The 57671-nt window shown below is 66.1% G+C and carries 50 protein-coding genes, 2 pseudogenes and 1 riboswitch (1 of these 53 running past the window's edge); of the genes and pseudogenes, 38 read left to right on the forward strand and 14 right to left on the reverse strand.

The features are described 5' to 3' along the window. Positions 1-272: 272 nt before the first annotated feature. The 3 genes from AC5P99_RS12800 (at position 273) to pncB (ending at position 3293) form a co-directional block, all read left to right on the forward strand. Positions 273-1124, forward strand: coding sequence for a glycosyltransferase family 2 protein (locus tag AC5P99_RS12800; protein WP_049451371.1), 852 nt, complete (start codon positions 273-275; stop codon positions 1122-1124). Next, positions 1121-1960 carry a glycosyltransferase family 2 protein gene (locus AC5P99_RS12805; RefSeq protein ID WP_495213215.1) on the forward strand — a complete coding sequence of 280 codons (840 nt, stop codon included), beginning with the start codon at positions 1121-1123 and terminating at the stop codon, positions 1958-1960. The genes AC5P99_RS12800 and AC5P99_RS12805 overlap by 4 nt, the downstream gene beginning before the upstream one ends. Positions 1961-2114: 154 nt before the next feature. After that, positions 2115-3293 (forward strand): nicotinate phosphoribosyltransferase, encoded by a 1179-nt coding sequence (gene pncB, locus AC5P99_RS12810; protein WP_088436097.1) that lies wholly within the window; start codon positions 2115-2117, stop codon positions 3291-3293. A gap of 10 nt (positions 3294-3303) precedes the next feature. Here pncB and AC5P99_RS12815 read toward each other — a convergent pair whose 3' ends face one another. Then, positions 3304-3669, reverse strand: coding sequence for a hypothetical protein (locus tag AC5P99_RS12815; protein ID WP_044569511.1), 366 nt, complete (start codon positions 3667-3669; stop codon positions 3304-3306). A 459-nt stretch (positions 3670-4128) separates the two neighbouring features. Here AC5P99_RS12815 and AC5P99_RS12820 point away from each other — a divergent pair. The 14 genes and pseudogenes from AC5P99_RS12820 to bcsZ all read left to right on the forward strand — a co-directional run bounded on the left by AC5P99_RS12820 (position 4129) and on the right by bcsZ (position 23025). Beyond that, a pseudogene (locus tag AC5P99_RS12820) lies at positions 4129-4668 on the forward strand (fimbrial protein). An 85-nt stretch (positions 4669-4753) separates the two neighbouring features. Beyond that, entirely contained in the window at positions 4754-5482 is a 729-nt protein-coding gene (locus tag AC5P99_RS12825; protein ID WP_088436096.1) for a fimbrial biogenesis chaperone, read from the forward strand. Positions 5483-5574: 92 nt separating this feature from the next. Beyond that, complete coding sequence (locus AC5P99_RS12830) at positions 5575-8139, forward strand: fimbria/pilus outer membrane usher protein (RefSeq protein WP_099529822.1); 2565 nt, start codon at positions 5575-5577, stop codon at positions 8137-8139. Further along, positions 8130-9164: a fimbrial protein gene (locus AC5P99_RS12835; RefSeq protein ID WP_005408041.1), complete on the forward strand. Its 1035-nt coding sequence runs from the start codon at positions 8130-8132 to the stop codon at positions 9162-9164. Before AC5P99_RS12830 ends, AC5P99_RS12835 begins: the two co-directional genes overlap by 10 nt. Positions 9165-9377: 213 nt before the next feature. Continuing rightward, on the forward strand, positions 9378-10916 hold the full coding sequence (locus AC5P99_RS12840) for a BcsE family c-di-GMP-binding protein (protein WP_164221753.1): 1539 nt from the start codon (positions 9378-9380) through the stop codon (positions 10914-10916). Further along, positions 10913-11092 (forward strand): cellulose biosynthesis protein BcsF, encoded by a 180-nt coding sequence (gene bcsF, locus AC5P99_RS12845; RefSeq protein ID WP_033836073.1) that lies wholly within the window; start codon positions 10913-10915, stop codon positions 11090-11092. Before AC5P99_RS12840 ends, bcsF begins: the two co-directional genes overlap by 4 nt. Continuing rightward, positions 11089-12720, forward strand: coding sequence for a cellulose biosynthesis protein BcsG (bcsG, locus tag AC5P99_RS12850; protein WP_049451375.1), 1632 nt, complete (start codon positions 11089-11091; stop codon positions 12718-12720). The genes bcsF and bcsG overlap by 4 nt, the downstream gene beginning before the upstream one ends. Next, positions 12720-12899, forward strand: coding sequence for a cellulose biosynthesis protein BcsR (gene bcsR / locus AC5P99_RS12855; protein WP_049451376.1), 180 nt, complete (start codon positions 12720-12722; stop codon positions 12897-12899). Before bcsG ends, bcsR begins: the two co-directional genes overlap by 1 nt. Then, on the forward strand, positions 12896-13651 hold the full coding sequence (gene bcsQ, locus AC5P99_RS12860; protein WP_049451377.1) for a cellulose biosynthesis protein BcsQ: 756 nt from the start codon (positions 12896-12898) through the stop codon (positions 13649-13651). The genes bcsR and bcsQ overlap by 4 nt, the downstream gene beginning before the upstream one ends. Next, positions 13651-13830: pseudogene (locus AC5P99_RS12865) on the forward strand (hypothetical protein); the annotation flags it as partial. The gene bcsQ and the pseudogene AC5P99_RS12865, both read left to right, overlap by 1 nt. 613 nt (positions 13831-14443) lie before the next feature. Then, entirely contained in the window at positions 14444-15967 is a 1524-nt protein-coding gene (locus tag AC5P99_RS12870) for a glycosyltransferase family 2 protein (RefSeq protein ID WP_495213216.1), read from the forward strand. Continuing rightward, a complete protein-coding gene (bcsB, locus tag AC5P99_RS12875) occupies positions 15964-18327 on the forward strand; it encodes a cellulose biosynthesis cyclic di-GMP-binding regulatory protein BcsB (protein ID WP_223017027.1) in 2364 nt (787 codons plus the stop codon). Before AC5P99_RS12870 ends, bcsB begins: the two co-directional genes overlap by 4 nt. After that, positions 18327-21908 (forward strand): cellulose synthase complex outer membrane protein BcsC, encoded by a 3582-nt coding sequence (bcsC, locus tag AC5P99_RS12880; RefSeq protein ID WP_495213217.1) that lies wholly within the window; start codon positions 18327-18329, stop codon positions 21906-21908. Before bcsB ends, bcsC begins: the two co-directional genes overlap by 1 nt. After that, positions 21892-23025: a cellulose synthase complex periplasmic endoglucanase BcsZ gene (gene bcsZ / locus AC5P99_RS12885; RefSeq protein ID WP_049451380.1), complete on the forward strand. Its 1134-nt coding sequence runs from the start codon at positions 21892-21894 to the stop codon at positions 23023-23025. Before bcsC ends, bcsZ begins: the two co-directional genes overlap by 17 nt. 86 nt (positions 23026-23111) lie before the next feature. Here bcsZ and AC5P99_RS12890 read toward each other — a convergent pair whose 3' ends face one another. The 3 genes from AC5P99_RS12890 to ettA form a co-directional block, all read right to left on the reverse strand. Next, positions 23112-24428, reverse strand: coding sequence for an NCS2 family permease (locus tag AC5P99_RS12890; protein ID WP_005408048.1), 1317 nt, complete (start codon positions 24426-24428; stop codon positions 23112-23114). A 64-nt stretch (positions 24429-24492) separates the two neighbouring features. After that, on the reverse strand, positions 24493-25182 hold the full coding sequence (locus AC5P99_RS12895; RefSeq protein ID WP_049451381.1) for an outer membrane protein: 690 nt from the start codon (positions 25180-25182) through the stop codon (positions 24493-24495). Positions 25183-25426: 244 nt separating this feature from the next. Continuing rightward, positions 25427-27091, reverse strand: a complete 1665-nt coding sequence (gene ettA / locus AC5P99_RS12900) for an energy-dependent translational throttle protein EttA (protein ID WP_005408049.1) — start codon at positions 27089-27091, stop codon at positions 25427-25429. 252 nt (positions 27092-27343) lie between these two features. On the opposite strand from ettA, the gene AC5P99_RS12905 reads away from it, so the two are divergent. The 7 genes from AC5P99_RS12905 to ribD all read left to right on the forward strand — a co-directional run bounded on the left by AC5P99_RS12905 (position 27344) and on the right by ribD (position 32711). Then, complete coding sequence (locus tag AC5P99_RS12905; protein ID WP_033834700.1) at positions 27344-27817, forward strand: RcnB family protein; 474 nt, start codon at positions 27344-27346, stop codon at positions 27815-27817. A 187-nt stretch (positions 27818-28004) separates the two neighbouring features. Next, the gene (glyA, locus tag AC5P99_RS12910; RefSeq protein ID WP_088436092.1) at positions 28005-29258 is read left to right on the forward strand and encodes a serine hydroxymethyltransferase; all 1254 of its coding nucleotides are present in this window, start codon (positions 28005-28007) and stop codon (positions 29256-29258) included. Positions 29259-29382: 124 nt separating this feature from the next. Further along, on the forward strand, positions 29383-29856 hold the full coding sequence (locus AC5P99_RS12915) for a hypothetical protein (RefSeq protein WP_049451383.1): 474 nt from the start codon (positions 29383-29385) through the stop codon (positions 29854-29856). Between the two features lie 6 nt (positions 29857-29862). After that, entirely contained in the window at positions 29863-30282 is a 420-nt protein-coding gene (locus AC5P99_RS12920) for a hypothetical protein (protein ID WP_049451384.1), read from the forward strand. A gap of 27 nt (positions 30283-30309) precedes the next feature. After that, positions 30310-30759 carry a hypothetical protein gene (locus tag AC5P99_RS12925; RefSeq protein ID WP_049451385.1) on the forward strand — a complete coding sequence of 150 codons (450 nt, stop codon included), beginning with the start codon at positions 30310-30312 and terminating at the stop codon, positions 30757-30759. Positions 30760-30908: 149 nt separating this feature from the next. Further along, a complete protein-coding gene (nrdR, locus tag AC5P99_RS12930) occupies positions 30909-31430 on the forward strand; it encodes a transcriptional regulator NrdR (protein WP_004143350.1) in 522 nt (173 codons plus the stop codon). Positions 31431-31625: 195 nt separating this feature from the next. Beyond that, positions 31626-32711 (forward strand): bifunctional diaminohydroxyphosphoribosylaminopyrimidine deaminase/5-amino-6-(5-phosphoribosylamino)uracil reductase RibD, encoded by a 1086-nt coding sequence (ribD, locus tag AC5P99_RS12935; protein ID WP_164221747.1) that lies wholly within the window; start codon positions 31626-31628, stop codon positions 32709-32711. 35 nt (positions 32712-32746) lie between these two features. Here the strand turns inward: ribD and AC5P99_RS12940 are convergent, their stop codons facing one another. The 5 genes from AC5P99_RS12940 to AC5P99_RS12960 form a co-directional block, all read right to left on the reverse strand. Beyond that, a complete protein-coding gene (locus AC5P99_RS12940; RefSeq protein WP_308304473.1) occupies positions 32747-33124 on the reverse strand; it encodes a hypothetical protein in 378 nt (125 codons plus the stop codon). Positions 33125-33305: 181 nt separating this feature from the next. Continuing rightward, positions 33306-34547: a hypothetical protein gene (locus AC5P99_RS12945; protein ID WP_495213218.1), complete on the reverse strand. Its 1242-nt coding sequence runs from the start codon at positions 34545-34547 to the stop codon at positions 33306-33308. 14 nt (positions 34548-34561) lie between these two features. Further along, on the reverse strand, positions 34562-35425 hold the full coding sequence (locus AC5P99_RS12950; RefSeq protein ID WP_495213219.1) for a hypothetical protein: 864 nt from the start codon (positions 35423-35425) through the stop codon (positions 34562-34564). Between the two features lie 155 nt (positions 35426-35580). Further along, on the reverse strand, positions 35581-36294 hold the full coding sequence (locus tag AC5P99_RS12955; RefSeq protein WP_495213220.1) for a hypothetical protein: 714 nt from the start codon (positions 36292-36294) through the stop codon (positions 35581-35583). 74 nt (positions 36295-36368) lie between these two features. Beyond that, positions 36369-36842, reverse strand: a complete 474-nt coding sequence (locus AC5P99_RS12960; protein ID WP_164221745.1) for a hypothetical protein — start codon at positions 36840-36842, stop codon at positions 36369-36371. A 157-nt stretch (positions 36843-36999) separates the two neighbouring features. Here AC5P99_RS12960 and AC5P99_RS12965 point away from each other — a divergent pair, with 157 nt between their 5' ends. Continuing rightward, positions 37000-38196, forward strand: coding sequence for a hypothetical protein (locus AC5P99_RS12965; RefSeq protein WP_239503548.1), 1197 nt, complete (start codon positions 37000-37002; stop codon positions 38194-38196). A 48-nt stretch (positions 38197-38244) separates the two neighbouring features. Here AC5P99_RS12965 and AC5P99_RS12970 read toward each other — a convergent pair whose 3' ends face one another. Beyond that, a complete protein-coding gene (locus AC5P99_RS12970; RefSeq protein ID WP_495213221.1) occupies positions 38245-39129 on the reverse strand; it encodes a hypothetical protein in 885 nt (294 codons plus the stop codon). A gap of 153 nt (positions 39130-39282) precedes the next feature. Beyond that, positions 39283-39906 carry a hypothetical protein gene (locus AC5P99_RS12975; RefSeq protein ID WP_049445008.1) on the reverse strand — a complete coding sequence of 208 codons (624 nt, stop codon included), beginning with the start codon at positions 39904-39906 and terminating at the stop codon, positions 39283-39285. 187 nt (positions 39907-40093) lie between these two features. Beyond that, positions 40094-40239: riboswitch (FMN riboswitch) on the forward strand. 74 nt (positions 40240-40313) lie between these two features. On the opposite strand from AC5P99_RS12975, the gene AC5P99_RS12980 reads away from it, so the two are divergent. The 5 genes from AC5P99_RS12980 to thiL all read left to right on the forward strand — a co-directional run bounded on the left by AC5P99_RS12980 (position 40314) and on the right by thiL (position 44346). Then, complete coding sequence (locus AC5P99_RS12980; protein ID WP_495213222.1) at positions 40314-40940, forward strand: riboflavin synthase; 627 nt, start codon at positions 40314-40316, stop codon at positions 40938-40940. Continuing rightward, entirely contained in the window at positions 40937-42037 is a 1101-nt protein-coding gene (gene ribB / locus AC5P99_RS12985; protein WP_495213223.1) for a 3,4-dihydroxy-2-butanone-4-phosphate synthase, read from the forward strand. Before AC5P99_RS12980 ends, ribB begins: the two co-directional genes overlap by 4 nt. Positions 42038-42237: 200 nt before the next feature. Beyond that, on the forward strand, positions 42238-42705 hold the full coding sequence (gene ribH / locus AC5P99_RS12990; protein ID WP_005408061.1) for a 6,7-dimethyl-8-ribityllumazine synthase: 468 nt from the start codon (positions 42238-42240) through the stop codon (positions 42703-42705). Next, positions 42702-43181: a transcription antitermination factor NusB gene (gene nusB / locus AC5P99_RS12995; protein ID WP_005408062.1), complete on the forward strand. Its 480-nt coding sequence runs from the start codon at positions 42702-42704 to the stop codon at positions 43179-43181. Before ribH ends, nusB begins: the two co-directional genes overlap by 4 nt. 202 nt (positions 43182-43383) lie before the next feature. Beyond that, positions 43384-44346, forward strand: a complete 963-nt coding sequence (gene thiL, locus AC5P99_RS13000; RefSeq protein ID WP_057500329.1) for a thiamine-phosphate kinase — start codon at positions 43384-43386, stop codon at positions 44344-44346. A 240-nt stretch (positions 44347-44586) separates the two neighbouring features. Here the strand turns inward: thiL and AC5P99_RS13005 are convergent, their stop codons facing one another. The 3 genes from AC5P99_RS13005 to AC5P99_RS13015 all read right to left on the reverse strand — a co-directional run bounded on the left by AC5P99_RS13005 (position 44587) and on the right by AC5P99_RS13015 (position 46778). Continuing rightward, the gene (locus AC5P99_RS13005; RefSeq protein WP_495213224.1) at positions 44587-44997 is read right to left on the reverse strand and encodes a hypothetical protein; all 411 of its coding nucleotides are present in this window, start codon (positions 44995-44997) and stop codon (positions 44587-44589) included. Between the two features lie 487 nt (positions 44998-45484). Continuing rightward, entirely contained in the window at positions 45485-46207 is a 723-nt protein-coding gene (locus AC5P99_RS13010; protein ID WP_322534337.1) for a fimbrial biogenesis chaperone, read from the reverse strand. 55 nt (positions 46208-46262) lie between these two features. Beyond that, the gene (locus AC5P99_RS13015; protein WP_049451400.1) at positions 46263-46778 is read right to left on the reverse strand and encodes a fimbrial protein; all 516 of its coding nucleotides are present in this window, start codon (positions 46776-46778) and stop codon (positions 46263-46265) included. Positions 46779-47196: 418 nt separating this feature from the next. On the opposite strand from AC5P99_RS13015, the gene AC5P99_RS13020 reads away from it, so the two are divergent. The 8 genes from AC5P99_RS13020 to AC5P99_RS13055 all read left to right on the forward strand — a co-directional run. Beyond that, positions 47197-49731: a fimbria/pilus outer membrane usher protein gene (locus tag AC5P99_RS13020; protein WP_495213245.1), complete on the forward strand. Its 2535-nt coding sequence runs from the start codon at positions 47197-47199 to the stop codon at positions 49729-49731. 38 nt (positions 49732-49769) lie between these two features. Then, entirely contained in the window at positions 49770-50279 is a 510-nt protein-coding gene (locus AC5P99_RS13025) for a fimbrial protein (RefSeq protein ID WP_099605830.1), read from the forward strand. 57 nt (positions 50280-50336) lie between these two features. After that, the gene (locus tag AC5P99_RS13030) at positions 50337-51338 is read left to right on the forward strand and encodes a fimbrial protein (RefSeq protein WP_249335746.1); all 1002 of its coding nucleotides are present in this window, start codon (positions 50337-50339) and stop codon (positions 51336-51338) included. A 377-nt stretch (positions 51339-51715) separates the two neighbouring features. Continuing rightward, complete coding sequence (locus AC5P99_RS13035; RefSeq protein ID WP_239503547.1) at positions 51716-52465, forward strand: fimbrial protein; 750 nt, start codon at positions 51716-51718, stop codon at positions 52463-52465. Further along, positions 52462-53571, forward strand: coding sequence for a fimbrial protein (locus AC5P99_RS13040; RefSeq protein ID WP_495213225.1), 1110 nt, complete (start codon positions 52462-52464; stop codon positions 53569-53571). Before AC5P99_RS13035 ends, AC5P99_RS13040 begins: the two co-directional genes overlap by 4 nt. An 85-nt stretch (positions 53572-53656) precedes the next feature. Beyond that, positions 53657-54247, forward strand: coding sequence for a hypothetical protein (locus AC5P99_RS13045; RefSeq protein ID WP_495213226.1), 591 nt, complete (start codon positions 53657-53659; stop codon positions 54245-54247). A 180-nt stretch (positions 54248-54427) separates the two neighbouring features. Then, positions 54428-57343 carry an autotransporter family protein gene (locus tag AC5P99_RS13050; RefSeq protein ID WP_108270239.1) on the forward strand — a complete coding sequence of 972 codons (2916 nt, stop codon included), beginning with the start codon at positions 54428-54430 and terminating at the stop codon, positions 57341-57343. 194 nt (positions 57344-57537) lie between these two features. Further along, positions 57538-57671 carry the start of an acyltransferase family protein gene (locus AC5P99_RS13055; protein ID WP_322534333.1) on the forward strand. Its footprint extends 1888 nt past the window's final position, so the window shows 134 of its 2022 coding nt (coding positions 1-134); its start codon is at positions 57538-57540; the stop codon falls past the right edge of the window.

The following is a 57671-nucleotide window of genomic DNA, read 5'->3' on the forward strand; positions in this document are numbered from 1 at the left end:
CGGCGACCGAGCTTACATGGGTGAGGGCGCTTTGCTTGCGAAGCACTGCTTCGCAAGCGCCCGAACGCACAGCCGCCAGCGGCTGGGCCGGGCCCCGGAAGGGGGACTTGCAGCGTCCCCCGCAACCGGACCCACCCCGCCATCCGCCAGGAACCCAGCTTTTGCTCCGGCTGTTGCTTCGGCTCTGGCTCTGGCCTCTGCCGGTGCCGGGTGCAACCCGGCCGATACCCTCCCAGTGCTAGGCTGTGGCTAACGACAACCACGGAGGCGGGATGGGGGCGATCGTGTTGTTGCCGCTGTGCGTGGACGATGCCGCGCTCGACCGCTGCCTGGCCGCACTGGATGCCGGCACCGCGCCGGGCACCGCGGTCTGGTTGGCCGACGATGCGCAGACCGGGCCGCGCGCGCAGGCGGTGGTGGAACATTGGTTGGCGCATACGCCACTGCAGGCCGAGTACACCCGCCGCGCGCGGCCGCTGGGCGAGGTGGCCCACCTGGACGAGATGTTGCGCGCCTGCGATGGCATGGACGTGGCGGTGCTGGCACCGGACAGCGTGCCCGCGCCGGGCTGGCTGCAGCAGCTGCAGGACACCTTCGCCCGCGATGCCGCCATCGCCACCGCAACCCCGTGGTGCAATGCCGGCGAAACCGCTGCGTGGCCACGGCTGGGCGAAATCAATCCCGAACCCCATGATCCGGCCCTGCTGGCGCATACCTGTGCCACATTGCCAACCCTGCACCCCGAGCTGCCGTCCGCAGTCACCCATGCGGTGCTGGTGCGGGGCAACGCGCGTCGACGTGCCGGCGGCCTGGACGTGGACAGCTATGCCGGCTGGAACGCGGCGCTGGTGGACCTGAGCCTGCGCATGGCCGGCCTGGGATGGCGCAATGTGCTGTGCGAGACCGCCTTCGTCAGCCGGGCAGGGGAGGCGATCAGCCGTGATGGCGATCTCGAGGCCCTGGCCGCGCGCTGGCCGGGCTGGGTGCCTAGGCTGGCCGACTTCCTCATGCACGATCCGCTGCATGGCCTGCGTGCCGACCTGCAGCAGCGCATGCGGCAGGCGATAATGCCGAAGGAACAGGGCGACCTGTTCGTCCCGTCCGCGCCGGAGCCACCCGTTTGAATGTTGCCATCGCCGCCATCGTCGTCACCTACCAGAGCGGCAGCACCATCGATGCCTGTCTCTCGCGCCTGCGCCAGGCGCGGGACGTGGCCGAAATCCGGGTGATCGACAACGGCTCGATGGATGGCACGCTGGATATCGTGCAGCGCCATGCCAGCCACGACCCGCGCGTGCGTTTTGTCGGCAATCCGGACAATCCCGGCTTTGCCGCCGCAAACAACCAGGGGGTGGCCGATTCGCACAGCCCGTGGCTGGCCTTCATCAACCCGGACCTTATGGTCGAGCCCGATACTCTGGCCGAGCTGCGCAGCCGTGCCGAACGGTTGGGGGATTGCCTGCTGGGTGTCGAACAGCTGGACGAGCATGGCCATGCGGACGAGGCCGTGCGCCGTCGTGATCCGGATTTCCTGTTGATGCTGCGTTCGCCCGGCAAAGGCTCGAAGCTGTCGGTCCCGCGCGATCCGCAGCAGGCGCTGCAGCGGGTGCCGGCGTTGTCTGGCGCGCTGCTGCTGATGCCACGTGCGCTGTTCGACCGCATCGGTGGCTGGGACGCCGGCTATCGCCTGCACGCCGAAGACCTGGACTTGTGCCGGCGCGCACGTGAGGCTGGCGCGGTGGTGGCGATCGCCAACGACCTGCAGGTCACCCATGTGCGCGGTGTCTCCAGCCGCTCACGGCCGTTCTTCGTCGAATGGCACAAGCACAAGGGCCTGTGGCGCTATTTCCGGAAGTTCGAGGCCAGTCAGCGTTCGCTGCCGGTGCGCGTGGCGGTGTGGGGCGCGATCTGGGCGCAAGCCCTGATGCTGGTGCCGCGCCTGCTGCGCAGGTCGTTGTAGAACCGGAAGGGCATCCACGCATGGCGTGGATCTACCAATGCCGTTCCGCGGAGAGCCGAGCCCACGCTCGGCTGCATGGATAGGGTCATCCACGCATGGTGTGGATCCACTGGCCGCGCCCCCGGTTCACCCTGCTGGGCGCATAATCCGCCCCATGCCTATCATCCAGTCCCTGCTCGACACCGACCTGTACAAGTTCACCATGATGCAGGCGGTGCTCCACCAGCACCCCGGTGCCCAGGTGCAGTACCGGTTCAAGTGCCGCACGCCCGGCATCGACCTGGCCCATTACATCGACCAGATCGACGAAGAGATCGACCACCTGTGCAGCCTGCGTTTCAGCGACGCGGAGCTGGATTACATGCGTGGCCTGCGCTTCGTGAAGCCCGACTTCGCCGATTTCCTCGGCCTGTTCCACCTCGACCGCAAGTACATCCAGCTGCGCGCGTCGAAGGCCGTGCCCGGCGAGATCGAACTGGACATCACCGGCCCGTGGCTGCACACCATCCTGTTCGAAGTGCCGCTGCTGGCGATCATCAACGAAGTCTGGTTCCGCAACACCACCACCGCCGACTTCGCCGAAGGCGAGCGCCGCCTGCAGGCCAAGGCCGCGCTGCTGCGCGATACCCCCGGTTTCGAACAGTGCCGCATCGCCGACTACGGCAGCCGTCGCCGCTACTCGCGCGACTGGCACGCGCGCCTGCTGCCGCTGCTGCGCGATGCGCTCGGCCCGCAGCTGGTCGGCACCAGCAACGTGCACTTCGCCCGCCTGTATGGCATGACCCCGCACGGCACCATGGCCCATGAGTATCTGCAGGCCTTCCAGGCGCTGGGCCCACGCCTGCGTGACTCGCAGGTGGCGGCGCTGGAATCGTGGGCACGCGAGTATCGCGGCGACCTCGGCATCGCGCTGTCCGACGTGGTCGGCCTGGATGCGTTCCTGCGCGACTTCGATATGTACTTCTGCAAGCTGTTCGACGGTGTCCGCCACGATTCGGGCGATCCGTTCGACTGGGGCGACCGCATGCTGGCGCACTTCCAGCAGCGCCGCGTCGATCCGCGCAGCAAGGTGCTGGTGTTCAGCGATGGGCTCGACATCGCCAAGGTCATGCGCCTGTACGACTACTTCCGTGGTCGCTGCCAGGTCGCGTTCGGCGTCGGCACCCACCTGACCAATGATCTGGGTCCGACGCCGCTGAACATCGTGATCAAGATGGTCCGCTGCAACGGCCAGCCGGTGGCCAAGCTCAGCGATTCGCCGGGCAAGAGCATGTGCGACGACCCCGGCTACCTGGCCTACCTGCGCCAGGTCTTCGAGCTGCCGCCGGCGTAAACACGTCGGCTTACAGGTAGTCGACCACCACCAGGTAGGCACCCTGCAGCGGCTGCTGCTTCGAAGCCTGCACGCTGTAGCGCTCGGAGAAGGCGATATCGCCGGCGCGCATCGCGCTGGCCGACACCGACAGCTTCTGCCCCTGCCGCTTGCCGTCGCGCAGCGTCGCGGCCTGGCCATCGGCCAGCGCCGTCACGGCCACCGTCGAGCCCTTGGCCGACGGCGGGCAGGCCGCCAGGCTCAGCTCGCCCTGGGACAGGTTGGTCGTGCAGCCCGGCTCGGCGATACGGCCGCTGAAACGAATGCTGCCGCTGCTGGCCTGGGCCAGCGCACTGACGGACATCAGGGCCACGCACAGCAGAAGGGAGGTTCTCATGACACGTTCTCTGGTTCGGTGTGTCCTAGTTAGCGACAGGTTCGATCCGTCTTTAATAGGACGATTCCGAATCTGCTAGGGCCATCACCAACAAAGAGTGATGCGCATCAAATAAGGTGATCTCCACCTTAAAAAGGCCTGTTTCCGCGCATGCCGAACGCGCCGCCAGGTGCGTCATGCAGGGTCGTTTGTGGCCTGATCCGGCCACCGTCAAATTCCTTGCGCTCCCCCAACCATGATTTCGCATAACACGTCACATTTGAGGCGTCAATGAATTGGCGTTCAGAAAAATAATGAGACTTTCATCACAGTTGTGCCTATACTTGCGTCACGGATTCAGGGGAAGGTATGTCCGAGTCCGGCCACAGGTGAGACGCAAGGATGGGTCTTGATAGCCCGGCAGTGCTCCTTGCTTCCTCCTCTACTTCTCATCTCTTCAGTAGGGTTAGGTAAAAGCGAATGCACAAGATCAACCTCATTGCCGCTCTGATGCTGGCCGCCGCTCCGCTGGCCGCCAACGCCGCCGACGGCACCATCACCTTCAACGGCAAGGTGACCGACAAGACCTGCACCATCTCGACCCCGGGCGGCAAGGACTTCGCCGTCAACCTGCCGACCGTGTCCAAGAACACCCTGGCCACCGCCGGTGCCGTCGCCGGTCGTACCCCGTTCGCCATCAACCTGACCAAGTGCAGCGCCGGCAACGTCGCGACCTACTTCGAGCCGGGTTCGACCGTTGACTTCAACACCGGCCGCCTGCTGAACTAGGCCTCGGCCAACGCTGCCACCAACGTGCAGCTGCAGCTGCTGGGCTCGAACAACCAGGTCCTGCCGATCAAGGCTGCCGGCGCTGGCCTGGCCCAGACCAACTCGCAGTGGGTCACCGTCGGCACCGACGGCTCGGCCGACCTGAACTACTACGCTGAGTACTACGCCACTGCCGCCGCCACCCCGGGCGACGTCACCAGCAGCGTCAAGTACACGATCATCTACAACTGATCGTAGCCGTACCCGCACTGGCCGGCGTACGCGCCGGCCAGTGCATCGCGGCCCCTGGCCACATACCTCGAGCGTAGTACTTCCGATGAAAGCATTCTTTCCCCGGGCGCTGCTGCTGGCAGCGTTCACGCTGCCCTTCTGCCAGAACGCTCTGGCCGGCGTGGTGGTCAATGGCACGCGAGTGATCTATCCGGCGCAGGCGCGCGAAGTCACCGTGCAGGTCGACAACGTGGGCGATTCGCCGGCGCTGGTGCAGGCCTGGATCGACAGCGGCGACGCCAACCAGACCGCCGATACCAGCGATGCCCCGTTCGTACTGACGCCGCCGATCGCGCGCGTCGAGCCGGGCCGCAGCCAGGCGCTGCGACTGATCTTCTCCGGCGCGCAGTTGCCGACCGACCGCGAGTCGGTGTTCTGGCTCAACGTGCTGGATGTGCCGCCGTCCCCGGACAACGCTGACAGCGGCGAACAGAATTACCTGCAGGTCGCGTTTCGTTCGCGCCTGAAACTTTTCTACCGGCCGCAGGGCCTGAAGGGCGTCGCCAACGATGCACCGGCAGCGCTGCGCTGGACCCGCAATGGCGACCGCCTGCGGGTGGAAAACCCGAGCCCCTTCCACGTCACTCTGGCCGAAGTACATGCCGTGAGCGGCAGCAGTGAAAAGGCCGTCGAGGACAAGGGCGCGATGGTCGCGCCGAAGCAGAGCCTGGAGTTCGCCGCACCGGCGGGCACCGACCAGGTCCGCTTCATCACCATCAACGACTACGGCGGCCGGGTGGAACACACCATCCGCCTCGGCAGCACCGGGGGCTGAACGCGCCGCGCCGGCCCCTGGCCTGCGCATCCCGCCACCGCCGCTGTGCGGCGAATTGAAGGAATGTCAGTGTGATCGGAAACAGATTGACATTGTCGATCCATCAGGCGCTTTGCCTGTTGGTTGCTGGCGTGGCCTGCCCAGGATGGGCGCTGGCTGCCCCGGCCAATCTCGGCGAACAGGCGCTCATGGCGCAGAGTGGTGCGGCCAATGCGCGTGCACCCGAATCGGCGCAGTTCAACTCCAGCTTCCTGTCTGGCCAGGCCAAGCAGGTGGACCTGGCGGCCTTCAGCAACGGCAACCCGATGGTGGCCGGCAACTATCGTGTCGACGTGTACGTCAACGGTGCCTGGCAGGGCCGTCGCGATCTGCAGTTCAAGGCCGATGCGCAGGGCCGTGTCGACGCCTGCCTGCCGCTGCCGATGCTGGAAGAAATGGGCGTGGACAGCGAGGCCGTGCTGCTGCAGCAGGATCCGTCCGTGCCCACCGACAAGACCAGCTGCGTGCCGGTCCAGCAGCGCATGGCCAACGCCTATGGTGTCTATGACAGCGGCAACCTGCGCTACGACCTGAGCATCCCGCAGGTGTTCCTGCGCCGCGAGGCGCGTGGCTACGTCAACCCGGCGCTGTGGGACCGTGGCATCAACGCCGGTTTCGTCGGTTACAGCTTCAATGCCATCGACAGCGACAGCCGCGTCGAAGGTGGCCAGCGCAACCGCAGTGCCTACCTCGGCCTCAACGCTGGCATGAACCTGGGTGGCTGGCAGTTCCGCCACGATTCGAACCTGACCTGGTCCGAGGGCGACGGCCGCCATTGGCAGAGCATCGCCACCTATGCGCAGCGCGGCATTCCGCAGGTGCGCGGCATGCTCACCATCGGTGAGGCCTACACCACCGGTGAACTGTTCGATTCGATCGGTTACCGCGGTGCCAGTCTGGCCAGCGACGACCGCATGCTGCCCGATTCGCTGCGCGGTTACGCGCCGGTCGTGCGCGGCATCGCCGAGACCAACGCGCGCATCGAAGTGCGCCAGAACGAGCAGCTGATCTACTCCTCCACCGTGTCGCCGGGCAGCTTCGTCATCGACGACCTGTACCCGACCGGCTACGGCGGCGATCTGGAAGTGAGCGTGATCGAGGCCGATGGCCGCCGCCGCGAATTCAAGGTGCCGTTCGGTTCGGTGCCGCAGATGCTGCGGGAAGGCGTGTCGCGTTACTCGCTGACGGCCGGCCAGGTGCGCAACAAGCTGCTGGCCGATGAGCCGTGGCTGGTGCAGGGCACCTACCAGCGCGGTATCGGCAACCAGCTGACCCTGTACGGTGGCAGTGCACTGAGCGATGGCTACCTGTCGCTGCTGTACGGCGTCGGCCTGTCCACGCCGGTCGGCGCATTCGCTGCCGACGTCACCCATGCGCGTACCTCGTTCGATCACTACGGCAACCACACCGGTGCCAGCGTGCGCTTGAGCTACAGCAACATGATCGGCGAGACCGGGACCAACCTGACCCTGGCCGCCTACCGCTATTCGACCGAAGGCTTCTACAGCCTGCAGGACGCGCTGTACGGCCGTGATTCGGACAAGCGCGGCATCGATCCGACCACCCGTGGCCGCCAGCGCAGCCAGTTCCAGGTAACGCTGAACCAGCCGCTGGGCCGTCGCGGCGGCGCGCTGTACGTGACCGGTTCGGTGCGTGACTTCTACGACCGTTCCGGCACCTCCAAGCAGTACCAGGTGGGCTACAACAATGCCTGGCGCTCGGTGAACTACGGCTTCTCGGCGCTGCGCACCGAAGAGGGCGTGCTGGGCCGTTCCGACACCCAGTACCTGTTGTCGATGAGCGTGCCGCTGGGTCGTGGTTCCCACCCGGTGTCGTTCAGCGCCGATCTCGGCGTGCGCGACCGCGGTGGCTACGACAACAGCCGCGTCGGCATCACCGGTTCGGCCGGTGTCGACAACAACTTCAGCTACGGCGTGGCGCTGTCCGATTCCCGCGAAGGTGGAACCACCGCGGTCGGCAACGCCGAGTACCGCAGCCGCTACTCCGCGTTGAACGCGACCTACAGCCACTCGCGCGATTTCCGCCAGGCTTCGGTCGGTGCCAACGGCAGCGTGGTCGTGCATCCGGGCGGCTTCACCTTCACCCCGCAGCGTGGCGACACCATGGTGCTGGTGGAAGCGCCGGGCGCACGCGATGCGATCGTCAGCAACGCCCCGGGCCTGCGCGTCGATGGCCGCGGCTACGCGGTGGTCCCGTACGTGTCGCCGTACCGCCTCAACACCGTCACCCTCGACCCGCAGGGCATGGCCCACGACGTCGAGCTGGAAAGCACCAGCCAGTCGATCGCGCCGTTCGCCGGTGCCATCAGCTACCTGCGCTTCGATACCCGCAAGGGCAACGCGCTGCTGATCCAGGTACGCAACCCGGATGGCCGCACCATGCCGTTCGGTGCGCAGGTCAAGGATGAGCAGGGCCAGCCGGTGGGCATGGTCAGCCAGGGTGGCCGCCTGTACGTGCGCAGTGAAAAGAACCAGGGCCGCCTGCTGGTGGAGTGGGGCGCCGGCGCCGACCAGCGCTGCACCGTCGATTACCAGGTTCCGGCGGGCGCCGATGCGTCCAGGACCGGCTTCATCCCGCTGGAGGCAGCATGCCGATGATCTCTTCCCGTGGCCGCAAGGCGCTGAGTGCGGTGGCCATATTGGCTGGTATTGCCGTGGCCAGCCCCGCGTTGGCGACCTGCTACATCACCCAACAGGGCTTTGTCGCGCAGGACGTGCAGATGGACATGGGGCAGATCGTAATCCTGCCCAGTCTGCCCGTCGGTGGTGTGATCAAGGAGCTGATCGTGCCTATCAACCAGCGCGACAGCATCGGTTACTGCGATCGCTGGGGCGGTAGTGCCAATGGCCGTTTCGTCAACGCCGCGCAGCAGAACGCGGTCCCGGGTTTCAGCAACGTCTATGCCACCGATGTAGCCGGGGTGGGCATTCGTGTCTATCGTGATTCGGGCACCATCCAGACTTACTACCCGCATACCCTGCAATTGGGGGGCAGCCGGACGTTGACCCTCAACGGTGGCCGCTTCCGGGTGGAGCTGATCAAGACCGCCGCGCAGACGGGCTCGGGCATCATCGCGCCTAACGGCCGCTTCACCACCTATTATCTCGACGGCGACGGCCCTGGCCGTCCGGAACTGACCTCGACCTTCAAGGGCTCGGGCACCACCGTGGTCAGCCCGACCTGCGAAGTGCAGGCCGGCAGCCGCAATATCGCCGTCGATTTCGGCAGCGTGCCCAATACCACTTTTACTGGTGTCGGTTCCAAGGCCGTCGACCGCGATTTCGAGATCCGCCTGAACTGCCAGGGCAGCAATGTTGCGCAGTACCAGAGCAAGATCGGCATCCGCCTCGATGCCGATCAGGACAGCTCGAACATGCCGGGCGTGCTGAAGCTCAGTGCGGCCACCAACAGCGCCACCCGCATCGGCATCCAGATGGTCCAGCGCGATGGCACCACCGAGCGCGAAGTCCGCTTCGGCCAGACCGTCAATGTCGGTACCACCACCCCCGGCACCAGCACGATGACCTTGCCGCTGCGCGCCCGCTATGTGCAGACCCAGGCCGGCACGGTGGGTGCTGGTGTCGCGAACGGCCAGGCCACCTTCACCATCCAGTACGAGTAGTACGCGCTTTCCATTGCTGAGTTTCGAGCCTCACGTCGCCCGTTCTGCGGGCGGCGTTGACTGCGTCTTGATCCCGCAAACGTGAAGATCGGGGCTATCATTGCCGTACAGAAACATGAATGTGATGTACGTCATGGAAATGACCTCCTTTTCACCGCAATGCCTCCACTGCCGGGCTTCCCGCCCGGGTGAGGGGCAATGAAAGGATCCGGCGTGCCAGCGACCCACCTTGCCATTGCCGGATTGCCCGCCGAGTTCGTCGGGATGCGCAGCGGAGGCCTGTACTGGGTGGTGGCTGCCGGCAGCGCGCCGACGGACCTGCTCGGTGCCGGCGTGCTGGCCACGGCCGACGCACTGGACGAGGCCGTGCTGGTCACGCTGGGGCGGGGGGCCGAAGCGATGCTGGCGCTGCTGCCTGCCGACCAGGGACCGGCCCGCCTGCGGCTGTTCCAGCGCTCGCACCACGGCATGCAGCAGGCGTTGCGCGGGCTGATCGGCGATCTGCCGCGCACCGCCTCGGCGCGTACCCGGCTCAGCCTGGTGCAGTTCCCGGTGGCGGCGCTGGACGGCTGGGATGATGCCCGCCTGGCGCGCTGGTGCCAGCAGCTGCAGGAATGGGCCGTGCAGGCGCAGCAGGTGCTGCTGTTGCTGTGCCATGGCGAAGTGGCGGCGCTTGCGCCACGTCTGCTGGCGTTGAACCGCAGCTGCGCCGGCGTGGCCCAGCTGCATCCGCATCGCGGCGCCCTGCAGCTGCTGCTGCATTACTGGTCCAACAGTCATGGTGTGGTGGCCCAGCGAGCGTTCGGCGTCGAGCAGGAAAGCCGAGGGCTGCGCCATCTGGCCGAGGCCGATGCCGCCGGGACGGCGATCGGTTCGGCCAGCGGCAGTGACCGCGATGTCTACCTGGCCCAGACCGAAGTACTGGAAGGTGCGCCGCCACTATCGGCGGCCTGGCGCCTGTATGACGGCTGGGGCGGATTGCTGCCCGCCGCGCTGCAGGCGCGCGAGGCCACCGTGGTGCTGGCCATCGACGAGAATGCCCAGGTGGATGCACTGGCCCGCCTGCTGCACCGCCTGCGCCGCGAACGTGGCAACGCATTGAAACTGGTGGTGCGCGAGCTGCAGCCCTGCCTGCGCTATGCCGATGAGCGCCTGCTGATGCAGTGCGGCTGCAGCCTGGTGGTGCCCGCCGACACCCCGTTGCCGCGTCTGTTGACCCTGCTGGAAACCGTGCAGCGTCAGCGTTGGCAGGGGCAGCTGGCTGAAGATCCAGAGCCGCTGATCCGTGCGCATCGACCGCCTTCGGTGAGTGGCCTGGTCAACGCCGCACGATTCCGTCAGGTCGCAGGTGAACGCATCGATCAGGATGGCAGCGCGGTGGAAAGCGCCGTGCTGGCGCTGCAGCCGGTGGCCGGCCTGCGTGCCGAGCAGACCCTGCAGCAGCTGCGCATCCGCCGCCAGGGCGATCTGGCCTGCGTCTATCGCGGGCAGGTACGGCTGTTCCTGTTTGGCTGCCGGCGTGATGCGGTCGAGCAGGCCCTGGGCAATCTGTTCCGCCTGCCCTGGCGCGAACTGTTCGATGGCTACCAGCGTCTGGCCGAGTACGACATTGCAGCGATGAATGCACGCAGCAGCGATCCGGAGGCCGAGGTACTGCCTGAAGCCCCTGCGGTCCTGCCGGCCGTGGCGCCGGCGCTCGAGGCGCCGGTTCTCACCGCCCCGAGGCCGCTGCGACTGGGAGATCGCGCATGACTACCGACCAGCAACTCTGGACCCTGATCGTCGCCTGCGCACTGGTGATGATTCCCTTCGGTGCCATGCTCGGTACGCTGTGGCGCGGGCTGCGCCGCCGTGTCGCGCGCTGGCTGCCGCCCCGCCACCTGCGCCGTGCCGGTGTGCGCCAGCGCGCACCGCGGAGGGCGGCATGAGTCCGCAGGCAGTTCCCGCATCTCCCTTTGCCTGGGCCGACCTGCGCGGCTGGAACCTGTATTTCCTGTCCAAGGTGGTACTGGCCTGGATGGGCGCGCTGGATCTGAAGATCCTGCCCAACCTGCTGTTCCTGGGCGCGCTGCTGATTCCACTGCGCTGGCGCTGGGCACGCATCGCGCGCACTGTCGTCGCGGTACCGGTAGGCGTGGCCCTGTACTACCAGGACACCTGGTGGCCCCCGTTCCGGCGCCTGTTGGTGCAGCCTGGCGTGCTGGACTTCTCGGCGGACTACTGGCTTGAGCTGGCCCAGCGCTTCATCAACTGGCAGATGGTGGCGGTGCTGGCGATGCTGGTGCTGGCCTACGTACTGCTGAAGCCGTGGCTGCGCATCACCACCCTGAGCGTGCTGGGCATGCTTGGCCTGGCAGTGATGGCGGTACCGGTGCCGGCGGGCTGGAACTGGGGGCAGGGTACCGCCACCGCGGCTACCGCCAGCGCCGGCGGCACCCCAGGTGGCGGCCTGCCGCCGGCCAACAACGAGACGCTCAATGCATGGCTGGCCAGCTTCTACCAGCAGCAGGCCAGCCTGAAGACCAGTTTCCCGGCACCGGGCAGCGGCGCGCCCTTCGACGTCATCATCCTCAACATCTGCTCGCTGGCATGGAGCGATCTGGATGAAGTGGGGCTGCGCCAGAACAACCTGCTCGATCGCATGGACGTGGTGTTCGACGACTTCAACTCGGCGACGGCCTACAGCGGTCCGGCGGCGATCCGCCTGCTGCGCGCCAGCTGTGGCCAGACCTCGCATACCGGGCTGTTCGATCCGGTGCCGGCCGAGTGCCAGCTGTTCTCGAACCTGCAGCATCTGGGCTTCCAGAGCGAGCTGGCGATGAACCATGACGGCCACTTCGACGATTTCATCGGTGAACTGCACCAGTATGGCGGGCTGCAGGCGCAGCCGATGGATATCAGCGCATTTCCGACTGCGCTGGTGGCCTTCGACAAGTCGCCGTTGCGCCGCGATGGCGATGTGCTGATGGCCTGGTGGAAGCAGAGGATGGCCGGTTCCAGCCAGCAGGTGGCGCTGTTCTACAACACGATCTCGCTGCACGATGGCAACCGTATCGTTGGTGCCGATGGCCGCTCCAACGCCGCCGACTACAAGGCACGTGCGGAAATGGTGCTGGGCGACATGGCCGGATTCGTCGACGCGGTGGAAAAGAGTGGCCGCCGCGCGATGATCGTGGTGGTGCCCGAGCATGGCGCGGCCCTGCATGGCGACCGCATGCAGATTCCGGGCATGCGTGAGATCCCCAGCCCGTCGATCACCCACGTGCCGGTGGGCGTGAAGCTGATCGGCATGGGCGCACCTGCGGCCGGCGGCCCGCGTCATGTCCCCGAACCGAGCAGCTACCTGGCGGTGTCCGAGCTGGTGTCGCGCGTGTACGCGCTGAACGCCCAGTCGCCGCCGAGCGAGCGCAACTGGGACAGCCTGCTGAAGGGGCTGCCGCAGACGCCGTCGGTATCGGAGAACGAAGGCGCCAAGGTCATCGAGTACGCCGGCAAGCCCTGGCTGCAGCTGCAGGGCAGCCAGACCTGGAGCCCCTACCCGGAGGAGGCCCGCTGATGCCTGCCGACATTCTTGCCGTGCCGGTCACGCTGTCCGTGGAAGAGGACGACATCGACCTGCTGCGCCGCAGCCTGGACATGCCGGGGCTGCCCTATGTGGACTTCTCGGCCCAGCGGGAACGCGCACGGGCACTGGCGCGCTGGCCGTTGCTGGCCGAGCTGGAGCCGCGCCGATGAACACCTTGCTGTCGCTGCAGGGCATCCATGGCGGAACCGGCGTCACCACGGTGCTGGCCGCGCTGGGCCAGGGCCTGCATGCCCAGGGGAAGCGTGTGCTGCTGGTCGAATGCAGCCCGGACCAGATGCTCGGCCTGCACCTCGGCCTGCCTGTCGACGTGGACACCGGCTGGGCGCGCGCACAGCTGGACGGTACGGACTGGCGTGATGCCGCCTACGCCGTCGCAGCAGGACTCGCGGTGCTGCCTTATGGTCGTGTCGACGCCGAGGCCGCGATGCGCATCGAACAGCAGCTGCAGCAGGCACCGGCCACCTGGGCCGAGCGCATTCCGCTGCTGGAGACCCAGTTCGACTGGATCCTGTTCGACCTGCCGCAGCGCCTGCCGGCGCACGCTGCGGCCATCAACCAGCACGCGCGCTGCACGCTGCCGCTGCGCCTGGCCTGTGTCGATCCGGTCAGCCATGTGTTCCTGCAACGGCAGCCGGATGACACCCGCCTGCTGCTGGCCAACCGCTACGATCCGGTCATTCCGGTGCAGCGCGACCTGATGCAGCTGTGGCTGCACGCGCACGGCGCGCGGCTGGTGCCGCAGCCGCTGCACGAGGATGCGCGGGTGCCCTCCGCACTGGCCAGCAAGCAGCCACTGGGGCGCTATGCGACCGATTCGCTGGCCGCTGCCGATGTCGATGGCCTGGTGCTGTGGTGTCTGGCCGAGGCCGCACGGCGCCAGGCCGCGATGGGGGCACGCTGATGGGCGCCCGCGTCTACTACCTGGGCTGGGGGCGCCTGCGCGAACGCGTGCATGCGTCCTGGCCGACCCGGTCGCTGCTGTGGTTGCTGCAATGCGTGGGCTGGGCATTCCTGCGCCTGGAAGGGCCAGCGTGGCAGGCACAGGCCCCGCGCCTGCGCAACGCCTTCCCGCAGATCCAGGGCGACCGTCGCTGGCGCCCTGGCGATCCACTGCGGTTGCTGATCCAGGCCATGTGGCTGTCGGTGGTGCGGTTGGTACCGCAGCCTTCGCTGAGGCGGCAACGGTTGGCCCAGGCCCGTCGCGAACGCATTGCCGAACTGCGTGGCGCGGCCGGTCGCGGCCGCCTGCGCTATCTGCGCGCGATGCGCGATGCGCCCAGTGAATTCTGGAACAGCCGTGTGGCGGCCTGGTTCGGCCGCAAGGTGGGCAGCCTGTCGCCACGTTCGCGGCATGTGCTGACCCTGCTGGTCGGGTTGGCCACGCTGGGGCTGGCGGCGCTGTGCATCACCCAGCCGTTCACCTATCTCGCGCAGTTCGTGTTCGTCTTGCTGCTGTGGGTCATCGCGCTGCTGGTACGGCGCATGCAGGGGCGCTATGCGACGCTGGTGCTGGTGGTGCTGTCGATCACCGTGTCCTGTCGCTACCTGTGGTGGCGCTATACCGCCACGCTGAACTGGAACAGCACCTTCGACCTGGTCTGTGGCGTGGTGCTGCTGGCGGCGGAAACCTATTCGTGGCTGGTGCTGATGCTGGGCTACGTGCAGGTGGCCTGGCCGCAGCGATCACCTGCCGGTGCGTTCGTTCCTGCAGATCACCTGCGGCTGGTTCCTGCGCGACCCGAAACTGGCGCTGGTGCAGACCCCGCACCACTTCTTCTCGGCCGATCCGTTCGAACGCAACCTGCAGGTGTTCCGCAGCGACCCCAACGAAGGCGAGCTGTTCTACGGACTGGTGCAGGACGGCAACGACCTGTGGAACGCGGCGTTCTTCTGCGGCTCCTGCGCAGTACTGCGGCGTAAGGCCATCGATGCCATCGGCGGGTTTGCCACCGAAACCGTCACCGAAGATGCACACACCGCGCTGCGCCTGCATCGCAAGGGCTGGAACTCGGCCTACCTGCGCATTCCGCAGGCGGCCGGCCTGGCCACCGACAGCCTCGGCGCGCACGTCAACCAGCGCATCCGCTGGGCGCGCGGCATGGTGCAGATCTTCCGCATCGACAACCCGCTGCTGGGCAAAGGCCTGAGCCTGTTCCAGCGCTTCTGCTACGCCAACGCGATGCTGCATTTCCTGGCCGGCATTCCACGCCTGGTGTTCCTCACCGCGCCGCTGGCGTTCCTGCTGCTGCACGTCTACATCATCTATGCGCCGGCGCTGGCCATCCTGCTGTTCGTGGTGCCGCACATGGCCCACGCCAGCCTCACCAACGCACGCATCCAGGGCAAGTACCGGCGGCCGTTCTGGGGCGAGGTGTACGAGACGGTGCTGGCCTGGTACATCGCGCGTCCCACCACCGTGGCACTGTTCAGCCCGGGCCGTGGCAAATTCAACGTCACCGACAAGGGCGGCACCCAGGCCGGCGACCGATTCGACTGGCGCGTGGCGCAGCCCTACCTGGTGCTGGCGCTGCTGAACGTGCTTGGCCTGTGCTTTGCCGTGTGGCGCTTCATGCACGGGCCGCTCGATGAACGCGGCACGGTGGTCGTCAGCTCGCTGTGGGTGCTGTACAACCTGCTGATCATCGGCGGTGCGCTGGCGGTTGCCGCAGAAGTACAGCAGGTGCGGCGCACGCATCGCGTCACCACCCACCTGCCGATGGCGCTGCAGGTGCCTGATGGCCGCCGCCTGCGCGGCGTGCTGCAGGACTATTCCAACGATGGCGTAGGCGTTGAACTCGGCGAAGACGCACAGCTGGCCGAGGGCCAGCGCGTGCAGGTGCTGCTGGGGCGGGGCCGCCGCGAATTCGCGTTCCCGGCGCGGGTGCAGCGCACCGTCGGCCAGCGACTGGGCCTGCTGCTGCTGTTCGAGGACGAACGCCAGCGCGTGGAGTTCGCCCAGTGCACGTTTGCCCGCGCCGATGCCTGGCTCGACTGGCACGCCGGTTACCAACCCAAGAGCCTGCCGCGCAGCCTGTGGAGCGTGCTGGTCCTGGGCTGGCGCGGCTATCGGCGGATGGGTGATTTCGCACCGTTCGACCTTGACCGCCCGGCACACTGGAACCGTCGCCTGCTGCGATGGCTGGCCAGTTTTGCTCCGCAACGTCCGCTTCCTTCCCACCCGGCTGACCCAGCCGCTGATCCAGGGCTTCGTCCATGACCCTTCCGTCCTCTCTGCGCTGGCTGCTGCTGCCCCTGCTGGCCCTGCCCGTGGCGTCAGGCAACGGCGCGCCTGCTCCGGCACCGGTCGCCCCTCCTACCACAGCGCCTGCCGCGCCGCCGGTGCCGAGCGTGCCGGCCGCGCCAGCCACCCCTCCCGCCGCCGGTGCCGAGCCCGCGCTGGCGCAGACCTGGACGGGCAGCGCCTGGCCCTGGCAGCGGCAGAACACCTTCGCGCAGCTGGGGCGTCGCCAGGACACGCTGTTGTCGGGGGTGCGCAACGCCACCACCTTCGAGTTCCAGGTCCGCCGTGACCGCCTGGTCCGCGATGCCGAGCTGGATCTGAGCTTCACGCCGTCACCGTCGCTGTTGCCGACCCTGTCGCACCTGCGGGTCTACCTCAACGACGCGATGATGGGCGTGGTGCCGATCAGCAACGACCAGCTGGGTCGCCCGGTGCAGGCCAAGCTGCCGCTGGACGCGCGCCTGATCGCCGATTTCAACCAGGTCCGGCTGGAGTTCGTCGGCCACTACACCGACATCTGCGAAGAGCCGACGCACAGCTCGCTGTGGGTCAACCTGTCCAGCAACAGCACGCTGCGCCTGGGCGGCCAGCCGCTGGCGATGCAGGACGACCTGGCCAACTTCCCGCTGCCGTTCTTCGATCCGCGCGATACCGCACGGCTGGAACTGCCGGTGGTGTTCGCTGCCGCACCGAGCCTGGCGCAGCAGCGTGCGGCGGCGGTGATGTCCTCGTACTTCGGCAGCCTGTCCGGCTGGTGGCGCCAGGCGCGCTTCCCGGTCAGCTTCGGCACGCTGCCGGACAAGGGCCACGCGGTGGTGCTGGCGGTCAACGGCAGGTTCCCGCCAGTGATCGCCAACCATGCCCCGGTCAAGGGCCCGGTGATCGAACTGATGTCGCTGCCGGAAGACCCGCAGCGCAAGCTGCTGCTGGTGCTGGGCCGCAACGATGACGACCTGCTGAAGGCAGTGGCCGCGATGGCGGCCGGCAACGTGCTGTTCCGTGGTCGCCAGGTCAGCGTCGACGAGATCAAGCCGCTGGCCCCGCGCAAGCCGTACGACGCACCGAACTGGGTGCGTACCGACCGTGCCGTCCGCTTGGCCGAACTGCTCGATTACCCGCAGCAGCTGCACGCCAACGGCGTGTCGCCGCAGCCGATCACGGTCAACCTCAACCTGCCGCCGGATCTGTTCATCTGGCGCAACCAGGGCATTCCGCTGAACCTGCGCTACCGCTACACGCCGCCGTTCGGCAGCGATGAATCGCGGCTGGGCGTGGCGATCAACGATCAGTTCATCTCCAGCTTCCCGCTGGTGCGTCGCAACGGCAAGCAGGGCCTGGAGGAAATCCGCCTGCCGGTGCTGGCCGGCGATGCCGGTGCCGACGACGGGCGTCTGCTGATTCCGGCGCTCAAACTGGGCGACCGCAACCAGCTGCGGTTCGATTTCAACTTCGCCAGCGTGATGGGCAGTGCGCAACGCGACCACTGCCAGACCGTGCTGCCGCCCAACCTGCAGGCAGCGATCGAAGAAGACTCGACCATCGACTTCTCCGGCTTCCATCACTACATGGGCCTGCCGGACCTGTCCGCATTCGCGCTCAGTGGTTTCCCCTTCACCCGCATGGCCGATCTGTCCGAGACCGTCGTGCTGGTGCCCTCCAGCGCCAGCGAAGCACAGGTCAGCCTGCTGTTGAACCTCATCGGTGGGCTGGGCGTGCAGAGTGGCTACCCAGCCTATGGCCTGCGCCTGTCCGATGACTGGAAGCAGGCCAGCGCGCTGGATGCGGACCTGCTGATGCTGGGCGCCCTGCCGGCCGAACTGCGCGGCAGCCAGCAGCTGTCGCTGCTGATCGATGACCAGCGCACGCGCCTGCTCAACGGCCAGTCGCCGTCGCCGCAGCAGGCGATGGAACAGGCCCGCCGTGGCAGCCGCGATGGCGACCCGGCGGTGACCGAAGTGGCAGTGAGCGCGCAGGCACCATTTGCCGCGATCATCGGCATGCAGTCGCCGAAGCATGCGCAGCGCAGCATCGTTTCGCTGGCCGCCAGCAATGCCGCCGACTACGGCCTGCTCGACGATGCACTCAGCGATACCGGCAAGCGCGAAGCCATCGCCGGTTCGGTGGCGATCCTGCGTACCTCGGGCATTCACAGCCAGTTCGTCGGCGATCACTACTACGTTGGCGCGCTGCCGTGGTGGCTGCTGCTGTGGTACCACCTGGCCGATCACCCGGCGCTGCTGGCGGTGCTGGCCACGGTGGTGGTGATGATGGTCGCCTTCCTGCTGTGGCGCACGCTGCGCTGGGTCGCGGCCAAGCGCCTGGACCCGGGGCACTGATGGTACGTACGCGGCATCCGCTGATCACCGCTTCCGGCCTGGTCCTGTTGGGACTGGCCGGTGCCGGGCCCTGCGCGGCGCAGGCCTTGCCCGATACACCGGGCGGAACCGTCGCCGAGCAGCGCCAGTGGCTGCTGCAGCAGGTGCGCATTGGCGAGGCCACCGGCCGCCAGAGCCTGATCGAAGACGCGCTGGCGCGGCTGCGCATGCTGGCACCGGATGATCGCGGCACGCTGGTGGCGATCCTGGAAGTGCAGCTGTCGCAGCAGAAGCTGCAGGATGCCGAGGCGACCCTGAAGCGCCTGCGCGAGATCGGCACGGGTACCCGTGAACTGGCCGCCGGCGAGCGCCTCTGGCAGGCTTATCGCGGTGACCTGCAGCAGGATCTGCAGCAGGCGCGTCTGTTCGCTGCCGGTGGTCGCAGCGCCGAATCACTGGCGATCTACCGGCGCCTGTTCAACGATGATCCGCCCGGCCTGCAGCTGGGCCTGGAGTACTGGCGCCTGCGCGGCGCCCAGGCGGATGGGCGTGCACAGGCGATCCGCGCGCTGAGCGAACTGGACCGCAGTTATCCGGGCAATGTGCCATTGCTGCAGGCGCTGTCGCAGATGCTGTTCGCTGCCGGCCGCGATGCCGAGGCGCTGGCCGCGCTGCAGCGCATGGGGCGCAATCCGGAAGCCCGCGGCATGGCGGCGGATGCCGAGTGGGGCTACCTGAAGGATCAGCCGGCCGATGACCGCAGTGTGCGCAGGCTGCAGGACTTCATCACCCGCAACCCGACGTTTGCCGACATCGCGTTGGTGCGCGAGCGCTACACCGACCAGCACAAGCGGGTCAGCGACCCGGCGTGGCGCGCCGGCCTGCGCGGCCAGCAGTTGCTCGATGCCGGCCGCAATGAAGAAGCCGAGCGCGCTTTCCTGCAGGCGCTGCGCGGCTATCCGCGCGAGCCCGACCTGCTGGGTGGGCTGGGCATGGCGCTGATGCGACAGGGCCGCCGCGAGCAGGCCATCAACTATTTCCAGCGTGCGGTCCAGGCCACCCTGGCCGGTGACAGCAACGACAAATGGCGTGACCTGATTGCCAGCACCCGCTACTGGCTGCAGCTGGACCAGGCCGATGCGGCGCTGGCGGCCGGCCGGCTGGACGAGGCCGAGCGACTGTATGCGCAGGCGCGTCGCCAGCAGCCCCGCGACGTCACTGCTGCACTGGGCCTGGTCGACGTGGCCGTGGCCCGCGGCGATGACGCTGCAGCCGAACGCCAGTTGCAGGTTGCCCGTCGGGTGGCGCCCAACGACGCCAACGTGGTCCGCAAGCTGGTGCAGCTCTACGGCCGCACCGACCCGCAGCGGTTGGAAGCCTTCATCAACGCGTTGCCTGCCGCCCAGCGCAGGTTGTATGCCGAAGACCTGCGCCAGCTGCAGATCAGTCGACTGCGTGAACGCCGCGAGCAGGCGTTGGCTGCCGGTGATGCAAGCACCGCGATCACGCTGGGACAGCAGCTGCGCGGCGAACTGCCGGGCGATGCATGGCTGGCCTATGCGCTCGGCAACGAGCTGCGCGCCGCCGGCCGGCAGGAGGAGGCCGACGTGGTGGTGGCCGGCATGGCCACGCACAACGACAGTGCCGAGGCGCGCTACGCGCAGGCGCTCTATCTGTCGGGATCCGATCGGCTGCCGCAGGCGCTGGCGGTGCTCGATGGGCTGCCGCAGGCGCAGTGGGACGACGACATCCGCGCGCTGTCGGCGCGCCTGCAGCGGCAGCAGCTGGTCGATCATCTGTGGGATCTGCGTGCGCAGGGCAGGGAGGCCGAAGCCATCGCGCTGCTGCAGCAGCAACCGTCCAGCACCGACAATGATCTGCTGATGGCCGAGTGGGCGCGCCTGCGCGGCGATCATGCGCAGGCACTGCACTACTACCAGCGCGTGCTTGTTGCACAGCCGGACAATGTGGATGCGCAGCTGGGCCAGGTACAGGCCTGGATCGGCACCGGCGATCTGGCCAGCGCACGCCGCCAGATGCACGACGCACCGCCGGCAGTGGACGATGCCGGGATCGGCCAGCAGCGCCAGCTCGCCACCATCTGGACCGACCTGCGCGAGGACACGAAGGCCCTGGCGATCCTGCGCGCGCTGCTGGCGCGCAAGGCCGGGCCCGATGCACAGTCCTGGCGTGACGCGGCACGACTGGTGCGCCGCGATGATCCACAGCAGGCGCTGGACATGTACGCGCAGGCGATGGCCGACAACGGCCTGTTGGCTTCCAGCCAGGCCACGCCGCGCGACAACCGCGCGCTGACCCTGGCCAGCCGCGAGACCGCAGGCGACGACTGGTTGCGGCGCAGCCTGCGCAGCGACGTGGAAACCCTGTACCAGCAGGAGAACCCCACCCTGACGGTGATGCAGGATACGGGCCGCCGCAGCGACGGCACACCCGGCATCTCGCGGCTGTCGCGTGATACCCGCATCGCGCATCTCGACGCACCGTTTGCCGGTGGCCTGGGCTGGGCGCGCATCGAACAGGTGAGCTTCGACGCCGGCCGCTTCCAGACCGACGGGAACGGCGCCTACGACGAGGATTTCGGCAGCTGCGACCTGGATCTGCTGCAGGCCGACAACAGCCGCCTGCGCGCACCAGGGTGCACCCGTTTCGTCCATCAGCGGCGCACCTCCGGCGCTGGCTTCGCCGTCGGCTGGCGCACCCTGGACGACCGCTGGAACCTGGATATCGGCCACACCCCATCCAACTACGTGGTCGGCAACTGGCTCGGCGGTGTCACCCTCAATGGCGACCTCGGGCGCTTCGGCTGGGGCGCCACGGTGTCGCGGCGGCCGATGACCAATTCGCTGCTGTCGCAGGCCGGCGCGGTTGATCCGCGCAGTGGCATCAGCTGGGGCGGCGTCACCGCCAACGGCGTGACCTTCAGCCTCGGCTACGACCAGGGCGGCCGTGATGGGGTGTGGTCGAACTGGAGCTGGCATCGGCTGACCGGCCACAACGTGGCCGACAACACCCGCGCACGCGCGATGGTGGGCTGGTATCACAAGCTGATCCAGCGCCCCGACATGCGGCTGGACGTGGGCACCACCGCGATGTACTGGCGCTACCAGAAGGACCTGGGCGGCTACTCGCTGGGCCAGGGCGGTTACTACAGTCCTCAGCGCTATGCGTCGCTGAGCCTGCCGGTCAGCTTCGCCTGGCGCAACGACGTGTGGTCGGTGCGCGTGGATGGCTCGGTCAGCGTGTCCAGCGCGCGCACGTCCTCGATCAGCCGCTTCCCCGACCAGGCCTTGATCGATCGCGTGATCGAGCAGCTGGAGCCGCAGTATGGCCCGCTGCGGCTGGACGAGGCCGGCCTGTATACCGGCGACAGCCGGAGCACCGGCACCGGCTACCGCCTGTACGGCGCGGTCGAGCGCCGCCTGGGCGACCACTTCGTGCTTGGCGCCGCCGGCACCCTGCAGCGCAGCCGCGATTTCTCACCGAACTCGTTCCAGCTCTACCTGCGCTACACCGTCAAGCCCTGGCAGGGAAACCTGCCGTTGCCCGTATCGCCACTGGTGCCATATGGCGAGTTCCGCTGACCTGCAGCGACGGCGCCTGCTGCAGGCGGCCGCCACGCTGCCGCTGCTTGGCTGGCGCCATGCGCAGGCCGCGCCCGCAGCGCGCTGGCCGGCCTGGCAGGTACTGGTCGAAAGCAGCCTGAGCCGCGACGGACGCATGATCGATCGCAGCCAGGACGATCAGCGCAGCACTTCCGAAGGCCAGTCCTATGCGTTGTTCTTCGCCCTGGCCGACAACGACCAGGCGCTGTTCGACCGCATCCTGGGCTGGACCCAGGACAACCTCGCCGGTGGCGACATGCGCCAGCATCTGCCCGCCTGGTTGTGGGGGCGGGATGACAAGGGAAGCTGGCGGGTACTGGACGGCAACCCGGCCTCGGACTCCGATCTCTGGCTGGCCTACGCGCTGCTGGAAGGCGCGCGGCTGTGGCGGCGTCCCGCGTTGAAGGCCATCGCCGAGGGCATGCTCGCGCAGGTGCGGGCACGCGAGATCGTGGACCTGCCCGGGCTCGGCCCGATGTTGCTGCCGGGCCCACAGGGATTCACCGAAGGGGACGCCACGCGGGTCAACCCCAGCTATCTGCCACTGCCGCTGCTGCGCCGCTTTGCAGTGGAGGATCGTAGCGGGCCGTGGCAGGCGCTGGCGCGCAACAGCGTGCAGCTGTTGCAGCAGACCAGCCCACACGGGTTCGCACCGGACTGGGCGGCGTGGAAAGGCGATCGCTTCGTCGTCGATCCGGTGCGTGGCGCGGTCGGCAGCTACGATGCCATCCGCTGCTACACCTGGGCAGGCATGACCGCACCGCGCGATCCGTTGTTCCGTGCGCAGCTGGCGGCCCTGTCCGGGCCGCTGCAGCGCCTGCGCAGTGGTGCACCGATGTGGGAGAAGATCGACACCCGCAGTGGCCAGGGGCAGGGTGAAGGCAACTACGGATTCCGCGCTGCACTGCTGCCGTATCTGATCGCGCAGGGCGAAGCGGAGCGTGCCGATATATTGTTGGCCAGTCTCCCCAGTACGGAGCAGCAGCGTGCTGACGCACCGGCCTATTACTCGCAGATGCTGGCGCTGTTCGGTCGTGGCTGGGCCGAAGGACGATGGCGTTTCGCCGCCGACGGCCGCCTGCAGCCCAAGCGCTGAGCGTGCTATCCGCCGGGCATGGCCCGGCACTACCGATGGGATCGGATCCCATTGCGCAGCAATGGGCTCTGACCCTCAGCCAGGCATCACTCCAACGCGTAGCGCAGGGTAAACAGCACCGCCACCAGCCACACCGCCGGATGCACTTCGCGCCAGCGCCCGGTACCGGCCTTCAGCGCGGCATAGGCGATGAAGCCGAACGCCAGGCCGTTGGCAATCGAGTAGGTGAACGGCATCGCCAGCGCACACAGCGCGGCTGGCACCGATTCGGTCAGGTCGCTCCAGTCCACTTCCACCAGCTCACGCAGCATCAGGCCGGCCACGAACAACAGGGCCGGCGCGGTGGCATAGCTGGGCACCATCGCCGCCAACGGCGAGAACAGCAGCGCCGCCAGAAACAGCGCCGACACCACCAGTGCGGTCAGGCCGGTACGGCCGCCCACCTGCACGCCAGAGGCGCTTTCGGCAAAGGCCGTGGTGCTGCTGGTGCCGAGCATCGAGCCCGCCACGATCGCGGTGCTGTCGGCCAGCAGCGCGCGGCCGAAACGCTTCTGCGCGCCCGGCAGCTTCAGCAGGCCGGCACGGCCGACCACGCCGTACAGCGTGCCGGTGGCATCGAACACCTCCACCAGCACGAACACCAGCACCACCTGCAGAAGTACTGCGATGGGTGCGCCGCCGTCATGGTGCAGCAGGCCCGGCAGGTCCAGCTGCAGGAAGGTGGGTGCAAGGCTCGGCGGCAGCGAGACCAGACCCTGGTACTGCACGTCGCCCAATGCCCAGCCAGCGCCGGTCACGGCCAGGATGCCGATCAGGATCGCACCGCGGATGCGGCGCGCTTCCAGCACCGCGATCAGCAGGAAGCCGGCCAGTGCCAGCAGCGGCGGCGCTGTGTTCAACGGGCCCAGTGCCACCAGCGTGTCTTCATTGCCGACGATCACGCCCGACTTCTGCAGCGCGATGATCGCCAGGAACAGGCCGATGCCGGCCACGATGGCCGAGCGTAGCGACGACGGAATGCCCGACACCAGCCACGCGCGTACACCGGTCAGCGACAGCACCAGGAACACCAGGCCGGAGATGAACACCGCACCCAGCGCCTGCTGCCACGGCAGGCCAGCGGCACCGACCACGGTGAAGGCGAAGAACGCGTTCAGGCCCATGCCGGGCGCCATGCCGACCGGGAAGTTGGCGGCCAGCGCCATCACCGCCGAACCCAGCGCAGCGGCCAGGCAGGTGGCCACGAACACTGCACCGGCGTCCATGCCGGTGGTGCCGAGGATTTCGGGGTTCACGAAGACGATGTAGGACATCGTCAGGAAGGTGGTGACACCGGCCAGCAGCTCGGTGCGCACGGTGGTGCCGTGCTGCTGCAGCTGGAACAGGCGCTCGAACAGGGACATCGCAGATCTCTCGTGCCTGCGCGCCCTGCCGCCCTGGGGGACCTGCGGGTGCGTCGCCAGGCGGTTAGAAGTGGTAGTTCAACTTCAGCGTAACGCTGCTGTAGTCGGTATGGAAGCTGCGACGGGCCGCAGCAGGGTAGTTGGGGTCTTCCAGGGTCACCGGGCTGGAACCCAGGTGGGTGTAGCGGTATTCGGCACCGGCCGAGAGGCGGTCGTTGAAGCGGTACAGCACGCCTGCGGTGGCATGGGCGCCGGTGGACAGGTGCGAGGCGCGGGTCTCGAATTCGGCCACGCGGCAGCCGTTGGTGGCTTCCACCAGCGACTTGTCGCAGCCCAGGGTGAATTCCTGCTGGGCCACGGTCACGCCCGCGCCGACGTAGGGCAGCCAGCGGCCCATCGCACGGCCCAGCGTCACATCGAAGGTGCCCGAACGGGTCACCGCGTCCTTGCCGTAGTACGGGCTGTACCGGTGCTGCTCGCGATCCTTCCAGTCACGGCTGACGTTGCCGAACGACAGCGCGCCTTCAACGCCGACCACGATGTTGTTGTCGAACTGCCAGCGACGGCCACCCTGCACGCCGCCGGTGAAGCCGCGCACGCTCTTTTCCGAGGCGTTGGCATTGCTGCGGTCCTTGCTGTGCCCCTCGCCATGCGAGGCCTGGGCACCCAGGTAGAAGCCGTCCCAGTCGGTGGTCGCGGCCGTGGCGGTGCCCGACAGCAGCAGGGCTGCCGTGGTGATGATCAGTGCTTTCATTGCGGTTTCCTACGTTGGGGGATGAAGCGGGAACGTAGGAAAACCGATGCAGGCGAGTGAAAACATACAACGAATTGCAAAGTCCGATTACGACAAGGATTCAAGCCCGCTTGAGGCGTCTGCGTTCATCAACGGTTGAATCCCGGCCGGCGAAAACACCCGGAAAGCGGGCATCCATGGCGACAGGAACGCCTGAAAGACGAAAGGCCGCGCGAGCGCGGCCTTTCGTTTTCTGCGGTATGGCTTACTTCAGCGCCTTGAAGCGCAGGCGCTTCGGCGCAGCGTCGTCACCCATGCGGCGGCGCTTGTCTTCTTCGTACTCGCGGTAGTTGCCCTGGAAGAACTCCACGTGCGAGTCGCCTTCGAACGCCAGGATGTGGGTCGCGATGCGATCCAGGAACCAGCGGTCATGCGAGATGACGAAGGTGTTGCCCGGGAACTCCAGCAGCGCATCTTCCAGCGCACGCAGGGTTTCGATGTCCAGGTCGTTGGACGGTTCGTCGAGCAGCAGCACGTTGCCACCCTGCAGCAGGGTCTTGGCCATGTGCAGGCGGCCACGCTCACCACCGGACAGCGAACCGACCATCTTCTGCTGGTCCTGGCCCTTGAAGTTGAAGCGGCCGATGTAGGCGCGCGACTGGATCTCGATGCCGTTGATGTTGAGGATGTCCAGGCCGCCCGCGATTTCCTGGAAGACGTTGTGGTTGCCTTCCAGCGCGTCGCGGCTCTGGTCCACGTAGGACAGCTTCACGGTCGGGCCGACCACGATCTCGCCCGTATCCGGCTTTTCCTGGCCGGTGATCATCTTGAACAGGGTCGACTTACCGGCACCGTTCGGGCCGATGATGCCGACGATGGCACCGGCCGGCACCAGGAAGCTCAGGTTGTCGAACAGCAGGCGGTCGCCGAACTTCTTGGAGACGTTCTTGAACTCCATCACCGCATTGCCCAGGCGCTCGCCCGGCGGGATGAAGATTTCGTTGGTCTCGTTGCGCTTCTGGTAATCGACCGACTGCAGCTCTTCCAGGCGGGCCAGACGGGCCTTGCCCTTGGTGCGGCCGCCCTTGGCGTTCTGGCGCGACCACTCCAGTTCCTTCTGGATCGCCTTTTGGCGGGCCTTTTCCTGATTGTCTTCCTGCTTCAGGCGCTCGTCCTTCTGGGTCAGCCAGTCGGTGTAGTTGCCCTTCCACGGAATGCCGCGGCCGCGGTCCAGTTCCAGGATCCACTCGGCGGCGTTGTCCAGGAAGTAGCGATCGTGGGTGACGGCCACCACGGTGCCGGTGTAGCGCGCCAGGAACTGTTCCAGCCATTCCACCGACTCGGCGTCGAGGTGGTTGGTCGGTTCGTCGAGCAGCAGCATGTCCGGCTTCTGCAGCAGCAGGCGGCACAGGGCCACGCGGCGCTTTTCACCACCTGACAGCTTGCCGACGATGGCATCCCACGGCGGCAGGCGCAGCGCGTCGGCGGCCACGTCCAGCTGGTTTTCCAGCGTGTGTGCGTCGCCAGCGGCCAGGATCGCCTCCAGGCGCTCCTGTTCCTTGGCCAGCGCGTCGAAGTCGGCGCCTTCCTCGGCGTAGGCGGCGTACACCGCTTCCAGCGCGGCCTGGGCCTGCAGCACTTCGCCCACGCCTTCCTCGACCGCTTCACGCACGGTCTTGGTCGGGTCCAGTTCCGGTTCCTGCGCCAGGTAACCGACCTTGATGCCCGGCTGCGGGCGGGCCTCGCCCTCGAAATCGGTGTCCACGCCGGCCATGATCTTCAGCACGGTGGACTTGCCGGCGCCGTTCAGGCCCAGCAGGCCGATCTTCGCGCCCGGGAAGAAGGACAGCGAGATGTCCTTGATGATCTGCCGCTTGGGCGGGACCACCTTGGACACGCGGTTCATGGTGTAGATGTATTGCGAGGACATGCGGTCTCCGTAGGCGCGGCCCTGCGCCCGACCCGTCACGGATAGATCCCGTTGCGGCAGCGGGCACAGACTGAAATGGAATACCGCCAATTATAGCCGGAACCGGTTCCGGGCCGCTCCCGGGAGGCGCCGCCGGGCTGGCTATCGCCTGAATACCCGGTCACAGTCCTGCAGCGGGAAGCGTTTCCAGCCGGAAACGGTTCAGATCGGTTGCGCAATATGGGCTCACCACCCACCAAGCAGAGGTCTGACATGCGCATCAATCGAGTAATGGCCAGTGCCGTGGCCTCTGTGCTGGCACTGGGCGCCGTGGCCCCGGCATTCGCCGACAACGACCATCGCCGCGACCACGACCGCCGTGAATGGCGCGAGGATCGCCGTGAGTGGCGCCAGGACCGCCGCGACTGGGAGCGCGACCGCCGCGAGGCCCGTCGCGACTGGGAACGCGACCGCCGCGACTGGCATCGCGACCATGACCGCTACTACCGCCCGGCACCGCCGCGCGTGGTCTATCGTCCGGCCTACGGCCCGGGCTATGGCTGGAAGGTCGGCCACCGCTATCGCGACTACTACCGCGGCCCGATCTACGTGGTGAACGACTACCCGCGCTACAACCTGCGTCGCCCGCCCTACGGGCACCAGTGGATCCGCGATGACCGCGGCAACATGCTGCTGGTGGCCATCGCCACCGGTGTGATCGCCCAGTACGTGCTCAGCAGCCGCTGAGGATCGCGGCCGGGGTCGGACCCCTTTCCATCGGAAAGGGGTCTGACCCCACAACATCCCTCGAAACCATACGGGGCCGGATTCCTTCGGGAATGCCGGCCCCGTCCGTTTCGGCCCCAGCGGGCCGGTGCGGGGCTACAATCGGGGGCTGAGCCGTACCCCTTTTCCCTGCCTGCTGGAGTACCCGATGTTCCCGCGTGACGTCCGCATCGAATCCTACGATCCCGAACTGGCCAAGGCCATCGCCGCTGAAACCCAGCGCCAGGAAGACCACGTCGAGCTGATCGCCAGCGAGAACTACACCAGCCCGGCGGTGATGGAAGCCCAGGGCAGCCAGCTGACCAACAAGTACGCCGAAGGCTACCCGGGCAAGCGCTACTACGGTGGCTGCGAGTACGTGGACATCGCCGAGCAGCTGGCGATCGATCGCCTGAAGCAGCTGTTCGGCGCCGACTACGCCAACGTGCAGCCGCACAGCGGCTCGCAGGCCAACCAGGCCGTGTACTTCGCCCTGCTGCAGCCGGGTGACACCATCCTCGGCATGAGCCTGGCCCACGGCGGCCACCTCACCCACGGCGCCAAGGTGAACGCCTCGGGCAAGCTGTTCAACGCCGTGCAGTACGGTGTGAACGACCAGGGCCTGATCGATTACGACGAAGTCGAGCGCCTGGCCCTGGAGCACAAGCCGAAGATGGTCGTGGCCGGCTTCTCCGCCTACTCGCAGGTGATCGACTGGGCGCGCTTCCGCGCCATCGCCGACAAGGTCGGTGCCTACCTGTTCGTCGACATGGCCCACGTTGCCGGTCTGGTGGCTGCAGGCGTCTACCCGAGCCCGCTGGAACACGCCCACGTGGTCACCTCCACCACCCACAAGACCCTGCGCGGCCCGCGTGGCGGCATCATCATCGCCAAGGGCGCCGACGAAGACCTGGTCAAGAAGCTGCAGTCGATCGTGTTCCCGGGCATCCAGGGCGGTCCGCTGATGCACGTCATCGCCGGCAAGGCCGTGGCCTTCAAGGAAGCGCTGGAACCGGGCTTCAAGGCCTACCAGCAGCAGGTGGTGAAGAACGCCCAGGCGATGGCCAATACGCTGATCGAGCGTGGCTACAAGATCGTCTCCGGCGGCACCCAGAACCACCTGATGCTGGTCGACATGATCGGCAAGGACGTGTCCGGCAAGGACGCGGAAGCGGCGCTGGGCAAGGCCCACATCACCGTCAACAAGAACTCGGTGCCGAACGACCCGCGTTCGCCGTTCGTGACCTCGGGCCTGCGCCTGGGCACCCCGGCGGTGACCACCCGTGGCTACGTCGAACAGGACTGCGTGGACCTGGCCAACTGGATCGCCGACGTGCTCGACGCGCCGAACGATGACGCCGTCATTGCCCGCGTGCGCGATGCCGTCAGCGCGCAGTGCCGCAAGTACCCGGTCTACGGCTGATCAGGGCCGGGGTCAGAGCCCTTTCCTGGCGGAAAGGGATCCGCCCCCGCCTTCCGGATCGACGCAGGGGTCGGATCCCTTCCCGCAGGGAAGGGCTCTGACCCCGTCACCAGGAATCCCGCGCATGGATGAGCGCCGCCTCAAGTACCTGTACACCGCGCTGGCGGTGCTGTTCGGCCTGCCCAGCCTGTTCTTCGGCGGTGCCGGCGCCTGCATCGCCGTGGTCATGGGCGTGATCGGGCTCGTCTCGCTGGACGCGGACAAACTGTGGTTTGCCGCCGGCATGTTCGCGTGGGGATCGTGCGCGATCGCCGGCCTCGTGGCCTGGGTCGCACTCAGCATCGTCTGGCTGCGCGATGGTGCACGCGGGCTGTACATGGCATCACGCCGCTGGTGGCTGCTGCTGGGCCTGGGCGTGCTGGCAGGCCTGCCCTTGGTGGCGATGGCGCTGTATTACTTCGCCGAGCTGGGTTCGTCCGTGCTCAGCGGGCTGTTCGCCGGGCCGTCCCTGTTGGTGCCCACCGGTACGTTGATCCTCCTGCGGCTGCGTGCTGACGCCCTGGGCGAGCCATCCGGCCCGGCGCGATCAGAGGAGTAGGCCCGCGTGGATGAGCGCCGCCTCAAGTACCTGTACACCGGGCTGGCGGTGCTGTTTGGCCTGCCCAGCCTGGTGGCGGGTGGTGCCGCGGCGACGATGCTGCTGCTGACGGGGCTGGGCCAGTTCGGCCATGGCACGCTGGCCGCGGTGACCCTGATGCCGCTGTGGGGCCTGACCGGCATTGCCGGCTGCCTGGCCTGGTTGTGGCTCAGCGCGGGTTTTCTGATGCAGGGGCGTGCCGGGCTGCACGTGCACCGCCTCTGGTGGTGGATGCTGCTGGCAGGCGGTCTCGCCGCCTTGCCCCCGCTGGGGCTGGCGCTGTGGTGGGGCATCGCCGTGCATGCCGAAGGCATCGGCTTGTTACTGTTGGGCCCGTCGATGCTGGTGCCGGCTGCGATGCTGCTGTGGATCAAACGCCGCGGATGACGTGGCCCATGGAAGGAGATCGAACGCATGGATGAGCGTCTGCACAAACGCTGGATGGCGATCGCCGGCCTGCTGGTGGGCCTGCCCGCCGTGGCGGCAGGCGGCACGGGTGCCGTGCTGGGGTTGATGGTCGTATGGGACGGCAAGTATCTGACGGGCGACGAGCACTGGCTGTTGCTGCTGTGGTCGTCGGCCGGAATCATCGGCCTGCTGTCGTGGTTGTGGCTGAGCGGCCTGTACCTGTGGCGAGGTGTCACCGGCCTGCGCCACTCCCCGGTTGTCGCCTGGGTAGGGCTGGGGGTGGGGGCCCTGGCCGCATTGGGCGTCGTTGCGGCCACGCTGTACTTCACCTTCAAGCATGGGGAGATCTCGACATTTGCCTTCCTCGGCTTTGGCCCACCGCTGCTGGTGATGGCAGGGCACCTGGTGTGGTTGCGTTGGGCGCGCGCGGCCTCGGCGCCGCCGGCACCCGCTTGAACGCGCAGCGCTGACCGCGCTGAAGGCTCGGTTCGACCGAAATGCAGGCACTTCCGCGCAGACAGCATTTGCTGCCGGGCCCCTTCTCAGGTACCTTTGCGACGCTGCCATGACCGTGGCAATAGGTATTTCCCTGAGCCAGGCGTTCCATGCATTGCCCCTTCTGCCAACATGCCGATACCCGGGTCATCGACTCGCGCGTCTCTGAAGACGGCGCGACGATCCGCCGTCGGCGTGAATGCGAAGCCTGCGGCGAGCGCTTCAGCACCATGGAAACAGTCGAGCTGAAGCTGCCGGCCATCGTCAAGAGCGATGGCACCCGCGAAGCGTTCGACCAGCGCAAGGTCCGCGCTGGCTTCGACCGCGCGCTGCAGAAGCGTGCGGTGGCCGAAGACAAGATCGAAGCGGCAGTACGCGCTGTGGTCCACCAGCTGCGCATCAGCGGTGAGCGCGAAGTGCCCTCGATCAAGGTCGGCGAGTTCGTCATGAACGAACTGCGCAAGCTCGACCATGTCGGCTATGTGCGCTTCGCTTCGGTCTACCGCAGCTTCGAGGACGTGGCCGATTTCCGCGAGGAGATCGAAAAGCTTGAACGCGACCTGCCGTCCAGTACCGAACAGCTGCAGCTGCTGGGCGACGTGATCGCCCTGACCAAGAAGAAGAAGGGCTGACCGCCTCTGCCTTGGTGGGTGCCAACCTTGGTTGGCGCTGATGGCGCCCATCCACGCATGGCGTGGATCTACTTTGTCCTGGCGGGTCTCAACCTTGGTTGGCACTGATGGCGTGGATCTCCTTTGCTCTGGTGGGTGCCAACCTTGGTTGGCACTGATGGCATGGATCCACACCGGCGGCGTTACCATGGCCGCATGACCACTTCGTTCTCCATCCTCGACCACCTGCACATGGCCAACGCACTTCGCCTGGCCGGGCGTGCCGCCTACACCACCCGCCCCAACCCGATGGTCGGCTGCGTGATCGCCCATGGCGAACGCGTGGTCGGGCAGGGCTGGCACCAGCGCGCCGGTGGACCGCACGCCGAAGTGTTCGCGCTGCGCGAGGCCGGCAGCGAAGCCCGCGGTGCCACTGCCTACGTCACCCTGGAGCCCTGTGCGCACTACGGGCGCACGCCGCCGTGTGCGCTGGCGCTGATCGAAGCAGGCGTGTCGCGCGTGGTCGCGGCGATGCGCGATCCGTTCCCCAAGGTCGATGGCGGTGGCTTCGATCTGCTGCGCAATGCCGGCATCGAAGTTGTCGAAGGGCTGATGGCGGCGCAGGCGCGCGAGCTCAACAAAGGTTACCTGTCGCGCGTGGAGCGCAACCGCCCATGGCTGCGGGTGAAACTGGCCGCCAGCCTTGATGGCCGCACCGCGATGGCCGATGGCAGCTCCAAGTGGATTACCGGCCCGGCTGCGCGCGAAGACGTGCAGCACTGGCGGGCACGCGCTGGCGCGATCCTGACCGGTGCCGATACCGTACTCGCCGACGACCCGATGCTGACCGTGCGCTTGGCCGGCACCGAGGTGATGCCGCCACTGCGCGTGGTGCTCGACTCGCGCCTGCGTTCGCTCGAATGCAGGCGCGTGCGCGAGGGCGGGGCACCGACGCTGTACCTGCACGATGCGGCGGTGAGTGCGCCGGATGCGGCGGACGCAGAATTTGCCAGCGTGCCCAGCGCAAAGGGACGGTTGGATCTGGGCGCGGTGCTGGCGCTGCTGGCCGAGCGCGGCATCAATGAAGTGCACACCGAAGCCGGCGCGACGCTGGCGGGTGCGCTGCTGCGCGGCGGCTGGGTGGACGAACTGCTGCTGTACCAGGCCCCCACGTTGCTGGGCGACAACGGACGCCCGTTGCTGGCCGGTCTCGGCATCGACGCCATGGACCAGCAGCGTCGCCTGCGTGTGGTTGACCAGCGCCAGGTGGGCGAGGACATCAGGCTGCTGCTGCGCCCATGAAGGACTAACGTGGAGCAAGGGCTACGCCCTCGGCGTCAGGTTGCTTCGTCGTCTTCTTCGCCGACCGGGCACTGGCCCTTCCACTGCTGTTTCCACAGCACATGCAGGTTGCGGCAGTACGCGCCCAGCGCCTCGCCCGGCAGTTGCCTGGCCTTCAACCGCAGCTGGTGCCGCGTGAAACCGTCGTCGTACTCATGGGGCAGTACCAGCACGGCACACTGGTCGTGATACATCAGGAACGCGTGGCAGTCATCGTCTTCGCTCATCCACGCATCCAGCTGCCTGTCGCTCAGCTGGGTCGACTCGAAGGCGACCGAGGGTTGGACGACGAAAATCTTGGTGGCTTTGAACCTGGATGCTTCGGCCTGCCAGCACACCATCAGCGCCAGCACCATGATCGCGATCGATGTCATACGGTGTTTCATGCGGTTGCCCCGGTGGAAGAGGGCAACAGCATTGACCATGCAGGCTGCGCAGGGCCATGCAACGGTTCTGAAAGTGCGATCACCTCTGTCGTCGTCGAAGATGGGCCGAGCACGGATGACCTGCACGTTTCGCCCGCCATCCGGCCAGCGCCGTCACACTGGGAGGATGCTATGTGAGATCGCACAGCTCATCCGGACCTGGCACTACCGGTTCTTCCAGCCAGACGTCGAAGGGTAGCAGCCGCCACAGAATGGCCTGGTACAACTGCTGCATGCGCTCGGCATGCGCGAACGCATGGCGTGCCTGGTATCCGCCGACTACCGGCGTGCAATGCGGTACGGCCGGCGCCTCGCGCAGTAGTGTGGCCCAACGCTGGAACAAGGCATCGATACGCGCTTGGCGCTCGATTTCCGGCGCGGCGCGCATCGCCAGATAGGCCTGACGCAGCGGCTCTACGTCCGGATGCTGGCACACCAGCGTGTACATGCCGATCTCCGGCGAGCCCAATGGCACGAATTCCCGAGCAGCACAGTTGACCCTCGGCAGCCGCAACGCCAGTGCCTCGGCAAAGGCTGCAGTGACGTCGGGCGAGGGCGCTGCGAAGTCCTGGCGCGACAACCACGCCGGAACGTCTTCGATGATGGGGCGCCAGTCCATGGCTTCGCCAGGGTCGAGGTTCTCGCCCAGTGCCCGCAGCAACTGCCGCGCTTCGGCATCGTTCTGCAGCAGCACCCGCGCCTGCAGCGTGTACTCGGCCTGCGGCGGGAGATCGGCAGGCACGCCTTCGCCTTCGATGCGCTCGTCCCATGCCTGCATCGGCATCAACAGCCTGCGGATGTCGGCGTCGAAATACAGCATCTCAATGCTGTCCCACGGTCCGTCGCCGTTCCTGATGAAGCGCATGCTTCCTTCATGCAGCGCATCGGGTGCACTACGCAGCGCCGTTGCGTACGCCGTACGGAAGGACGCATCATCCATCGGGTCGCCCTTTCCATCCTTCATCCGTTCTCGGCTCCCACGATAGGCCTCGAAGTGCCTGGACATGTCTGGCAGCACGCACCGATAGGTCACGGTGCCAACGCTGAGTGTTCCAATCTCTTCAACATCGCTGCCGGTTGCCCGGCAGTGAATGCGCTTCCGGCGTACCTGCAGGGCGTCGGCAATCGCCTCGCCGTGTACCTCCGCCAGGTTCTGGAAGGCGCTGCCCTCTACCTTCAGTTCGATGTCGGCCGGCACCGGCGTGGCGGCGGTCTGCAGGCTGCGGCGGAGCCGGTCCTTGGCGGGCGTATCGTCCTGGAACCTGGCCTGAGCATATGCATCGAAGGTTGCTTCCAGCGAAAGCGCGGCAGGTTCAGCGGCTGCCGCCCAGAGCGGCGAGCCCAGCAGCAGGGCCACCAGATGCCGGATCATGAAGGATCCCGACATCATTCGGTCTTCTCCCTGTTCCACAGCTCCCGGTTGCGCTCATGGACGATCTGGCAGTCGCGCGTTGCCTCCGCGTCGCTCATTCCCTCCACACGCTTGAGCAGATTGCGTTGCAGTACGCCGTTGCTCAGGAAGGGGCTCTGGGGATGATGCCGGGCAAAGAACCCCAGCTGGGCGGCCATCATCAGGTCGCAGGTGGGTATGCCGGTAACCACAGCTACGGCTTCCGCTTCGATCCGCGTATTCCATGCGTCGAAGGGCAGTATCCGTTGCAGCAGCGCCGTACCGAGCAACGGCAGGTCGAGAGCCATCCAGTGGCCGCTGCCTGCGGACTGCAGGAACACAGTGCTGCCCTCATGTGAATGATCCGGCGCGTCGCGCAGGGCATTGGCGAATGCCGCGAAGAGCGCCCTGGCGTGTTCGGGATCATCGCCGACGTCGGCGCGTCGCTTCTGCGCGTCCCGGTAGGTCGGAAAGAAGCCCGAGAGGTCGGGGAAAGCGCACCGATACGCCACGGTCGCCTGTGGCGTTGAATGCACCGTCTCCCGGGTGATGTCGGTGATGGTGCAGGACATGGCCTTCTGCCGCATCTCCAGAGCACTGGCAACCGGTTCCATTGCTGTACCGTTGAAGGCGACCTTGGGCAGCTGAAGCGCATCGATGGCGTTGACGGTCACCTCAACGCTGTCGCTGTTCGCAAATGCACGCAGATGGTGGCGCAGCTTTTCCTTCGACGGCGTATCGCCGTGAACGATGACCTGCACATAGGTCTCGAAGGTCTCTTCCAGCGAGAGCGCTGCAGGGTGCGCGGCGGTAGCGGTGAGCGGCGCTCCCAGCAGCAGGATGGCGATGGATTTCAGCATGGCGGCACAGGGGCAGTCCGGGAGGGCCCTGAGGATCAGGGGCACCTCATGCAGGGGTCCATGCAACTTGTCTGAAAATGTGTGGCGTTGGGGAAGGCGCGCGCCTGACCCGGTGGCATAGGCTCACGCGAATCTGTCGGTCCGCATCGTCGGTGTCATGGCCCGCGGAACCGGACCGAGGAGGCCATGGCGTCAACCGCGTCTTCCACTTCTTTGGAACTGTCTGCCGGCAGGATGGCAACCAAACGGACGAAACGCTCATCCGGCCACAGGGCGAGATAGTTGCGGTAGTGGCGTCCGTCGGGTGTCACCCCATCAACCCGGTGCCCGGCGATACCGCCGAACGGCACGTTCTCCCTTGAGGTGATCGTTCCGCCCTGAATGCTGACGGTCCCTGCAATCAACTGATCGGACACCTTCTCTGGATCGTCAGAGGCAAAGGGGAGAGAAAGCTGCGACGCGACAATTACCAGGGGCTGCAGACCATCGGGATCAGTATCCAGTTCACCGGCCGTAAGTGCCACGGCTGATCCGGACAGGGTGTCCAGCAGGCGGAAAGGGGACGCCGGCTCAACGCTGAAAGGCATCGCGGCGATCCTCTGCTCAAGCATGGCCTGCGGACGCAGTGTTACGGTCGCCAAGGCCTGCATCGCCTGCCTGTGCGTCAGTGCATGGTCACGCGGGGCTTGAACCGTAATCATGACGGTGGGGGAGCCGCTGAAAAGCGCCATCCACTTTTCGAAGGTGTAACCGTGCGCGACCTGGCTGCCCGATGACCACCGGGATCGTCCGCCGCTCGACGCTGAGCGACTCCAGATGATCGACCTGCACGCCCTGGCTGGCGAAGCGGCGACGCGCAGCGGGCTCATCCACGAACAGTCCGCTGACTGTGCTGCTGGCCTCGGAGGGCAGCTCGGCGACCAGGATGCTGGCACGGCCGTCATCACTGACAAACCCGGAGAAGTTGGGGGCGGGGGCGAACCCGGGAGGCGGCGACGTACGTGGTGTCAGGCGCGTCGCGCAGGGTTGCCGCATAGATGCGAAGGAACGTTCTGAAAGCATCGCCATCAGGGTCCCCGGCACGTGAGCGCGCCAGATTCTCCCGATAGGCGTCAAAGGCGCCAGAAACATCGGGAAGCGTGCACTGGTAGTCCACAACACCGCGATGGGAGGAGCTGTCCTCCTCGGTTCTGACCGAACGGCAGTGAATGGTCTTCCGGCGCGCGTTGATCGCACTGGCCGCGGGCTCTTCGAAACCAGTGGCAAGATTCTCGAATGCGTAGAGTGCGTCAACGACGTCTCCGATGTCGGGATAGTTGTCCGGGTCTGCAGTGCGCAGGCTGTTTCGCAGCGCAGTTCTGGCGTCCTCGTCATTCTGGGTGATGACGCGCGCATAGGCAGCGAAGGTGTCTTCCATTGAAAGCGCTGCAGCATCTGCGCCCAGCGGCGCGCACAGGAGCAGGGCGAAAAGAAGTCTCAACATGACGTGGACGGAAGCGGCGGAAGTCCCTGAGGATCAGGGGCGCTCCATGCATTGGTCCATGCAACTTGTCTGAAAATTACGCATTGCTCTCGTGGCAACAACCTCGGAGAAAGTTGAAACTTTCTTCATAGCCGCCTTCGTGACGCGAATGCACAGTGCTGGGTTTCCCAGAGCGGTGATCATCGTGGCGCAGTCCTTCCGGATCCGTATGCTTCCAGCGCTCCTTGCGCTTGGGATGGTTGTTTCGCCTGGCGCCTTCGCAGATGGCGATGATCCCGCTGCCGTGCGTGCCATCACAAGCGCGCAGGCGTTGCAGGACCTGGCCGCCGTCATCGAGTGCCGGGCTCCCACCTCGGTACGCGAGCCGCTGTCGCGAAATGTGTGGGATGTCGTGCTGGGTGATGGCAAGCGTGCAAAGCCGCCATTCGATGCGTGGATCGTTGTCAAACAGCCCAATTCGTATCTGCATGAGGTCGAGCTGCCTAGTCCCATCACTGTATTCGGCTACCCGACCCAGCGCATCGCAGTGCTGTCGGAAGGGACGATGGCCATCCTTGATGATGTCTCCTTTGAGACGATATCCAAGCAGCTGGAAATGAATCCGCTACATGCAACCGCCGCCCCTCACATCCATGTGCGGAACCTGTCCTTGCGCAATGTCAGCGAAATCGGCTTTTCGGTTCGTTCACTTACGGCGTCGCGCGTCTCTACCCACCCCGACTCTGTGCTGGTGGGGTGCGAGGAGCGCTACGACACGCGGATGGAGCAGTTGCTCAGGCGCGGCAAGGAACCTGACGTGGTGTTCGCGCCGGGTGTGGATATCGCCACTGAGCTCGATGACGTGCTGAGCTGCAACGCCGACGCACTGCGCAATTACACGGCCGATTGGGCGGTGACCATGTCGGCGCACACCACTGATACGCGTTTCAAAGGCTGGAAGGATGGAGAAGATGAAGAGGGCAATCGCTGGTGGGTGCCGCCGGCACCGATCATGATCGCCGGCAGGCCCGTCTCGCGCTTGGTCAAGGTGGGTCAGACCTTGTACGCAGAGCTGGACGGGGATATCGCCGAAACGCTGGCCGAAGAATGGCTTCTGCCACCCTACGATGGCTGGAGCGACGCTGCTTTCGTAGGCTTCTACGATACCGGCACGGCGGCCGATGGCTGGCTGGAAGATCGCGCGCGCATCGTGCGTGCGTGGGCGCCCGGCAAGACCCTGCACGGCTGCGAGTACCAGCAGAATCGTCCGGAGTTCGGTGAACATCCGGACGATGATGACGAAGGATGACGGCAGCCTGGTGTCGCCGGGCATGACCCGGCGCTACCGCTTACCGGCTCACGCGCATTCGTCGGTCCACATCATCTCGGCGATCGGGCGCAGTGCCTTGCACTCCTGCGTCATCTCATCGGTCGACTTCACCTGCGCCTTGGCCTTCAGTTCCTCGGCCATCGCGTCCACGCCGCTGATCTGGTCGGGTGCGATCTTCGCCACGCAGGCGCGGTGCTGCTGCAGCAGCAGGTCGCAGCCTGGTACGCCGGTCACTTTCGGCGCGTTGGCTGCCTGCGCGTCCTGCATCCAGTCCTCGAACGGTGCCAGTGCACCGGCTACGGTGCCCACCAGGTCATCGAAGTTGCCGCTGTACCAGTAGCCGTTGTCCTTGGCCGGGTACAGGGTGAAGGCACTGCTGACCGGCACGCGCGCGCCACTCTGCAGTGCCTGGGTATAGGCATCGGTGAACTGCTTGCGCGCGGCCGGGCTGGCATTGTCGGCCAGGCTGGCAGCGAACAGCGGGCGCACCTTGCCCAGGTCGGGCAGCTGGCAGCTGTAGGTGATCCGCGCCAGCTTCTGGTCTTCAACGTATTCGTTGTCTTCGATCACGCTCTTGGTCGCGCGGCACTTCGAATCACGCAGCGCCTTGGCATACAGCGCTTCGGTGCCCGCAGCGTCGACCTTGGCGCCGGTGCTGGCCAGTACGGTCTGCCAGGGTTCGGCCAAGGCCTTGGCCAGCGCACCCGGGTTGGGGGTCACGGCATCCTGGCCCTCGAACGCCGGCTTCAGTGCGTCGTTGAGCGTGCGCGTGGCGGCCGCGTCGTCTTCCAGCAGCACGCGTGCATACAGGTCGAAGGCCTGCTCGGGCGTCAGTTGGGCCGGTGCCGCGCTGGCAATCAGCGGGGCGCACAGCAGCACGCTGGCCAGAAGGGTACGGGTGGGGGTCTTCATGACGGTGTTTTCCTGTTCCAGAGGCGCGCAAGCCTAGCGCATCTGCCCACACTTTCGATGGCGCGATGCAGCCAGGTGACGGTGTGCAGTGGACAAAAAAAACGGGCCCCTTGCGGGGCCCGTTCGATCGCACGACGAGGAGCGATCGTTGGATCAGAAGCTGGCGCGGACGCCGGCCGAGTACTGGGTGACATCGCGGTAGCCGGAGATCTCGCCCACCAGACCCCAGGTCTTGGTGAAGTTGATCTGGCCACCCAGGGTGCCGACCCAGGTGCCCTTGAAGTTGTTGCCACCGTCCATGTAGCCGGTCTTGACCCAGGCTTCGGTCATGCGCGACGGCTTGCCACGCAGGCCCACGGTGACGCGGCCCAGGTTGGTGTGGTCCTTGTTGCGCAGGCGGCCGTAGAAATCGGAGTTGACGGTGATTTCGGCCTGCTGGCGGACCCAGGCGGCGTCAGCGGTGAAGTCGACGCGGTCGGTCCACGGCATGTGGTAGCCGATGCCCAGCTCCGGCTGGTTCAGCTTCAGCTTGTAGGAGCCGTAGTCGTAGTTGTACGACTTGCTGGCGTAGGTCCAGCCACCGAACACATGGACCTGTTCGGACAGGGCGACCGAGCCACGCAGATAGCCGCCGTCGACCTTCGGGTCATCCAGCAGGTCGTCGTTGGTCTTGACCTGCGTCCAGCCGCCTTCAACGTAGGTGTAGCTCAGGGCGTCGGCCGAAGCCGAGAACGGGGCGGCGGCCAGCAGGGCGGCCACGATCAGGATCTTGCGCATGGGAATTCCTGTGAATTTCAGTCCATTGGCGGGCCTGCCCTGCGGGCTGCCCGTGGCGACCTCATGTCGTCCGGGACAGAATTTTAATGAAAGTTTTACAAATTGCGAGCGACGGCCGTCACAGCTGTGGCATCCGACCCCGTTCAGCCCAGGCTGGTACACTGGCCATGCCGGTTCGCCGGTACATAAACGTCTTCAGGGCGGGGTGCAATTCCCCACCGGCGGTAGGTGCGCAAGCACGAGCCCGCGAGCGCTCCGGCCCACGGCCGGGGGTCAGCAGATCCGGTCCAATGCCGGAGCCGACGGTCATAGTCCGGATGAAAGAAGACGGTGCCACAGGGCTCTTGCCCTGCGTGCGCCTGTTTGCCTTGCGGCGTTTTTCGCTCACTTTTCGCGGAGAACGTTACGTGTTTACTGGAATCATCGAAGGCGTCGGCCGTCTGGCCGCACGCGAATCCATCGGCGGCGATGTCCGCTTCACCTTCAATGTCGGGAATCTGCCGTTCGACAACGTGCAGATGGGCGAGAGCATTGCCATCAACGGCGTCTGCCTCACCGTCATCGCGTTCGACGCCAGCAGCTTCCAGGCCGATGCCTCTACCGAGACCCTGGGCCTGACCACGCTGGGCCAGCTGGGCGAAGGGGCGGTCATCAACCTGGAGCGCGCCATGCGCCCGACCGACCGCCTTGGCGGCCATCTGGTCAGCGGCCACGTCGACGGCTTGGGCCAGGTGCTGTCCATCCACGAAGACGCGCGTGCCCAGCGCTGGCGTTTCGCCGCGCCGGACTCGCTGCGCCGCTACATGGCCAAGAAGGGCTCGATCTGCGTGGACGGCGTCAGCCTCACCGTCAACGAAGTGGACGGCGAAGGCTTTGAAGTCGCCCTGATCCCGCACACCGTGGCCAACACCGCCTTCTCCGCCGCAGGCGTGGGCAGCGCGGTCAATCTTGAAATCGATCTGGTCGCCCGTTATGTGGAGCGGCTGATCAGTGTGCCGGCCAACGGTCAGCACCCACAGGGAGATGTCGCATGAATTTCGCCCCGATTCCGGAAATCCTGGAAGACATCCGCCTGGGCCGCATGGTCGTCATCGTCGATGACGAAGACCGCGAGAACGAGGGTGATCTGATCATGGCCGCCGAGATGGTCAAACCGTCGGACATCAACTTCATGGTCACCCATGGCCGTGGCCTGGTGTGCCTGCCGCTGAACCGTACCCGCGCCGCCGATCTCGGCCTGGCGCCGATGGTGCAGGCCAATACCGCCCAGTTCCAGACCAACTTCACGGTCAGCATCGAGGCCGCCGAGGGCGTCACCACCGGCATTTCGGCGCATGACCGCGCCCACACCATCCGCACCGCGGTGAAGCCCAACGCCAAGCCGTCGGATCTGCACCAGCCGGGCCACATCTTCCCGCTGATCGCCCAGCCGGGTGGCGTGCTGACCCGCGCCGGCCACACCGAAGCGGCCGTGGACATGGCCATGCTGGCCGGGCTGGAACCGGCCGGCGTGCTGGTGGAGATCCTGAACCCGGATGGCAGCATGGCGCGCCGCCCGGAGCTGGAAGTGTTCGCCCGCGAGCATGGCCTGAAGATGGGCTCCATCGCCGACCTGATCGCCTACCGCCTGGCCACCGAAAAGACCGTCGAGCGCGTGGATGAGCGCGAGATCGACACCGAGTTCGGCCCGTTCAAGCTGGTGACCTACCGCGACCGCATCGCCCACGACCTGCATTTCGCCCTGGTCCGCGGCACCCCGGATGCGGACACCCCGACCCTGGTGCGCGTGCAAGTGGAAAACCCACTGGCCGACCTGCTGCACTGGCGCCGCGATGACTTCGGCGTGGCCGCCACCGATGCCCTGCGTGCGATCGATGCCGAGGGCAGCGGCGTGATGGTGGTGCTGTCGGCCCCGCGCGATGGCGAAGCCCTGCTGGCCCGCCTGCGCCAGCAGCCGGCACCGGTGGTGCCGGGCAAGGACAAGGACGTGGGCCAGTGGCGTCGCAATGGTGCCGGTGCGCAGATCCTGTCCGACCTGGGCCTGGGCAAGCTGCGCGTGCTGGGCACCCCGCGCCGCCAGGTCGGCCTGGCCGGTTACGGCCTGGAAGTGGTGGAGACGGTGGGCTGCTGAGGCCCGCGCCCCGGCCATGACACCCTTGTAGAGCCGAGCCATGCTCGGCTTACGCGCGCAGCGCGGGGGTGTCCAGTCCGGCGGCAGAGAGCAGCCGAGCATGGCTCGGCTCTACAGAAGGCCCCTTGGAGGCCCCGCCAGCCACGGCCGGGGCCCATCCACGCTAGAATTACCCCCTTATCGAGTCCCCCAAGCCGCATATGAGCCACTTCGAAGGCGATCTTCGCACTCCCGAATCGGCGCGCTTCGCCATCCTGGCCAGCCGCTGGAATGCCCGCATCACCGACACGCTGGTCGCTGGCGCCCGCCAGAGCCTGGCCGGCAACGGCATCACCGAAGCCAACATCGACGTGATCCGCGTGCCGGGTGCCTGGGAACTGCCGCTGGTGGCCGCGCGCCTGGCCGCCGCCCATGAACACGCCGCCATCCTCACCCTAGGCTGCGTGATCCGTGGCGATACCCGTCACTACGAACACGTGGCCGACCGCTGCGCTGAAGGCCTGATGCGCGTGCAGCTGGACTTCGGCGTGCCGGTGCTGAACGGCGTGCTGGCGGTGGAACGCGTTGAAGACGCCGAGGCCCGCGCAGGCGGCAGCCACGGCAACAAGGGCGAGGAAGTCGCACTCGCCGCATTGGAAATGGTCAATCTTCTGGAGCAGCTGCCATGAACAAGAACACCCAGGGCAAGCCCTCCGGTAAACCCGTCCGCCGCGATGGCGTCGATCCGGTGCTGCGCTCGCGCGCCCGCCGTCGTGCCGTGCAGGCCATCTATGCCTGGCAGATCTCCGGCGGCAACGCCCAGTCGCTGATCGCCCAGTTCGCCCACGAGCAGGCCCGCGAAATCGCCGACCTGGCGTACTTCGAGGCGCTGCTGCACGGCGTGCTCGACAACCGCCGCGACATCGACGAAGCGCTCGGCCCGTACCTGGACCGTGGCATCGAAGAAGTGGACGCGATCGAACGCGCGGTGCTGCGCCTGGCCGCCTACGAGCTGCGCTACCGCCTGGACGTGCCGTACCGCGTGGTGATCAACGAAGCCATCGAATCGGCCAAGCGCTTCGGTTCCGAGCACGGCCACACCTACGTCAACGGCGTGCTGGATCGTGCCGCCGTGGAATGGCGCAAGGTCGAATCGGGTCACTGACCCCCTGCGTCCCGCATCGTTCATTGAACGGCGCGGGAATCTGCTTCGGTAGAGTCGACTGTCAGTCGACTGCCTTTCGATCAGCAGTCGTAGTGTCGGACGGGAGAGCAGTCGACTGACAGTCGACTCTACCCCCCCCAGCCGGTTCACCTGGTCGGCATCCGCGCCCGCCGCCCATCCATGCAACCCGCCGGAACGCCCCATGTCCCTGGCCGAATTCGCCCTCATCGACCGCATCCGCGCCCGTACCCTCGAGCGCGACGACATCCTGCTCGGCATCGGCGATGACGCCGCGCTGCTGCAGCCGCGTGCCAATGAACAACTGGTGGTTACCGCCGACACGCTCAACAGCGGCGTGCACTTCCCGGTGGAAACCCCGGCCTTCGACATCGGCTGGAAGACCCTGGCGGTCAACCTGTCGGACCTGGCCGCGATGGGCGCGCGCCCGGCGTGGTGCACGTTGGCGTTGTCGCTGCCGGAAGCCACCGAAGACTGGATCGAGGCTTTCGCCGATGGCTTCTTCGCCCTGGCCGACCAGCACGACATCGCGCTGATCGGTGGCGACACCACGCGTGGCCCGCTGTCGCTGTCGGTGACCGCAATGGGCCAGGTCGGGCGTGGCCAGGCACTGCGCCGCGACCGCGCACAGGTGGGCGACGACCTCTGGGTGAGTGGCACGCTGGGCGATGCCGCCGGTGCGCTGCGCCTGTGGCAGCAGGGGGCGCTGAGCGTAACCACTGCCACCCTACTGGCCGACTACGAGAGCCTGCGCCTGCGCCTGCTGCGACCGACGCCACGCGTGACCCTCGGCCTGCGCCTGCGTGCCTTCGCGCACGCGGCCGTGGATGTCTCCGACGGCCTGCTGGCCGATCTGGGCCATATCGCCACGCGCAGCAACGTGGCCGCGCATGTGGATGCCGATTCGCTGCCGATCTCGCACGCGCTGCGTGAGCTGCTCGGCCGCGACGGTGCACGCGACTGCGCACTGCGCGGTGGCGACGACTACGAACTGTGCTTCACCGCCGCCGCCGACCAGCGCGACGCGCTGCACTACCTGGCCGAATCGCTGGACGTACCGCTTACCCGCATCGGTCGTATTGCCGAAGGGCAGGGCGTACACGTGGATGGCGAAGCCGCCGACGGCGGATACCAGCACTTCGCGTAGCCGCAGCGGTACTGCACTGCTGGGTGCCAACCTTCGGGGTGGGGTCAGATCGATGTTGCTCTGGTAGGTGCCAACCTTGGTTGGCACGAATGTGTCAGCCGCGCGCGCCCAAACGGTCGCGCAGGCACCATTGCTCTGGTAGGTGCCAACCTTGGTTGGCACGCATCAGCCGCTCGCGGCAACACCGTGTCGACCAAGGTCGACACCTACCGAGGCAGGGTGTATCTGAATCGCTCAGCGCTACGCCGCGTGCAACTGCACATCCACATACTCGGCCAGCCCACGGCAGGCCAGCAACAGCCCTTCGCGCGCGCCGTCATCCATGTGCTGGTCGATATCCCCGTCCACGCGCACGCGTTCGGTGGCGTGCAGCAGTTCCAGCAGGAAACTCAGCCCCGGATTGGCGCGGTCGATGCGCGCCAAGGCCAGGCGCTGCCCGGGTGTGCGGTTGCTGCCGGGCCACGGCTGGCCATCGGCGGCATCGCCTTGGCGGATGTACTGCAGGCAGGCCTGCAGGGTGATGGCGCCAGGGCTGTTACCGGTCTGCAGCGCAACTAAGGTGTCTTCCAGCGTGCGGGCCAGGTCATCGGGCAGGCGCGTGGCGGCCTCGCCCAGGGTGGCGAACAAGTGCGGGTAGGGGGAAGCGGTCATGGCGGCGTCCTTGTGCAAGCGGCAAGGGGCCACCCTGCTTAACAGCGAGGGTGGCGGACGGTGCGTGGTTGCAATACCGGTGACCGATGTAGAAACGCCGGCGGGCACGAGGCCCCCGCGCACCGTCCGCCATGTAGGCATAGACGGAATGCCTGCCGACGCCGCCCAGGCACAGGGGAAGGAGGCGACGCCGGCAGGCAAGCGTAAACAACATCGATCAAACGGGATTGCAAGCCCGTGCCACCCGTTGTCGGTGGCGCCACATGATTTGCATGAAGCGCCTGCGCTGCCAATGAGAATTGTTGGAAAGTTCGAAAGCGTTGCAGATGGCCCGCGCGCACGGGAGCGCGTCAATTACGACAAAGCATGTAGAGCCGAGCCCATGCTCGGCTCATAGCGCAATGCACGGGGTTCAGCCCGATCTGGCCGCAAAGCAGCCGAGCATGGGCTCGGCTCTACAGAAGACGGCTCGCGCGTCAGGCTGCGCTCAAGGGGAGATCTTCGCCTCGGCATCACGTGGCGTGCCGTAATCGTCCAGCCACTGGAACGTCACCGACGCGGGCATCGCCGCACCACTCGGAAGCGGCAGACGTACCTGCGCGCCCGGTGCGATCATCTCTGCTTCCACCTTGCGGCCGTCGGGCAGGGTCAGCGTGCTTACAGTCACGTGGTAGGCGCTGGGGTTGCTCACCAGCAGGGCACCGGCCTGCGCACGCCATTGCAGTTGCCCGGCCGCATCACGCGGCTTGCCGGGCAGGCCGGCCGGGCGGTGGAACAGCTTCACCCGCGTGCGCACGGCGAACTGCAGCAGGTTCTTGCCGGCGGCATCGGTGGGTTTGGGCGGAATGTCCAGCAGGTTGAAGTAGAACAGCGATTCACGATCCGTCGGCAGCGGTGTCTCCGACGGGCGCGGCGCGTAAGTAATGCGGTACGCCTGCCCCTGGTGGGCCTGCAGCAGGCGCGGGTCGGCCGGCGTCAGGCGGAAGGGCGTGCGCACGTTCTCGGGGCGTGCATGGCTGTCGCCATCGTCAATCCAGACCTGCACCATGGCGACCTTGTCGCCACCGTTGGTGGCCTTCACGGTTACATCGCGGCCCTGGGCCGCGTCATGCACGATGCGCGTGCCCTGCAGCGTCACCGCTGCCGATGCCGGCAGCGCCAGGGCGCCAGCGAGCAGCGCGGTCATCCACGTCATTGCACGGATCTTCATCAGGTCGTCCTCCAATAAGGCGCGCCACCACGGGGGTGGCGCGCACGGGTGTGCGTTACTTGTAAAGCACGACGAAATCGCCCGAGGCGTTGGCCGTGCCGGCCGTGGCGTTCTTGCCAGGCGAGGAATACCAGGCGCTGTAGTCCAGTTGGCCCTTGCCGGCAGCCGGGATGTTCACCCACTGCAGCGGGTCCTCGCCCAGCTTCTGGTGGTTGCCTGAAGCGTCGTACAGCGCAACACCCACGTTTGTGGCCGTAGAGGCAGCCGTCAGCGCCAGGTTGCCGGTGCTGCCGTCGGGCGTGCCGCCAAAGCGCACACCTACATCCTGCGCAGCGCCGGAGCCGGTGCAGTCCAGCAGGATGCTGAAGTTCTTCATGCCGGCACGCTCGGCTTCATTCACCCACGCGACGTCCACCTTGCCCATCGGCACGGTGATGGTGCCGCCGGTGGCATCCACCGAGCACGTGCTGGTCATCAGCTCGCCGGTGATTTCCAGCTTCTCGGCGAATGCGGCGGGAGACAGGGCCAGCGCGAGCGCGCCGGCGGCAATCAGGTTCAATCGGTTCGACATGGGAGTGTCCTTGGTAGGGAATCAGGGGAATCCGCATTGGACGAGCCAGCGGATGCGCACAGTGTTCCCAGCCGGGCGGCACGTGGATATGCAATTAGTTGCAAGGTGCTTGCAGGGCAGTTGAGTCCGTGCTTGCGGTACAGCGTCCGGTTAAGAAGCGTCATTTCCGGCTGCGACAAGCTGTCGCATGCGGCGTTCGGTGCATCTGCAATGCATTCGATTGACTGCTGTCATTTGTTGAAAACAAGCCTGAATTGCGCCGAAACAGTGGCTTGGCTGGAAACCGCGTGGTTTCGTGGCGCGTTGTCGCTTTGCAACAAATTGCATGGGAAGCCGGTCGCACGCTGTCTACGCTTCGGCCCACTTCGACTACGAGCGATGTCGCCTTCGGCCTCATCGAGTGACGCTAACCATGCACATGCGCCTCCTTCATCTCCGCACGCCGCATCGTTTTGCCAGCCGTCCACTGGGGCTGGCGATTGCCGCCGCCGTGGCAATGGCGATTGCCGGTCATGCCAGTGCCCATGGCGATGAGTCCCTGCAGTTCAGCGAGGGCTTCCTGATTGGTGGCCGGGCCATCGACATGCAGCGCTATGCGCAGGGCAACCCCATGGAGCCGGGCGTGTATCCCCTGGACGTGGTGGTCAATGGCCAGTTCCACGACAAGCGCGACATCACCTTTGTGGCGGCGCCGGCACCTCTGGGGGCAACCCCGTGCCTGCCGGCCGGGCTGGTACGCCAGTTGCCGCTGAAGGAGATGTTCCTGGCCGAGCTGGACCAGGATGATGAAGGCTGCGTCGCACTTCCCAGCCTGATCGACGGTGCCACGGTCGAGTTCGATGAAAGCAATCTGCAGCTTCTAGTGAACGTGCCGCAGGCTGCGCAGGCGCGCGATGCGCGCGGCTACGTGGCACCTGCACAGCGCGACCACGGCGTCACGGCAGCCTTCTTCGATTACAACATCAACCACAGCCGCAACCAGGGCCAGCAGGCGACCCATCTGGGGCTGAACACGGGCGTGAACCTGGGCGCGTGGCGGCTGCGTCACCGTTCGTCCTTCAGCCAAGGCAGCCATGGCTCGCGTCATGATGTGATCAGCAGCACGCTGCAGCGCGATCTTCCGGCATGGAATGCCCAGCTGCTGTTGGGGCAGGGCACGACCGGTGGCGAACTGTTCGAGTCGCTGTCATTCACCGGTGTGCGGGTGGCCAGCGATGAGCGCATGCTGCCGGACTCGCTGCGCGGCTTCGCGCCGGTGGTGCAGGGCGTTGCCGAAACCAACGCAGTGGTGAGCATCCGCCAGAATGGCCACGTCATCCACGAAGTAAGCGTGGCGCCGGGGCCGTTCTCCATCGAAGATCTGTACCCGACCAACTTCAGTGGCGACCTGGACGTCACCGTCACTGAAGCCGATGGCCGCCAGCAGCAGTTCACTGTCAACTTCTCCGCAGTGCCGCAGGCGCTGCGGCCGGGCGCCAGCCGCTTCAGCGTCACCGCCGGTGAACTTCGCGATGCACGCGGTGTGCGTGAAGCACTGCGCTTTGCCGAAGGCACCTACGCACGTGGCATCAGCAACCATTTCACCGCGCTGGGCGGGGTGCAGATTGCCGAAGACTTCCAGTCCGCACTGTTCGGCGGTGCAATCAATACACCGCTCGGTGCGTTCGGTGCCGACGTTACCCATTCGCGCGCACGCCTGGCCAATGGCGAACAGGTGACCGGCAACAGCTTCCGGCTGAACTACCAGCGCTACATCACCGCAACGGGTACCAACTTCGGCTTGGCAGCGCTGCGTTACAGCACGCGCGGCTATCTCTCCCTGAATGATTTCGCCCAGGCGTACAACGACGAGTGGGGCGTCAGTGGCCGTGCGCGCCAGCGCTTCCAGGTGAACTTCTCGCAGCGTATTGGCGAGCGCAGCACGCTCTCGCTCAATGGCGGACAGGTGCGCTATTGGGACAGCGCGCAGCAGCACAACGATCTGCAGCTGCGCTTCCAGACCAGCATGGGCCGCGCCAATCTGAGCCTGTCTGCCATGCGCCTGCAGATGGGCGATGGCCGCCAGGACACCCGCTATGCGGCGACCTTCAGCATTCCGTTGGGCTCGGCCCCGCGCGCACCGCGCTTGAGCACCCAGGTAGCCCATTCGGCACGCGGCGATCAGGGCCAGCTGGGCCTGAACGGAACGCTGGGTGCCGATCAGCAGCTGAGTTACAGCCTGTCTGCCAGCGATTCCAGTGACGGGGCGGGAAGCGCCAATGCCTACGCGTCCTATCGCGGTGGGCATGGCACGGTCACCGCCGGCTACAGCCGGTCGGGTGATTACAACGCCTTCAACGCCAGCGCGGCCGGCAGTGTGGTGGTGCACCGCGATGGCATCAACTTCGGTGCGCCGGTGGGCGATGGCTTCGCGCTGGTACAGGCAGATGGCGCGCAGGGTGCCCGCATCGGCTACGGCAGCGACGTGCGCATCGGTCGCAACGGCTATGCGCTGCTGCCGCACGTGAGCCCCTACCGCTGGAACCAGATCGAGCTGGACCCGTCGGGCCTGCCGATGGATGTGGAGCTGCTGCAGACCTCGCAGCGGATTGCGCCGACGGCGGGCAGCATCGTGCGGGTTGCGTTCAATGCCAAGCGCGAGCGCACATTGTTCATCGACGCCACCGATGCGCTGGGCCAGCCGCTGCCATTTGCCGCGCGTATCGAAGATGAGACCGGCCGCAGCTATGGCGCAGTGGGCCAGGGCGGTGTGATCCAGCTGCGTGGCGCACCCGAACAGGGCCAGCTGATCGTCGACCCGGACGGCCCACATCGCTGCCGCCTGGAATACACCACCCCGGATGCCCCCGATGCCTACGGGCTGTCGTGGAGCCAGGCGGTGTGCACGCCGCTGCCGGCCCCGAGTAATGGGCTGCAGGCCGCCCTGGATGCGGTCGAAGCCACCTCGTTCTGATGTCCTGATTCCATTCTTTCAACCCAAGGAGTTCTTTCATGAACCTGTTCAACCGCATCACTCTGTGCACCGCACTGCTGGCCGCCGCGCCGCTGGCTCTGGCCGATAGCGCCACCCTCACCATCAGCGGCAAGGTGCTTCCCGGCACCTGCACGCTCACCGCAGCGCCGATCACCTTGGACCCGGTGAAGGCCAGCGACCTGACGCCCGGCGCCGATGCGCAGATCAAGGCCGGGGCGCTGCAATTCGCGGGCTGCGTTGGCGTAAGCAAGGCCGTGCTGTCCTTCGCCGGTACCGCCGCCGACGGCGATGCAACGCGCTGGAAGAACACCGCTGTAAGCGATGCCGCCGAAGGCGTGTCGATCTCGCTGCTGTCCGGTACCACCGGCAGCAACTATCTGAAGGATGGTGACACCGGCATCGATGTGCCGGTGGCTGGCGCCACCGCGCGTTACGACCTGCGTGCCGCCTATTTCCTGCCCACCGGCGAAGCGCCGAGCGCGGGTGAGGTTTCTACCGAGATCGTGGTCACTGCTGACTACGAGTGAGTGATGGCCGTGCGCACGCAACGTGCGGCGGCCACTGTCCATAACGGAGAATGTTGCATGTCTGCTCATGTTCGCACTGCATCTACCGGCATGGTGCTGCGCAAATCGATTCCGGCGAAACTGTTCACTGCCTTGGCGCTCGTTGTGACGGCGGGAGCCGCAATGGCCTGCGAGCAGTATTCAGCGAAGCCGGATGTACTGCTCGACACCGTCTACACATCCCCGCCGTCCGGAGCCAATGTATTCATGGCCGAGGAACGCGGTCGGGCCGCATATGAGAAGTGCTCACTGCCCGGTGGCACGGTGTCGGTCTTCGTGCGGCTGGAGATTCCTGGCTTGGTCTACGTCGGGGACATTCAGTACCAGGGGCGGGCCTACGCTTCCTATGCTACCGGGACTGATTCTGCATTGCTTGCGTTCGACGCGTACTCGAACATTTTTGACCGAAGACCACTGCGCTTGGGTGAGGAGCTGGAACTGCCGTATGAGACCGCTGCGGGGGATGGCTTGCAGAACACCATCAACTACACGGCGCTGGTGTTTTCGCGGGGCGGGCGCATGCGCACGTCCAGCGTGCGGACCGGGCAGGTCTCGCTGCGATCACCGGCACACCCTGAGCTTGATCTGACGTCCTCCTACTATCTGGCTCCCCAGTTTCCTGCAGTGACCTGTCCGCTGCAGGATGTCTCGGAGACGCTCCAGGATGTGCAGTTGGCGGAATTGCCCGTGCCGGGTAGTACCGCCAAGGAGAAGCCCGTCGCAGTGCGCATGAGCTGCGGTACGGATGCACCGCGTGCGCAGATCACCTTGACCGACGCTGGCGACCGGACAAACTCAGGTAGCCAACTGACGCCAACGGCTGACTCGGATGCGAAAGGCGTGCGGGTGCAGCTCCTGCAGGGCGGAAGTGAAGTGAACTTTGGACGTATCTGGGATTTCGAACCCGGCGTGGGTGGCACGCATGACATCGCGTTCACTGCGCGCTACATCCGCACCAACGAGGCGTTGGAGCCCGGGCAGATCAAGGGCGAAGCGGTACTGAATGTCGACTATTGGTAAAGGGGGCAGCGTCGTGGTTCCATGCGGCGTCAGCACATTCAGGCGGTATCTTTGCCGCGGTTTTCCTGGCGTTCTGCAAGGGATTCGATGGCGTGATGTGGTGGAAGCGATGACGATGAATTGAAATTCCTCAGAGACTCGCTGTGCATCCTGCCATTCCCCGCTGCATGCCACCCTGTGCGTTACCGTACGTTCTTCTCGCGGCACTCCTGCTGGTTACAGGGGCCGCGCAGGCATGCGAGCACTACACCGCTTATCCGGATGTTGTAGTTGATTCGGTCTATCTGTCCGCCCCGGTTGCGCCATATGTTTTCATGGCGCAGGAGCGAGGGCGGTCCGCCTTGCGCAAGTGCTCGTTTCCCGGTGGCCCCATTGCAGTGCTCGTCAGGCTGGATGTTCCCGGGCTTGTCTATGCCGGGGAGCTTCACTATGAAGGTCGGACCTACGCGTCCTATGCGTCCTCTCCAGACTCAGCGCTGCTCGCCTTCGATGTCTACTCCAATATCTTTGAGCGAAAGCCGCTTCGTCTCGGGGAGGAGCTGGCGATGGATTACCAGACTTCCGCCGGTGACGGGCTCCAGCACACCATCAACTACACAGCGCTGGTCTTCTCGCGCGGTGGGCGCATGCGCACGTCCAGTGTCCGCACCGGTCAGATCTCGTTGCGATCGCCGGAATATCCGGGCCTGGACTCCAGCGCAGCCTACTACCTGGCGCCCCGATTCCCGGCCGTAACCTGTCCCCTGCAGGATGTTTCGGAAGTGCTCCCGAATGTGCAGCTGGCGGAACTGCCTGGTCCGGGCAGTACAGCCAAGGAGAAGCCGCTGGCGGTGCGCATGAACTGCGGTTCGGACGCACCGCGTGCGCAGATCACCTTGACCGATGCTGGCGACGCGACAAATTCTGGAAGCCAGCTGACGCCGACGCCGGATTCAGATGCGAAAGGCGTGCGGTTGCAGCTCCTGCAAGCAGGCCGTGAAGTGAATTTCGGGCGCATCTGGCGTTTTGAGCCCGGTGCCGGCGGCACGCATGAGATTGCCTTTACCGCGCGCTACATCCGCACCAATGAATCGTTGGTGCCCGGCCTGATCAAGGGCGAAGCCTTGCTCAACGTGGACTACTGGTGAGTGCGTTGCAGTTGCCAGCGGACAATCACGGCCCAATCGATGGTCCTGGACGGGCCAAGAGCAATGGGCGCGTCACCACCCCCTTCGCTTTCTTCTATGAACGCCGATCGCCGGGCTACTGGCAGGAGATTGATCAATTGCACACTGCTACTGACACGCGCCGATGGTTTCGTCGGCTTTTCCTCGCCATGGTAGTTTCCTTGCTGCTTGCCCTGGCGGGCCATGCAAGCAGCTGCACGTTCACCGTACAAGCGCCCATCGTCATCAACAAGAGCAGGCCCGGGCATCCTGACACGGTCCGCATGATATGGGACGACGGAACCAATATCAGTTCCAGCGGTTGCCCCGTTTCCAGTAAGCACTCTCTGGATATGACCCTGGTGGGCCCGGCACTGCGTTGGGTCTCGGATGTGGACTTCACCGCGTATCCCATCCAAGGTCGGCTTCCGCTGTACGAAGTTGGTCCTGATTCGGCGCTGCTGGGATTTGTTGCAAGCGATGGAGACCGTTCGTACTGGCCACTGCGACTTGGCTCCAACAGTTTTCCAAGTGTTCCTGGCAACACGAATTTCATCGTGATCGCATACGTGTACAGCCGCGGCGAAAGAATGCGGGACTTCCAGACGAAGGTGGATCTGGAATTCTCGTCCGCTGACCATTCGACGATCAATGCAAGTCTTCCCATCAGTATTGACATGCAGTTTCCTCCGACAACCTGCCCTGTGCGGGACGTCGCGGAAGTGCTACAGGATGTCAGTGTCGCGGAGTTGATCGCGCCGGGGGATACGGCGAAAGACAAGATCGTGGTGGTTCGCATGGAGTGCGGGGCCAACGTGCCGCGCGCGGAACTGATGTTGAAGGACGCAGGGGATGGGGGCAACACCGGAAGCCTGTTGACCCCTACAGCGGATTCCGGCGCCAAGGGGGTCCGTGTACAGCTTCTACGTGGCGGCAGCGAGGTGCAGTTTGGGCGGGCCTGGCACTTCAATCCCGGCACGGGGGGAGTGCATGACCATGCTTTCACCGCCCGCTATTACCGCACCGCGGATGCTCTTGTTCCAGGCCTGATCAAGGGGGAGGCAGTGCTCAACGTGGACTACTGGTAGGACCACGTCGGACATCTGCAACGGATTTGATGGGCTGCGTTGACGAGGGTGGGCACGATGAGCTGATTTGCGATGAGGATATTCAATGCGTCTGGCCATCGTCCATTACACCCGTCTTCGCTCACTGCTTGGATCCGTTCTTGCCGGCTTGTCACTGGTATCCGTGCCGGCAATGGCATGCGAACACTACACCGCCTATCCGGACGTTGTGCTTGATACGGTTTATGCAGCTGCTCCGGTACAACCACGCATCTTCATGGATCAGGAAAGAGGGCGGTCATCCTTGAGGAAGTGCGCGTTTCCGGGTGGGCCCATCAGTGTCTTCGTGCGCTTGGATGTGCCAGGGCTGACGTATGCAGGCGACCTGCAATACCAGGGAAGAACGTACGCATCCTATGCCAGCTCTCCCGATTCGGTGCTGTTGGCTTTCGATGTCTACTGGAATCTGCTGGATCGAAGGCCGCTCCGCCTGGGTGAGGAACTGGAGATGGAGTTCGACACTACCGCCGGTGACGGATTGCAGTACGTCATCAGCTATACCGCGCTGGTGTTTTCGCGTGGCGGTCTGATGCGCAGCTCCCCCGTCCGTACCGGACTCATCTCGCTGCGGTCACCGGAGTATCCCGAGCTGGACAGCAGCGGCGATTACTACCTGGCGCCCGTATTGAAGCCGTGAGGATGGCGCTGGGGGCCAGTCGCGCAACCACTACGCCGGGTTGCCAGGCTCAGGTTCCTTTTCACGAAACTTGGTGGCGCATGTGCAGCGGCGGTGTCGCATCCGACATTACAACTAATTGCATGGTGGGCGTTGAACGCGACATGCACTATGCCGGTCTCGACAAAAGGAGGCCTCAACATGCGATCCCATCAGATCCAATACTCGGCGCTGGCCCTCGCCTTGACGGCGGCACTCGCCGTTGGCATACCTGTTCGTGCACACGCACAGCAGGTCATCGCAGACGGTGACGCACAGACCCCGGCAGCGGGGGATTACAGCGCCACCGGCGTGGGCAACCACGCCTTCCATGCGCTCAACGGCGGCAGCATCGTTCCGCTGGGTGCGGTCAACGTGAGTGCCGATGGCGATGGCGCATCCGCCGCCCGCGCCGAAGGTGCTGGCAGTCGTATCGAACTGAATGGTTCGACTTTGGTCACCAGCGGTTTTGGTGCCACCACCGCGCTGGCAACGACGGGCGGTGAACTGCATCTGACGGCGACCGACGTCATCAACAAGGGCACCGGCATGGGCGTTGTGGCGCATACCGGCAGCCAGGCCACGCTGCAGGATGTGAACATCCGCATGGAAGGCGTGTCGTCGGTCGGCCTCGCCGGCGGCGGTGACATCAGCATGACCGGTGGCTCGATCTCGGCGATGGGGCTGGGTAGCCGCGCGGTGTCGGCCACCGGGGCGAACATGACCCTGACCGGCGTTTCGATTGAAGGCGAGTCGGGCATCTGGCTGGGTGATAACAACCAGCTTGATCTTTCAGGAAGCGCGGTGAACGCCAGCGGCATCGCGTTGGACATCAATGGTCGCAGCAATGCAGTCACTGTGGCGGACTCCAGCTTCCACAGCACCGGCAACGGGACCGCAACCGTCAAGATGTTCTCCGATTCGACGCTGGCAATGGCCCGCAGTTCCGTCATCAGCGAGGGGGACCGTGCGGTGGGCATTGATGCCCGAACCGGTACGGTGGATCTGGACCGCGTGACTGTGACCACGTCCGGTGAGAGCAGCCATGGCCTGTATGCCGATTTCACTGGCATCGGCGCCGGCCCGATCATCACTGCGCGTGCGGCCCAGATTCACACCACGGGCGCGGGTGCCATTGGTGCGGTTGCGCGCCAGGGCGGCAGCATCCATCTGGACGACAACATCATCCGTACCGAAGGCCAGCAGGCCCATGGTGTGCTGACCGGGGGCAGCGGCGGGATGACGTTGACCGGTTCGCACATTCGCACCGAGGGCGAGGGCGCCTGGGCTGCGGTGATCAATGACAACGGCAGCCTGGGCATCGACGGCAGTGCGCTGGAAAGCGTGCAGCACGGTGGTGTGTGGGTTCGCAGCAGCCGTGACTCCGGTTTGACGCTGTCCAACAACGCCTACGTATCGGGTGGCAATGGCATTGCCATCGCACTGGATGCGGCGGTGGCGGGGCGTTTCGACGTGGTGTTGCAGGGGCATTCGCAGATGGTCGGCGACATCGTCATCACGCCCGAGGACGAGGATGCCGGTCTGGTGCCGCAGTCCGATGTGCACGTGCGCCTGGCAGACGGGTCGCTGTGGCAGGGCACGTCCAACCTGGTGCAGACGATGGCAATTGAAAGCGGAAGCCAGTGGACACTGACCGGTGATGCCACGGTAGGCGAACTGAGCGTACTGAACAGTGGTGTGGCGCTGTCCGACGGCAGTGGCCGATTCAACACGCTCACCGTAGACGGTGATCTGCACAGCGAGGGCGCGACGTTCCTGTTCCAGGGCGCCTTGGGCGGTGACGACAGCGCCTTTGATCGCCTGCATGTGCGTGGCGATACTTCGGGCGATGCAAGCATTGCGGTGAAGAACATTGGCGGCGTTGGCGCTCAGACCACCGATGGCATCCAGCTGATCGAAGTGGATGGTGCATCGCTGGCAACCTATGCGCTGGCCGGCCGCGCCGTGGGCGGCTCCTATGAGTACTTCCTGTTCAAGGGGGGCGTGATAGATCCCACCGATGGCAACTGGTATCTGCGTTCGCAATGGTTCGATATCTGCAAGGACAATCCGGCCGCGCCGGGCTGTGTGGTGGACCCGGTTGATCCGGTTGACCCCATCGATCCGGTGGACCCCGTGGATCCGGTGGACCCGGTGCCGGTGCTGCGTCCCGAAGCCGGGGCGTACCTGGCCAACCAGTCGGCAGCCATCAACATGTTTTCCCATCGTCTGAATGACCGCATCGGTGCCGTTTCGCTGGATGAAGGCCGTGCCGCATGGGCGCGCGTGGGCCGGCAGCAGGCGGACTTCAGCGCGGTCGGTGGCCAGCTGTCGATTGATGGCAACACCTCGGTGCTGCAGATTGGCACTGACCTGGTTCGCCGGGGCAATGCAGCGTTCGGCGTGATGATGGGCACGGGGCGTGCCGACAGCAGCGCAGTGTCCGATCTGACCGGCTACAGCGCCAAGGGTCGGGTGCGTGGCAGCGCGGTAGGTGTGTACGGCACCTGGATGCAGGCGGCTGACGGTACGCAGGGTGCGTACATGGATGCGAACCTGCAGTACGGCCGTTTCGATAACCGGGTGCAGGGCATTGGCCTGGAGCCGGAGCACTACGATTCGCGCATGGCCAGTGCGTCGCTGGAGACCGGCTACACCTTCAACGTGTGGCAGGGCACCGCCAGCGCACTGTATGTGCAGCCGCAACTGCAGCTGAGCTATGTCGATTTCCGCGCCGATCGCCACGTGGAGAGCAATGGCACGGTGATCGACCATGCCGATGCTGGCGGCCTGAGCGGGCGTCTGGGCGTGCGCGTGTTTGGCCATGACACTGCAGCCGGCAACACGGTGCAGCCGTACCTGGGCGTGAACTGGCTGCGTGGCAGCGGCACCAGCACGTTGCAGTTCAACGGTGACACGCTGGGCGCAGACGTGCCGCGCAACCGTTATGAGGTGCAGGCCGGTGCCGAGTTGAAGCTGGGCCAGCGCTGGGGCGCGTGGGGGGGCGTGAGCGTGCAGCGCGGTGATTACGGCTACCGCAATGTGGGCGGCCAGCTGGGCCTGCGCATGGCCTGGTAAGCGGACGTGCAGCGGGGTCGGATCCGATTGCCATGGCAATGGGCTCTGCCCCCTGGCTGCTGCCGTAGAGCCGAGCCTACGCTCGGCTCATCGCGATCTGAACGAAGAGCAGCCGAGCATGGCTCGGCTCTACAATCGCGTCGCTCCGGGACCGGACCTGAACGATGTCCATGTCTGTCGCGATTATCCATTGAATGACTGCGCAAACGGTGGCGATGCTGCCGCCCTGTCTTCTGCCGGTTGCCTGCATGTCCCCTCCCGAGCGTTCCCACAACGCCACCATCGATGGCCTGCGTGCATTGGCGGTGCTGGCCGTCGTGGTCTTCCA

This window comes from Stenotrophomonas sp. YJH_SMC_80, from assembly GCF_059372495.1.

Coding starts and splice junctions, on each gene's coding strand:
- AC5P99_RS12800 (WP_049451371.1), top strand. CDS start 273: ATGGGGGCGATCGTGTTGTTGCCGCTGTGCGTGGACGATGCCGCGCTC.
- pncB (WP_088436097.1), top strand. CDS start 2,115: ATGCCTATCATCCAGTCCCTGCTCGACACCGACCTGTACAAGTTCACC.
- AC5P99_RS12815 (WP_044569511.1), bottom strand. CDS start 3,669: ATGAGAACCTCCCTTCTGCTGTGCGTGGCCCTGATGTCCGTCAGTGCG.
- AC5P99_RS12825 (WP_088436096.1), top strand. CDS start 4,754: ATGAAAGCATTCTTTCCCCGGGCGCTGCTGCTGGCAGCGTTCACGCTG.
- AC5P99_RS12835 (WP_005408041.1), top strand. CDS start 8,130: ATGCCGATGATCTCTTCCCGTGGCCGCAAGGCGCTGAGTGCGGTGGCC.
- bcsF (WP_033836073.1), top strand. CDS start 10,913: ATGACTACCGACCAGCAACTCTGGACCCTGATCGTCGCCTGCGCACTG.
- bcsG (WP_049451375.1), top strand. CDS start 11,089: ATGAGTCCGCAGGCAGTTCCCGCATCTCCCTTTGCCTGGGCCGACCTG.
- bcsR (WP_049451376.1), top strand. CDS start 12,720: ATGCCTGCCGACATTCTTGCCGTGCCGGTCACGCTGTCCGTGGAAGAG.
- bcsQ (WP_049451377.1), top strand. CDS start 12,896: ATGAACACCTTGCTGTCGCTGCAGGGCATCCATGGCGGAACCGGCGTC.
- bcsB (WP_223017027.1), top strand. CDS start 15,964: ATGACCCTTCCGTCCTCTCTGCGCTGGCTGCTGCTGCCCCTGCTGGCC.
- bcsC (WP_495213217.1), top strand. CDS start 18,327: ATGGTACGTACGCGGCATCCGCTGATCACCGCTTCCGGCCTGGTCCTG.
- bcsZ (WP_049451380.1), top strand. CDS start 21,892: ATGGCGAGTTCCGCTGACCTGCAGCGACGGCGCCTGCTGCAGGCGGCC.
- AC5P99_RS12890 (WP_005408048.1), bottom strand. CDS start 24,428: ATGTCCCTGTTCGAGCGCCTGTTCCAGCTGCAGCAGCACGGCACCACC.
- AC5P99_RS12895 (WP_049451381.1), bottom strand. CDS start 25,182: ATGAAAGCACTGATCATCACCACGGCAGCCCTGCTGCTGTCGGGCACC.
- ettA (WP_005408049.1), bottom strand. CDS start 27,091: ATGTCCTCGCAATACATCTACACCATGAACCGCGTGTCCAAGGTGGTC.
- AC5P99_RS12905 (WP_033834700.1), top strand. CDS start 27,344: ATGCGCATCAATCGAGTAATGGCCAGTGCCGTGGCCTCTGTGCTGGCA.
- glyA (WP_088436092.1), top strand. CDS start 28,005: ATGTTCCCGCGTGACGTCCGCATCGAATCCTACGATCCCGAACTGGCC.
- AC5P99_RS12915 (WP_049451383.1), top strand. CDS start 29,383: ATGGATGAGCGCCGCCTCAAGTACCTGTACACCGCGCTGGCGGTGCTG.
- AC5P99_RS12925 (WP_049451385.1), top strand. CDS start 30,310: ATGGATGAGCGTCTGCACAAACGCTGGATGGCGATCGCCGGCCTGCTG.
- nrdR (WP_004143350.1), top strand. CDS start 30,909: ATGCATTGCCCCTTCTGCCAACATGCCGATACCCGGGTCATCGACTCG.
- ribD (WP_164221747.1), top strand. CDS start 31,626: ATGACCACTTCGTTCTCCATCCTCGACCACCTGCACATGGCCAACGCA.
- AC5P99_RS12940 (WP_308304473.1), bottom strand. CDS start 33,124: ATGACATCGATCGCGATCATGGTGCTGGCGCTGATGGTGTGCTGGCAG.
- AC5P99_RS12945 (WP_495213218.1), bottom strand. CDS start 34,547: ATGATCCGGCATCTGGTGGCCCTGCTGCTGGGCTCGCCGCTCTGGGCG.
- AC5P99_RS12950 (WP_495213219.1), bottom strand. CDS start 35,425: ATGCTGAAATCCATCGCCATCCTGCTGCTGGGAGCGCCGCTCACCGCT.
- AC5P99_RS12955 (WP_495213220.1), bottom strand. CDS start 36,294: ATGAGCCCGCTGCGCGTCGCCGCTTCGCCAGCCAGGGCGTGCAGGTCG.
- AC5P99_RS12960 (WP_164221745.1), bottom strand. CDS start 36,842: ATGGAAGACACCTTCGCTGCCTATGCGCGCGTCATCACCCAGAATGAC.
- AC5P99_RS12970 (WP_495213221.1), bottom strand. CDS start 39,129: ATGAAGACCCCCACCCGTACCCTTCTGGCCAGCGTGCTGCTGTGCGCC.
- AC5P99_RS12975 (WP_049445008.1), bottom strand. CDS start 39,906: ATGCGCAAGATCCTGATCGTGGCCGCCCTGCTGGCCGCCGCCCCGTTC.
- ribB (WP_495213223.1), top strand. CDS start 40,937: ATGAATTTCGCCCCGATTCCGGAAATCCTGGAAGACATCCGCCTGGGC.
- ribH (WP_005408061.1), top strand. CDS start 42,238: ATGAGCCACTTCGAAGGCGATCTTCGCACTCCCGAATCGGCGCGCTTC.
- nusB (WP_005408062.1), top strand. CDS start 42,702: ATGAACAAGAACACCCAGGGCAAGCCCTCCGGTAAACCCGTCCGCCGC.
- thiL (WP_057500329.1), top strand. CDS start 43,384: ATGTCCCTGGCCGAATTCGCCCTCATCGACCGCATCCGCGCCCGTACC.
- AC5P99_RS13005 (WP_495213224.1), bottom strand. CDS start 44,997: ATGACCGCTTCCCCCTACCCGCACTTGTTCGCCACCCTGGGCGAGGCC.
- AC5P99_RS13010 (WP_322534337.1), bottom strand. CDS start 46,207: ATGAAGATCCGTGCAATGACGTGGATGACCGCGCTGCTCGCTGGCGCC.
- AC5P99_RS13015 (WP_049451400.1), bottom strand. CDS start 46,778: ATGTCGAACCGATTGAACCTGATTGCCGCCGGCGCGCTCGCGCTGGCC.
- AC5P99_RS13020 (WP_495213245.1), top strand. CDS start 47,197: ATGCGCCTCCTTCATCTCCGCACGCCGCATCGTTTTGCCAGCCGTCCA.
- AC5P99_RS13025 (WP_099605830.1), top strand. CDS start 49,770: ATGAACCTGTTCAACCGCATCACTCTGTGCACCGCACTGCTGGCCGCC.
- AC5P99_RS13030 (WP_249335746.1), top strand. CDS start 50,337: ATGTCTGCTCATGTTCGCACTGCATCTACCGGCATGGTGCTGCGCAAA.
- AC5P99_RS13045 (WP_495213226.1), top strand. CDS start 53,657: ATGCGTCTGGCCATCGTCCATTACACCCGTCTTCGCTCACTGCTTGGA.
- AC5P99_RS13050 (WP_108270239.1), top strand. CDS start 54,428: ATGCGATCCCATCAGATCCAATACTCGGCGCTGGCCCTCGCCTTGACG.